At 61.1% G+C, this 49452-nt stretch carries 45 protein-coding genes and 1 pseudogene (1 of these 46 only partly in view); 21 read left to right on the forward strand and 25 right to left on the reverse strand.

Translation table 11 applies throughout. The features are described 5' to 3' along the window. From glcD to yghX, 5 genes are all read left to right on the forward strand, one after another. On the forward strand, positions 1–353 hold the 3' portion of the coding sequence (gene glcD / locus CKW15_RS02685) for a glycolate oxidase subunit GlcD (RefSeq protein WP_095151528.1). It extends 1147 nt beyond the left edge of the window; the window shows 353 of its 1500 coding nt (coding positions 1148–1500); the start codon falls outside the window, past its left edge; the stop codon is at positions 351–353. Continuing rightward, complete coding sequence (gene glcE, locus CKW15_RS02690) at positions 353–1417, forward strand: glycolate oxidase subunit GlcE (RefSeq protein WP_095151529.1); 1065 nt, start codon at positions 353–355, stop codon at positions 1415–1417. The genes glcD and glcE overlap by 1 nt, the downstream gene beginning before the upstream one ends. A 3-nt stretch (positions 1418–1420) precedes the next feature. Next, a complete protein-coding gene (gene glcF, locus CKW15_RS02695) occupies positions 1421–2638 on the forward strand; it encodes a glycolate oxidase subunit GlcF (protein ID WP_095151530.1) in 1218 nt (405 codons plus the stop codon). A 19-nt stretch (positions 2639–2657) separates the two neighbouring features. Then, a complete protein-coding gene (locus CKW15_RS02700) occupies positions 2658–3059 on the forward strand; it encodes a heme-binding protein (RefSeq protein WP_095151531.1) in 402 nt (133 codons plus the stop codon). A gap of 149 nt (positions 3060–3208) precedes the next feature. Then, positions 3209–4096, forward strand: a complete 888-nt coding sequence (yghX, locus tag CKW15_RS02705) for a YghX family hydrolase (protein ID WP_095151532.1) — start codon at positions 3209–3211, stop codon at positions 4094–4096. A 118-nt stretch (positions 4097–4214) separates the two neighbouring features. Here yghX and CKW15_RS02710 read toward each other — a convergent pair whose 3' ends face one another. After that, complete coding sequence (locus CKW15_RS02710) at positions 4215–4868, reverse strand: peroxiredoxin (protein WP_095151533.1); 654 nt, start codon at positions 4866–4868, stop codon at positions 4215–4217. 107 nt (positions 4869–4975) lie between these two features. Continuing rightward, positions 4976–5926 (reverse strand): aldo/keto reductase, encoded by a 951-nt coding sequence (locus CKW15_RS02715; protein WP_177450544.1) that lies wholly within the window; start codon positions 5924–5926, stop codon positions 4976–4978. Positions 5927–6122: 196 nt separating this feature from the next. On the opposite strand from CKW15_RS02715, the gene CKW15_RS02720 reads away from it, so the two are divergent. Together CKW15_RS02720 and CKW15_RS02725 are read left to right on the forward strand one after the other, a co-directional pair. After that, positions 6123–6923 carry an alpha/beta hydrolase gene (locus tag CKW15_RS02720; RefSeq protein WP_095151654.1) on the forward strand — a complete coding sequence of 267 codons (801 nt, stop codon included), beginning with the start codon at positions 6123–6125 and terminating at the stop codon, positions 6921–6923. A gap of 181 nt (positions 6924–7104) precedes the next feature. Further along, on the forward strand, positions 7105–7965 hold the full coding sequence (locus CKW15_RS02725; RefSeq protein ID WP_095151535.1) for a CAP domain-containing protein: 861 nt from the start codon (positions 7105–7107) through the stop codon (positions 7963–7965). A gap of 477 nt (positions 7966–8442) precedes the next feature. Here the strand turns inward: CKW15_RS02725 and CKW15_RS02730 are convergent, their stop codons facing one another. From CKW15_RS02730 to CKW15_RS02745, 4 genes and pseudogenes are all read right to left on the reverse strand, one after another. Continuing rightward, positions 8443–9075 (reverse strand): PQQ-binding-like beta-propeller repeat protein, encoded by a 633-nt coding sequence (locus CKW15_RS02730; protein WP_095058482.1) that lies wholly within the window; start codon positions 9073–9075, stop codon positions 8443–8445. Between the two features lie 36 nt (positions 9076–9111). Then, a pseudogene (locus CKW15_RS02735) lies at positions 9112–10315 on the reverse strand (helix-turn-helix domain-containing protein). 302 nt (positions 10316–10617) lie between these two features. Further along, positions 10618–11643, reverse strand: coding sequence for a sterol desaturase family protein (locus tag CKW15_RS02740; RefSeq protein WP_095151536.1), 1026 nt, complete (start codon positions 11641–11643; stop codon positions 10618–10620). Positions 11644–11718: 75 nt separating this feature from the next. Further along, complete coding sequence (locus tag CKW15_RS02745) at positions 11719–12381, reverse strand: hypothetical protein (RefSeq protein WP_095151537.1); 663 nt, start codon at positions 12379–12381, stop codon at positions 11719–11721. Positions 12382–12537: 156 nt separating this feature from the next. On the opposite strand from CKW15_RS02745, the gene CKW15_RS02750 reads away from it, so the two are divergent. Both CKW15_RS02750 and CKW15_RS02755 read left to right on the forward strand, forming a co-directional pair. Further along, positions 12538–12909, forward strand: a complete 372-nt coding sequence (locus CKW15_RS02750; RefSeq protein WP_095058478.1) for a DUF3302 domain-containing protein — start codon at positions 12538–12540, stop codon at positions 12907–12909. 3 nt (positions 12910–12912) lie between these two features. Then, a complete protein-coding gene (locus CKW15_RS02755; protein WP_095151538.1) occupies positions 12913–13872 on the forward strand; it encodes an HlyD family secretion protein in 960 nt (319 codons plus the stop codon). Between the two features lie 36 nt (positions 13873–13908). Here CKW15_RS02755 and nirD read toward each other — a convergent pair whose 3' ends face one another. From nirD to CKW15_RS27930, 3 genes are all read right to left on the reverse strand, one after another. Next, positions 13909–14283, reverse strand: a complete 375-nt coding sequence (nirD, locus tag CKW15_RS02760; protein ID WP_095151539.1) for a nitrite reductase small subunit NirD — start codon at positions 14281–14283, stop codon at positions 13909–13911. Beyond that, positions 14283–16844: a nitrite reductase large subunit NirB gene (gene nirB, locus CKW15_RS02765; RefSeq protein ID WP_095151540.1), complete on the reverse strand. Its 2562-nt coding sequence runs from the start codon at positions 16842–16844 to the stop codon at positions 14283–14285. Before nirB ends, nirD begins: the two co-directional genes overlap by 1 nt. Positions 16845–16945: 101 nt before the next feature. After that, a complete protein-coding gene (locus CKW15_RS27930) occupies positions 16946–17158 on the reverse strand; it encodes a hypothetical protein (protein ID WP_143498338.1) in 213 nt (70 codons plus the stop codon). 288 nt (positions 17159–17446) lie between these two features. Here CKW15_RS27930 and CKW15_RS02770 point away from each other — a divergent pair, with 288 nt between their 5' ends. Further along, a complete protein-coding gene (locus tag CKW15_RS02770) occupies positions 17447–21505 on the forward strand; it encodes a bifunctional nitrate reductase/sulfite reductase flavoprotein subunit alpha (protein WP_095151541.1) in 4059 nt (1352 codons plus the stop codon). A 72-nt stretch (positions 21506–21577) separates the two neighbouring features. On the opposite strand, the gene CKW15_RS02775 is transcribed toward CKW15_RS02770, so the two are convergent. The 9 genes from CKW15_RS02775 to CKW15_RS02815 all read right to left on the reverse strand — a co-directional run bounded on the left by CKW15_RS02775 (position 21578) and on the right by CKW15_RS02815 (position 30632). Continuing rightward, entirely contained in the window at positions 21578–23086 is a 1509-nt protein-coding gene (locus tag CKW15_RS02775; protein WP_095151542.1) for an aldehyde dehydrogenase, read from the reverse strand. After that, positions 23067–24140, reverse strand: coding sequence for an aminoglycoside phosphotransferase family protein (locus tag CKW15_RS02780; RefSeq protein ID WP_095151543.1), 1074 nt, complete (start codon positions 24138–24140; stop codon positions 23067–23069). The genes CKW15_RS02775 and CKW15_RS02780 overlap by 20 nt, the downstream gene beginning before the upstream one ends. A gap of 5 nt (positions 24141–24145) precedes the next feature. Continuing rightward, positions 24146–24490, reverse strand: a complete 345-nt coding sequence (locus CKW15_RS02785) for a cupin domain-containing protein (RefSeq protein WP_095058472.1) — start codon at positions 24488–24490, stop codon at positions 24146–24148. Positions 24491–25081: 591 nt separating this feature from the next. Next, positions 25082–25450 (reverse strand): cupin domain-containing protein, encoded by a 369-nt coding sequence (locus CKW15_RS02790; protein WP_095151544.1) that lies wholly within the window; start codon positions 25448–25450, stop codon positions 25082–25084. Continuing rightward, positions 25443–26726: a glycosyltransferase gene (locus CKW15_RS02795; protein ID WP_095151545.1), complete on the reverse strand. Its 1284-nt coding sequence runs from the start codon at positions 26724–26726 to the stop codon at positions 25443–25445. Before CKW15_RS02795 ends, CKW15_RS02790 begins: the two co-directional genes overlap by 8 nt. A gap of 32 nt (positions 26727–26758) precedes the next feature. Further along, the gene (locus CKW15_RS02800; protein WP_095151546.1) at positions 26759–27838 is read right to left on the reverse strand and encodes an ABC transporter ATP-binding protein; all 1080 of its coding nucleotides are present in this window, start codon (positions 27836–27838) and stop codon (positions 26759–26761) included. Continuing rightward, complete coding sequence (locus CKW15_RS02805) at positions 27831–28637, reverse strand: ABC transporter permease (protein WP_095151547.1); 807 nt, start codon at positions 28635–28637, stop codon at positions 27831–27833. Before CKW15_RS02805 ends, CKW15_RS02800 begins: the two co-directional genes overlap by 8 nt. Continuing rightward, a complete protein-coding gene (locus CKW15_RS02810; RefSeq protein ID WP_095058467.1) occupies positions 28634–29494 on the reverse strand; it encodes an ABC transporter permease in 861 nt (286 codons plus the stop codon). Before CKW15_RS02810 ends, CKW15_RS02805 begins: the two co-directional genes overlap by 4 nt. An 82-nt stretch (positions 29495–29576) precedes the next feature. Continuing rightward, entirely contained in the window at positions 29577–30632 is a 1056-nt protein-coding gene (locus CKW15_RS02815) for a spermidine/putrescine ABC transporter substrate-binding protein (protein ID WP_095151548.1), read from the reverse strand. A 200-nt stretch (positions 30633–30832) separates the two neighbouring features. Here CKW15_RS02815 and CKW15_RS02820 point away from each other — a divergent pair, with 200 nt between their 5' ends. The 4 genes from CKW15_RS02820 to CKW15_RS02835 all read left to right on the forward strand — a co-directional run bounded on the left by CKW15_RS02820 (position 30833) and on the right by CKW15_RS02835 (position 34982). Continuing rightward, positions 30833–31765, forward strand: coding sequence for a GntR family transcriptional regulator (locus tag CKW15_RS02820; protein ID WP_095058465.1), 933 nt, complete (start codon positions 30833–30835; stop codon positions 31763–31765). A 97-nt stretch (positions 31766–31862) separates the two neighbouring features. Further along, positions 31863–33137 carry a glycosyltransferase gene (locus tag CKW15_RS02825; RefSeq protein WP_095151549.1) on the forward strand — a complete coding sequence of 425 codons (1275 nt, stop codon included), beginning with the start codon at positions 31863–31865 and terminating at the stop codon, positions 33135–33137. A 71-nt stretch (positions 33138–33208) separates the two neighbouring features. Further along, a complete protein-coding gene (locus CKW15_RS02830; protein ID WP_095151550.1) occupies positions 33209–34606 on the forward strand; it encodes an FAD-binding oxidoreductase in 1398 nt (465 codons plus the stop codon). Between the two features lie 13 nt (positions 34607–34619). After that, on the forward strand, positions 34620–34982 hold the full coding sequence (locus tag CKW15_RS02835; RefSeq protein ID WP_095151551.1) for a cupin domain-containing protein: 363 nt from the start codon (positions 34620–34622) through the stop codon (positions 34980–34982). A 13-nt stretch (positions 34983–34995) separates the two neighbouring features. Here the strand turns inward: CKW15_RS02835 and CKW15_RS02840 are convergent, their stop codons facing one another. The 5 genes from CKW15_RS02840 to CKW15_RS02865 all read right to left on the reverse strand — a co-directional run bounded on the left by CKW15_RS02840 (position 34996) and on the right by CKW15_RS02865 (position 40376). Beyond that, positions 34996–36036, reverse strand: coding sequence for a GGDEF domain-containing protein (locus tag CKW15_RS02840; RefSeq protein WP_256583056.1), 1041 nt, complete (start codon positions 36034–36036; stop codon positions 34996–34998). Between the two features lie 724 nt (positions 36037–36760). Continuing rightward, positions 36761–37927 (reverse strand): acetylornithine deacetylase, encoded by a 1167-nt coding sequence (gene argE, locus CKW15_RS02850; protein ID WP_095151554.1) that lies wholly within the window; start codon positions 37925–37927, stop codon positions 36761–36763. After that, positions 37920–38594, reverse strand: coding sequence for a DUF1028 domain-containing protein (locus CKW15_RS02855; protein WP_095151555.1), 675 nt, complete (start codon positions 38592–38594; stop codon positions 37920–37922). Before CKW15_RS02855 ends, argE begins: the two co-directional genes overlap by 8 nt. Positions 38595–38604: 10 nt before the next feature. Further along, entirely contained in the window at positions 38605–39015 is a 411-nt protein-coding gene (locus CKW15_RS02860) for a RidA family protein (RefSeq protein WP_007924833.1), read from the reverse strand. Further along, a complete protein-coding gene (locus CKW15_RS02865) occupies positions 39015–40376 on the reverse strand; it encodes a flavin-containing monooxygenase (RefSeq protein ID WP_371856281.1) in 1362 nt (453 codons plus the stop codon). The genes CKW15_RS02860 and CKW15_RS02865 overlap by 1 nt, the downstream gene beginning before the upstream one ends. A 277-nt stretch (positions 40377–40653) precedes the next feature. Between CKW15_RS02865 and CKW15_RS02870 the strand changes: the two genes are divergently transcribed. The 6 genes from CKW15_RS02870 (at position 40654) to phnE (ending at position 46824) form a co-directional block, all read left to right on the forward strand. Beyond that, a complete protein-coding gene (locus CKW15_RS02870; RefSeq protein WP_095058458.1) occupies positions 40654–42030 on the forward strand; it encodes a pyridoxal-phosphate dependent enzyme in 1377 nt (458 codons plus the stop codon). Next, positions 42027–43205 carry a PLP-dependent aspartate aminotransferase family protein gene (locus tag CKW15_RS02875; protein ID WP_095058457.1) on the forward strand — a complete coding sequence of 393 codons (1179 nt, stop codon included), beginning with the start codon at positions 42027–42029 and terminating at the stop codon, positions 43203–43205. The genes CKW15_RS02870 and CKW15_RS02875 overlap by 4 nt, the downstream gene beginning before the upstream one ends. Before the next feature lie 388 nt (positions 43206–43593). Beyond that, positions 43594–44445 carry a putative selenate ABC transporter substrate-binding protein gene (locus CKW15_RS02880; RefSeq protein ID WP_095061629.1) on the forward strand — a complete coding sequence of 284 codons (852 nt, stop codon included), beginning with the start codon at positions 43594–43596 and terminating at the stop codon, positions 44443–44445. Further along, positions 44442–45239, forward strand: a complete 798-nt coding sequence (locus CKW15_RS02885) for a phosphonate ABC transporter ATP-binding protein (RefSeq protein WP_095061627.1) — start codon at positions 44442–44444, stop codon at positions 45237–45239. The genes CKW15_RS02880 and CKW15_RS02885 overlap by 4 nt, the downstream gene beginning before the upstream one ends. Then, complete coding sequence (locus CKW15_RS02890) at positions 45233–46060, forward strand: ABC transporter permease (protein ID WP_095061625.1); 828 nt, start codon at positions 45233–45235, stop codon at positions 46058–46060. Before CKW15_RS02885 ends, CKW15_RS02890 begins: the two co-directional genes overlap by 7 nt. Next, positions 46057–46824, forward strand: a complete 768-nt coding sequence (phnE, locus tag CKW15_RS02895; RefSeq protein WP_095151556.1) for a phosphonate ABC transporter, permease protein PhnE — start codon at positions 46057–46059, stop codon at positions 46822–46824. The genes CKW15_RS02890 and phnE overlap by 4 nt, the downstream gene beginning before the upstream one ends. A 255-nt stretch (positions 46825–47079) precedes the next feature. Here phnE and CKW15_RS02900 read toward each other — a convergent pair whose 3' ends face one another. Together CKW15_RS02900 and CKW15_RS02905 are read right to left on the reverse strand one after the other, a co-directional pair. Then, on the reverse strand, positions 47080–47442 hold the full coding sequence (locus CKW15_RS02900) for a YcgJ family protein (RefSeq protein ID WP_095061621.1): 363 nt from the start codon (positions 47440–47442) through the stop codon (positions 47080–47082). A 16-nt stretch (positions 47443–47458) separates the two neighbouring features. After that, entirely contained in the window at positions 47459–47689 is a 231-nt protein-coding gene (locus CKW15_RS02905; protein ID WP_095151557.1) for a DUF3955 domain-containing protein, read from the reverse strand. 805 nt (positions 47690–48494) lie between these two features. Here CKW15_RS02905 and CKW15_RS02915 point away from each other — a divergent pair. Further along, positions 48495–48863 (forward strand): hypothetical protein, encoded by a 369-nt coding sequence (locus CKW15_RS02915; protein WP_095151559.1) that lies wholly within the window; start codon positions 48495–48497, stop codon positions 48861–48863. The last annotated feature ends 589 nt before the right edge of the window (positions 48864–49452 follow it).

Below are 49452 nucleotides of genomic sequence, written 5' to 3' on the forward strand. Positions count from 1 at the left end.
ACGTGTTCCATGCCGGCGACGGCAACATGCACCCCTTGATTCTGTTCGATGCCAATCAACCGGGCGAACTTGAACGTGCCGAAACCTTGGGCGGCAAGATTCTGGAGTTGTGCGTGAAGGTCGGCGGCAGCATCACCGGTGAGCATGGCGTGGGGCGCGAGAAGATCAATCAGATGTGCGCGCAGTTCAACAGCGACGAGTTGACGGTGTTCCATGCGGTCAAAGCGGCGTTTGATCCGGGCGGCCTGCTCAACCCTGGCAAGAACATTCCGACCCTGCACCGATGCGCCGAGTTTGGTGCCCTGCACGTGCACGGCGGTCAATTGCCCTTCCCTGAGCTGGAGCGTTTCTGATGGGCAGCCCGGACGATTTCGATGACAGCGCCCTGTTGCTCGAGCAGGTCAATCAGGCCCTGGACAACGCCACGCCCGTGCGCATCCAGGGTTCCAACAGCAAGGCTTTCCTGGGGCGCACCATGGTGGGGGAAATCCTCGACACGCGTTCGCACCGGGGCATTGTCAGCTACGACCCGACCGAACTGGTGATCACCGCCCGCTGCGGCACGCTGTTGTCGGAACTGGCTGAGGTGCTGGACGCCGCCCAACAGATGTTGCCCTGCGAACCACCGTCCTTCGGTGAACGCGCGACCGTCGGCGGCATGATTGCCTGCGGACTGTCGGGACCACGGCGGCCGTGGTCCGGCTCGGTGCGCGACTTCGTCCTCGGCACACGGGTCATCACCGGCCAGGGCAAGCTGTTGCGCTTTGGCGGCGAGGTGATGAAAAACGTCGCCGGCTACGACCTGTCGCGCCTGATGGCCGGCAGTTTCGGCTGCCTGGGGGTGATTACCGAAGTCTCTTTGAAGGTGCTGCCAAAACCTCGGCAGACCTTGAGTATCAGCCTCGACATGGACAGCGAACACGCCCTGCGCCAGTTGGCGGACTGGGGCCAGCAACCGTTGCCGATCAGCGCGGCCTGCCATGATGGCGAACGCTTGCACTTGCGCCTTGAAGGTGGCGAAGGGTCGGTGGCGGCAGCCCATGAGCGTTTGGGCGGTGAGCGGCTGGACGGCATGTATTGGGACGATCTCAACGAACATCGCCTGAGTTTCTTCGATGAGGATCAGCCGCTTTGGCGTCTGTCCGTGCCAAACAACACACCGCGTTTGTCGTTGCCCGGCCGCCAGTTGATCGACTGGGGCGGCGCCCAGCGCTGGTTGAAATCCGATGCCGAAGCGACGTTCATTCGCAAAGTCGTCGAGGAAGTCGGCGGCCATGTCACCTGCTTCAGCCATGGCCTGACCGACACGCCGTTCCAGCCGCTGCCCCGGGCGCTGATGCGCTACCACCGCAGCCTGAAGCAACAACTCGACCCCCAGGGCATATTCAACCCCGGACGCCTGTACGCGGAGCTTTGAACCATGCAGACGACATTGAGTGAACGCGCCCGCGAGCTGCCCCGTGCCGCAGAAGCCGAAAGCATTCTGCGCACCTGCGTGCACTGCGGATTCTGCAATGCCACGTGTCCGACCTATCAATTGCTCGGCGATGAACTGGACGGGCCACGGGGGCGGATTTACCTGATCAAGCAAGTGCTGGAAGGCAACGAGGTCACGCAAAAGACTCAGCAGCATCTTGACCGCTGCCTGTCGTGCCGCAACTGCGAAACCACCTGCCCTTCGGGCGTGGATTACCACAACCTGCTGGACATCGGCCGGGCGGTGGTCGATGCGGCAGTGCCGCGCCCGCTCGGTCAACGCCTGTTGCGTGAGGGTTTGCGCCGGACCGTTCCTCATCCGGAGTTGTTCAAGGGACTGGTCAACAGCGGTCAGGTATTCCGGGCACTGCTGCCCGACGCCTTGCAAAGCAAATTGCCGCGCCATGCAACGCCTGCCAAGCCGCGCCCCCGCACCCATCGCGATCGCCAGGTGTTGATGCTCGAAGGTTGCGTACAACCCAGCCTGTCGCCCAATACCAATGCGGCGGCGGCGCGGGTGCTGGATCGATTGGGCATCAGCGTTATCAGCAGCCGCGAGGCCGGTTGTTGTGGCGCTGTGGATTATCACCTCGACGCCCAGGCCGCCGGTCTCGACCGTGCCCGGCGCAACATCGACGCCTGGTGGCCGAGTATCGAAAAAGGCGCCGAGGCGATTGTGCAAACCGCCAGCGGTTGTGGCGCGTTCATCAAGGATTACGGGCATCTGCTCGCCAGCGACCCGGCCTATGCCGACAAGGCGAAAAAGGTCAGCGCACTGGCCCTGGACCTGGTGGAAGTGCTGCGCAACGAGCCGCTGGAGCAGCTCGGCATCCACGCTTCGCAGCGTTTGGCGTTCCACTGCCCTTGCACCTTGCAGCACGGGCAGAAACTCGGTGGCGCGGTGGAGGCCTTGCTGATGCAACTGGGTTTCAACCTGACCAGCGTTCCCGACGGCCACCTGTGCTGCGGCTCGGCGGGCACCTATTCGCTGACCCAGCCGGCGCTGTCCCGGCAACTGCGCGATAACAAGCTCAACGCCCTGGAAAGCGGCCACCCCGAGGTCATCGTCACGGCCAATATCGGCTGCCAGTCGCACCTCGACGGCGCTGGCCGAACCCCGGTCCGGCACTGGATCGAACTGGTCGAAGCCGTCCTGCCTTAACCGAATCCTGGAGATGTCCATGAACCGTAAAGCCGTCCTCAGCCAGACCGAAGTCAGCCAGATCCTCGCCGCCGCCCGCACCGAAGCGCAAAACAATCAATGGGCGGTGACCATCGTAGTCGTCGATGACGGCGGTCACCCGCTCGCCCTCGAACGCCTCGACGGCTGCGCTCCGGGCAGCGCCTACATCGCCACCGAAAAGGCGCGCACCTCGGCGTTGGGTCGACGCGAATCCAAGTTTTATGAGGACATGGTCAATGGTGGACGCCACGCATTCCTGTCAGCCCCGTTGCTGACTTCGCTGGAGGGCGGCGTGCCGATCGTTTTCGACGGCCAGGTGATTGGCGCGGTCGGCGTGTCCGGCGTCAAGGCCGAGCAGGATGCGCAGGTGGCGAAGGCCGGGGCGCAGTGCCTGAAATGAAGCTCTGACACCACCGTTGATCCCTGTAGGAGCGGGCTTGCCCGCGATGGCGGCGGCACAGGCAATAATACTTTGTCTGACACACCGCTATCGCGAGCAGGCTCGCTCCTACAGGGTTTGTGTTCAACCAGCCCGAGAGGAACGCCACCATGACCCGCCTCACCGCCAAAGACTTCGCCCCCGAACTGCTGGAGCTGTACGACTACTACGCCCACGGCAAGATCAATCGCCGGGAGTTTCTTGATCGTGCGGCGTTGTTCACCCTCGGCGGATTGACCGCCAGCGCCCTGCTCGCGGCGTTGAGCCCCAACTATGCACTGGCCGAGCAAATCGCGTTCACCGACCCGGACATCATTGCCGAATACGTCACCTACCCTTCGCCCAAGGGTCATGGCGAGGTGCGGGGTTATCTGGTGCGCCCGGCCAAGGCCACCGGCAAGGTTCCGGCGGTGGTGGTCGTGCATGAAAACCGCGGGCTCAACCCGTACATCGAAGACGTCGCCCGGCGTGTGGCCAAGGCGGGGTTCATCGCCCTCGCCCCGGATGGCCTGAGTTCGGTCGGCGGCTATCCCGGCAACGACGATAAAGGTCGTGAACTTCAAGCGACGGTCGACCCGGAAAAACTCATGAACGACTTCTTCGCCGCCGTCGAGTGGATGATGAAACACCCGGCCGCCACAGGGAAAGTCGGCATCACCGGGTTCTGCTACGGCGGTGGTGTGACCAACGCCGCTGCGGTGGCCTACCCGGAACTGGGCGCTGCCGTATCGTTCTACGGTCGCCAGCCAACCGCCGAAGAAGTACCCCGGATCAAGGCCCCGGTGATGCTGCACTACGGCGAGCTGGATACACGCATCAACGAAGGTTGGCCGGCCTATGAGAAGGCGTTGAAGGCGGGGGGCAAGACGTATGAGGCGTTCATCTACCCTGGCTGCAATCATGGGTTTCACAATGATTCCACACCGCGTTATGACGAGGCGGCGGCGAAACTGGCGTGGGAGCGGACGGTAGGATGGTTTAAAAAGTATCTGCTTTGAATCGGAGTTTCAGGTCGGCAGGACCGGCCGGCCTCATCGCCAGCAAGCCGGCTCCTACAGGTGTTCACAAAACCTGTAGGCGCCGGCTTGCTGGCGATGGCGGCTACATTGCCGAAAACTATTTTGGCTGAGCCACAGTCCGCAAATACGGCTTCAGGGTCTTGAACCCGTCCGGGTACTTCTTCTTCGCATCCTCGTCAGACACCGACGTCGGAATGATCACATCTTCACCCGGCCGCCAGTTCACCGGCGTCGCCACGGTGTGCTTGGCATTCAGTTGCAGGGAATCGAGCAACCGCAGCACTTCATCGAAATTGCGCCCGGCACTCATGGGGTAGATCAGCATCGCCTTGACCTTTTTGTCCGGGCCGACAATGAACACCGAACGCACCGTGGCGTTGTCCACCGCCGTGCGCGAGCCGCCGCTGGCGTTGGGGTGGATCATGTCGTAGAGCTTGGCCACCACCAGGTTTTCGTCGCCGATGAGTGGATAGTTGACCGCCGCGCCCTGGGTCTCGGCGATATCACCCACCCAGCGGTTATGGTCGCTGACCGGGTCGATGCTCAGCCCGATAACCTTGGTGTTGCGCTTGTCGAACTCCGGTTTGAGCTTGGCCAGGTAGCCCAGCTCAGTCGTACAAACCGGAGTGAAATCCTTGGGATGGGAAAACAGAATCGCCCAGCCGTCGCCGATCCATTGATGAAAGTTGATGCTGCCCTCGGTGGTGTCAGCGGTGAAATCCGGTGCTTCGTCGCCGATACGAATTGCCATGTTCGATCTCCTTGCAGTGATGGACAGGGACGCCATCGGCACCGCATTTGCGATGCCCAGACGTGGACGCGGAACAGTATAGGAGAGCTTTCACGGCCCGTTGGCGACTAGCTCACCAACGCAATCAGCTGCTGACGCTGGGCGTCGGTGAGCATCGGGCCGAAGCCGGCGCCAGCGTTTTCCGCCATGTAGCGCGGGTTGCCGGTACCGGGAATGACACAAGTCACCGCCGAATGGGACAACAGAAACTTGAGCGCCAGTTGCGGCCAGCTCTTGACCCCGACTTGTGCCGCCCAACCGGGCAGTGGGTTGCCCTGAAGCCGATCAATCAAGCCGCCACCCCCAAACGGTCGATTGCAAATCACCGCCACGCCCCGGTCGCGGCACAGCGGCAGGATGCGTTTTTCGACGCCACGGTCATCCAGCGCATAGTTGATCTGCAAGAAGTCCAGCGGCTCGGCCTTGAGCACCGCTTCCACTTCTTCATAGGCCGAAGCGGTGTAATGCGTGATGCCGATATAACGGATGCGCCCCGCTTCCTTCCAGTGGCGCAACGTCGGCAGATGGATTTGCCAGTCCAGCAGGTTATGGATCTGCATGAGGTCGATACGGTCGGTCTGCAATAGGCTGAAGGACTGCTCCATCTGCGCAATGCCTTCCTCGCGACCACGGGTCCACACCTTGGTCGCCAGAAACGCCGGCGAGCGTGGCTCATGGATCGACAGCAGCTCACCGGTGGTCTGTTCGGCGCGACCGTACATCGGTGAGCTGTCGATGACCTTGCCGCCCTTCTCGAACAACGCATTGAGCACGACGGCCAGGTTTTTGTAGGCGGGGTCCGAGGGCGCCATATCAAAACCGCGATAGGTGCCAAGGCCGACGATCGGCAATGACTCATTGCTATTGCTGGAAGGAATGACGCGGGTCTGCATGGTCTTGCCTCCTGTTCCCGTCGGCGGCGCCGATTGTGCACCGACCGGACCGAACGTGAATACCGCCGAAGCACCGGCAGCCAGCGTGAGAAGTCTTCTACGGGTGTAACCCTCAGAATGGCTCATAAAATGCCCTTCACCAGTCGACCAGGTTTCGACTTGTTGCGTCTGACATTCCGTACTGCTTGCCACATCAGCGTAGCTGCCGCCGACGATTCTTCCCTGTTCGTCATACTTCAGGGTCGCCAACGCATTGAGCCACGCGGGCATCGGTGCCCTCCTTTACCGCCAGCTACACTTTGACAGCACCCCGGAGCCGTCAATTCCACCCACTAACGTTAGCCGAATGTCTCGAAAACTGGTGTTGCTCGTCGTCATCCTTGCCGCGCTGTATCTGGCGCTCTGCCTTCTGCTGTTTGTCTTTCAGCGCTCGCTGATCTACTACCCGCAACCCCGGGCCGCTGAATCGTCAGCAACGCTGCTGACGCTACCGGTCGACGACGCGCAGGTGCTTGTGTCGGTGCGTGCGCAGCATGGCCCGAAAGCGCTGATCTATTTCGGTGGCAATGCCGAGGACGTCTCACGCAGCCTGCCGGGGTACGCCGAAGCCTTCCCGGACCATGCCTTGTATTTCATGCATTACCGAGGCTTTGGCGGCAGCAGCGGTTCTCCCTCCGAAGAAGCCATCGCCCGCGATGCCATGGCCTTGTTCGACAAGGTTTACGCCGACCACCCGCAGATCACGGTGGTTGGGCGCAGCCTGGGTTCGGGGGTCGCCGTGCGCCTGGCCAGCGCCCGCCCGGCGACGAAACTGGTACTGGTCACGCCGTACAACAGTCTGGAAGAACTCGCAGTCCGCCAGTTCCGCTGGTTGCCGGTGCATTGGCTGTTGAAGGACAGATTCGAATCCTGGCGCTATGCCGCGCACATCGCCGTGCCGACGAAGCTGATTGCCGCCGAACATGACGAAGTGATTCCCGGCGCCAGCACCCAGCGGCTCTATCGCCATTTCCTCCCCGGTGTGGCGTCGCTGCAGGTGATTCCAGGCGCGGGGCACAACTCGATCAGCGACAGTCCCGAATATTTCAAGGCATTGGGTGGTGGTTCGGAAACGGCGCATTAGAGTCTGTGGCGAAAGGGCTTGCCCCCGCTGGACGGTTGGAGCGCGCGCCTACCCTTCGTCGGACATTGGGTTCCGGCACCAAACAGGCTCGCGCCCGCCGTGAACCTTGTCCCAAGACGCCAGTCATACCAGCGTTTTCCCCCACTCCCATCGTTGTCATCTCTTTCGAGTTGTCCGCACCATGCGCCAAACTGTCGTTGCCTTGCGCTTTACTTCACTGTGCCTGTCTGCCTTGCTCCCCGTTCTTGCCAGCCCCGCCCATGCCAATGGGCAAAGGCAGCTGGTGGACGCCATCAACGACTATCGCGCTCACCCACAGCGCTGCGACCGACGCCCGGCGCAGCGCTTGTCGCCCCTGTCACTCAAGCCGAACCTGGCATTGCCCATCGGTTATGGCGGCGGATTGCGCGACCGATTGAAGGCTTCCGGCTATCAAGCGGTGACAGTACGTTCCATTCGCGTGGTGGGTGCACAGGATGCCGAGGACGCATTCGACCTGCTTCAAGACGAGCACTGCGCAGCGCTGCTCGACAGCCAATACGCCGACATCGGCGTCACCCGTTCCGGGCGTGAATGGCAAGTGGTGCTTGCCAAGCCCGTGCTCGAGGGACAAACCGGCGATGCGCGAAGCGCCGGCAAGGCGTTGCTCGCGCAGGTCAATGCGGCGCGTGCCAAACCGCGCCTTTGCGGTCGTCAGCGCTTCGCCGCTGCCCGCCCCTTGAGCTGGAACCCCGCTCTGGGTGCCGCCGCCCAAGGTCACAGCAAGGCCATGGCCTACGATAACTATTTCGCGCATCAGGACCCCGATGGTGACATGCCCGCAGACCGGGCCAGGGCTGCCGGTTACCGTGGCCGGCAGATCGGTGAAAACATCGCTGCCGGCCAGGGTTCGCCAAGCAAGGCGATGGCCGGTTGGCTCGCCAGCCCCGGGCACTGCGCCAACCTGATGAACCCGATGTTCACTCAGGTCGGTGCCGCTTACGCCGCAGACTCGCGCAGCGACAAAGGCGTCTACTGGACCATGCTGTTCGGCGCGCCCTGATCCGACTGAATCGCACGCATGAAAAAGCCCGCACGTCGCGGGCTTTGATAATGAAAGAAAGTAGGTGGCCGGTGCTGGTCTCCGGCTTACAAGGTTTATCAGGACTCCCACAAAAGAGTGATGAAACTGTAAAGATGCTCTTCTGCTTCACACGGCATAAGGGCTGGATCCCAGCGCGGAGATCTTTCTAACCGTGTACCCTTCGGAACGCGCCCCACGTTTCCTTGCTATCCTTTTGCGCATCAGTCTGCGTCTTCACCTACAGGATTCAGATTAGCAAAATCAGCCGGATTGCCAAGGCCGGTTTTAGACCGATTATGTTCTAGAGAAAACGTGGCAGGACGGAAAAATACTATGCGCCTCCCCCTGTGGGAGCGAGCCTGCTCGCGATAGCGTCAGTTCAGCCAACATCGATGTTGCCTGTCACATTGCAATCGCGAGCAAGCTTGCTCCTACAAAAAGTTTGGTGCCTGTGATTCACGCAGGCCGGCGTACCACCCTCACCTTTCCGCTGCCGCCACCACCGCAGAAAAACCGCTCGCCACCATCGAATTCCAACCCAGAAACCCCGACTCCTTCCGGCATCTTGAGGCTTTCCAGGACCTCGCCGGTTTTCGCGTCGACGCGGCGCAGTTCGCTCTCGTCGCCTTCCCATGTGCCGTGCCACAGAGCCCCCTCGACGAAGGTGACACCGGTGACAAAGCGGTTGGACTCGATGGTGCGCAGGATCTTGCCGTTTCCGGGGTCGATCTGGTGAATCTTGCGTTCCTGATACTGCCCCACCCACAGCGAGCCTTCGGCCCAGGTCAGCCCCGAATCGCTGCCACCACCGGGGGCGGGAATGGTCGAAAGGATATGTCCGGTCCGGGGATCGATTTTGTGGATGCGGTCTTCGGCGATCTGGAACAGGTGCTCGCCATCAAAGGCAGTGCCGGCATGGGCGGCAACGTCAATCGAGCGCAGCACCTTGCCACTGTCCGGGTCCAGCGCATTGATTTTGCTATTGCAGGCAAACCAGACCTTCTCGCCATCCCACGTGACGCCGCATACATGGTCGACATCGGCAAACGGGCCGTATTCACGAATGATTTCAGCAGTTGCGTGTTTCATCCTGGCATTCCTCAACAAGGGGTTGTGGCGTCGATCCTAGCCACCGGGCAGCGAAACCGGGAGTAACAAGGTCGTCGCGAAACCGGGCACAGGCGGCGTCATCCAGCGCCGCGCTCGACCACGCCCCAGCGATTGCACCTTGCCTTGTTGCGCCAATGCATCCAGAGCCCGTTGCACTGTGCGCTGGCTGGCACCCAGGGCCAACGCCAGCGCGGAACTCGACCACGGCTCACCGTCGGCAAGGCTGGCAAGCACCGCCGCAAACTTTTCCTCGACGGGTTGGGCCAGCACCATCACCTCCGGGCATGCCTGTGATTGCAGGACAAATCCTCGTGGGGTGGCGGTCACTTCTGCCAGGGGCTTGAGCGCTTTACGCAGCCTGCCGATTTCAACCCGCAGCCGTGCGCGATGGGATTCGTCGGAGAGTTTCAATAAGTGTCTCTCTTGAAACATCGCCGGGCCACGCTTCAGCCAATGTCCGGGCAAGGATGAACAGCACCGGACGCGTGGCGAGGGAGACCGACATGCCACAGCCGCGCACGCTATATCGGCATGCATCCACCACCAATGCCGTCGAACCGAGCACGGCCTCGACCTCCTCCAGCAACACCGGCCGCGCTTCGCCTCGAACAATCAGGCGCGCCGCCGGGGTGTCGAGCAGGCGTGCCGCGTGTTCGACCTCGGCCATCAGCGCCGGGATATTCGCCTGTTCGGCCGCGTGTCGGGCCCGGGTCAGCGCTTCCTTTGCCGCGTTCGATTGCAGCCGCCGAATGGCGATCCCCGCGACGACCAGTTCATGGATCGCACGCAAGGCCGGCGGTAATGGGCCGGGGTCAAGTTCCGTGAGTGTTTGCTGTGCTTCGTCGAGTCGCCCGATCAGCAACAAACGACGGATTTGCAGATACCGCGCATGCGCCGCGTTGAGCCGGTCACCGTGGGCCTCCAGCGTCACCCGCGCCGCTTCCAGCGCCTTGACCGGCCAGCCGAGTTCCCGCGAAGCCAAGGCGATTTCGGCCTCGGCCACCACGCACCGCGCGCGGGACAACACCTCTTTCGGGGCGAAGGCCCGGTGGGCACTTTTCACCAGTGCCCTGGCCCGCTCCAGATCACCCAGTTGCGCCATGGCAATACCGCGCAAGGCCAGCGCCGGAGCGTCATTGCGCAAAGCAACGCGGTCCAGCGCGCCGAGCGGATCGCCCGCCGCCAACGCCAGCGCTGCTGCCGTGATCATCGAGTCCATCGAAATCCCGCCACGCTTGTCACTCCCGCACCTGGATACTCCGGTTTAGTCTAAATCACGACTATCCACCAGGTGCGTACAAGATGAAGGGAGACCTGAGCGGTTTTACCACGCCAACTGGCAGTCAATCGGTTTCACGCCGGAGGAATCGTCGCCAGCGCACCAATCAGAATGGTCAACACCAGAAAACCGCCCAGAAAAATCGTCATCTTCGCCATACAACCTCCCATACCGTGAATGGGATTTATTGTGGGCCGATGACTGCACCCGTTACAGATGCAGATTGCGCGGAAAAATACGGATCAGCGTTGGCTGCGCTCGATGTCGATTATTGCGATGGCGGACCTTTTGCGCGAAAGGACTTGGTGGGCGATATCGATAAACGGCGTGAGGATCAAGCCGCGAACCGTCAGGTAACGCTCGACATCCTGGTCACCCGTACCGAATTGAAGCGTCTCCGGCTTCGATTGCGTGACATAGAGCGTGCCGAACATCCAGTCCCAGAGTGACAGGTTAATGCCGAAGTTCTTGTTGAAGTGCCGGGGCGCATTGCTGTGGTGGATCTGATGTTGCGCGGGGCTGCTCACCACGCGCTCGATCAAGGGGCCAAACGAAAACCAGACGTGGCTGTGGCGCAGGTTGGCCGCCAGTCCATTAAAGATGAAAACCATGTAGGTCACGCCAAACAGCGTATAGCGGCTGATCTCCCCGCCACAGGCGTACCAGAACAGGCCGGCGTAGGCGCCAATGCAAATCGTATCGCTGAGTTTTTCCACCACTTCTTCGAGAAAATGCGTTCGGCTGGCGGTGGCCGGCACCAGCACAGGCGCCGAATGATGGACTTTATGGAACGCCCACAGATAGCGGGAATGAAAGGCACGATGGCCCCAGTAATGGCTGAAATCCTTCACCAGAAATACGCCAAGCCCAAACAGCAGGGACAACGAGAGATTGTCCCCCACTTGCGTACGCGCCCCCCACAACCGGGTGAAAAATGCGCTGTAGTCCGCAGAACGCAGGACGTACGGATCGACCAGGCCGACGATGGGCAGCACCAGGGCAACCTTGAGGACGGCGAGGACGAAGTAGTAGCGATAGTCCAGCAGGGCCGACCGGTGCAGATAGACCCGGCCGCCGCCGATGAACTGCCAGAATGAGCGCGCGTCGGTCAGCCCGCGTGCGCTCCTGAAGCGGAACAGACACCAGGCGACACTGTAAGACGACAGTAGAAACGCCAGGCACAGGCGACCGTTCACATCAAAGAGCCCAAAAAACTGCTCGGTGACCGGCTCAACCAGGTAGTGATGTAACGCGGCGAGAACATCCATACCCGGCTGCCCAGCGAAAATGGTTGCGCATTGTAAATGAGAATGAGTCTTCAGTGTATATCCTGATCTCAGTCTTCACCCGCCAAGCGCAATGATCGCGACGATCAGCACCCCGCCCGTCACCGCCATCACCGCACCGCCCTGCCATGGTTTTGCACCGGCATACTTGGCGAGCATCCAGCCGGCGATGAACAGCACCAACAGCCCGATCAGGTTGGACAGGCGTATGGCAAGGGCTGTCTGGTCAAGCAGGATGAACGGCACCACCAGCGGAAACGTCGAGCCGGCGACCAACAGAAAAACCCCAAGTGCGCCTTTGAAATCATCCCAGCCGAGGCTCGCCTGCTCGGGCAGCGAAGGCTGTTCAAGCAGGCGGCTGCGCAACAATTCCAGGCCTTCCGTGCCGGCCGCCGCCGCGAGATGCAGCGGCAGTACTTGTGCAACCAGTGCCTGACCGTCCGCCGAATCCGCACCGTTACGCAAGCTGACGTACAACTTGATCCTGCGCGTGCGCTCGACCAATGTCCGCAGCAGATACATCACCGCGTCCGCCAGCCCCCAGGCGAGATTGCAACCGAGCGCGGCGATCATCATCGTGCGTTCTGCCGATTGATCTGCGGTTGCCACGCTGATGGTTCCCGTAAAAGTCATGGCCATCAACAGGCCGAAAATCACTTCGGTAATGCGCTCCACGGGATCGAGTACCCGTGCCCTTTTTTGTTCTGATTGACTTTGCATGCGTCTTCGCCTTGAAGGTTTGTTTCCAACCATTTACTCGCAGTTTTTAGCCGTTGCAGGGCCCATGAGTGGCGTGTATCGTCCCGGCCCGCTCAAGTGTAGTTTGAGCGGCTACACTCAGCCGAGCACATCTGCTGATTCAAAGGGGGCCAATTCATGCTTGATTACTTTGCACTGGGTCTGTTGATTTTTGTCGGGCTTGTTCTGTTCTACGGAATCATCGTCCTTCACGACATTCCTTATGAAATTTCCGTACACCGCAACCACCCCCATCAAGACGCGATCCACGCCACTGGCTGGGTCAGCTTGTTCACCCTGCACGCATTGTGGCCATTTTTATGGATATGGGCGATGGCTTACAGGGAAGATCGGGGCTGGGGCTTCGGCGACGGCGGAACACCGAAAAGTCATGTGATTCACCTCGAACAACAAGTCGCGGAATTGCAAGGTCGCGTCCAGCGCCTCGAAGCGGCGACGGGCACGACGCACTCCGCATTGCCGACGGACAATAAAGGCGAGGGCATCTAAGCCATGGATCTCTTACTTATCCTGACGTATGCAGCCCTCTGTGTTGCGATCTTCAAAATCTTCCGCATTCCCTTGAACAAATGGACGGTCCCCACGGCGGTACTGGGCGGGATCGTGATTATCGGCGCGCTGATTTTCACGATGAACTACAACCACCCGTACTCCGAGGTGGCCCGTTCGTATTTCGTGTCGGTCCCGGTGATCCCCGTGGTCAGTGGCCAGGTGATCGACGTGCCGGTCAAGACCAACGAGCCGCTGGAAAAAGGCGATATTCTGTTTCGCCTGGACCCTGCGCCGTTTGAATACCGGGTCAAATCCCTCAAGGCGCAACTGATCGCCGCGCAGGCCGACCGTGCCCGTATCAGCGAACTGATCAAGCGTAACTTCGCCACTCAACGCGAACTGGATACCGTCGTCGCTCGAAGCGATGACCTGAAGGCACAGCTGGACAATGCGCAGTACGAACTCGAGAACACCACGGTTCGTGCACCGAGCAAAGGTTTTGTCACTCACGTTTCGCTGCGTCCGGGCATGATGGCGACCCGATTGCCGCTGCGCCCTTCCATGGTGTTCATTCCTGACGAGGGGCATTACTTCTCGGCGTGGATGCGTCAAAACAGCTTGCTGCGTCTGACCGAAGGCGACGAGGCTGAAGTCGCGTTCGACGGCATTCCCGGCAAGGTGTTCGAAGGCAAGGTCAAAAGTGTCATTTCCGTGATCGCTGAAGGCCAGGTCCAGCCTTCGGGCACGCTCATCGGCTTCACGGGTTCACCGCCCGCGGGCCGCGTGCCGGTGATCATTGAAATCACCGACCCCGATTACGCCCAGTACGCTCAACAGATGCCAGGTGGCGCTTACGGACAGGCCGCCGTCTACAGCCAGCATTTTCACCATATCGCCATGATGCGCAAGATCCTGTTGCGCATGGCCGCGTGGATGAACTACATCTTCCCGTTCCATTGATTCAAGGGGACATGGCGTAGCTTGACGACCCGGTCGTCAGGCTACGCCAATCTCCACGACACCCTCATTCAAACGCACGGGCCAGACGCGCAGCTGCTGTTGCGGGTCTTCCAGGCAGCAACCGTCTTCCAGGCGAAAGTGCTGTTTGTAGATCGGCGCGGCGACCACCAAATCCCCCTTGATACTGCCAATCAGGCCACGACCAATCACATTCGCCCCCGATTTCGGGTCGTGATTGTCGATGGCGTAGAGCGTCTGGCCTTCGACCGTGGGCAGATAGAACAGCGCCACTTGCGCGCCGTCATGCCACACCACGACGCCGGAGTTGTTCACCAGGTCTTGCTCATTGCAGACGGATTGCCAGGCCCCGGACTGCAGGGACTCGGCGCGTTGGGTATTGAATGGGCTCATCAGGCAATCTCCTCGGTGACAGGGATAAGGTTGAGTTCGGCGGCCATGATCGGACGACGCTGACCGCGTTCCTGGACAAAGTGGATGTCCGGGTCCGGGCGCTTGTCGTTGACGAAGGTGCGGAAGCGCTTGAGTTTTTCCGGGTCCTTGAGGGCGTTGGCCCACTCGCATTCATAGCGATCGACCACCAGTTGCATCTGCGATTCGAGTTCGGCACCGAGCCCGAGGCTGTCGTGAATGATCACGTCCTTGAGGTAGTCCAGGCCCCCTTCCAGGCTTTCGCGCCAGACCGAGGTGCGCTGCAATTTGTCGGCGGTGCGGATGTAGAACATCAGGAAGCGGTCGATGTAGCGGATCAGGGTTTCATCATCAAGGTCGGTGGCGAACAGCTCGGCATGACGCGGGCGCATGCCGCCGTTACCGGCGATGTAGAGGTTCCAGCCCTTCTCGGTGGCTATCACGCCCACGTCCTTGCTCTGCGCCTCGGCGCACTCGCGGGTGCAACCGGACACGGCGAACTTGAGCTTGTGCGGCGAGCGCAAACCTTTGTAGCGGTCCTCGATGGTCAGGGCCATTTGCACACTGTCCTGCACGCCGTAACGGCACCAGGTGCTGCCCACGCAAGACTTCACGGTACGGGTCGATTTGCCGTAGGCGTGGCCGGTTTCGAAACCCGCCTCAATCAACTCGCCCCAGATCTCCGGCAACTGATGCAATTGCGCGCCGAACAGGTCGATGCGCTGGCCGCCGGTGATCTTGGTGTAGAGGTCGTACTTTTTCGCCACCACACCGATGGCGATCAGTTTGTCGGCAGTGATCTCGCCCCCCGGAATCCGCGGCACGACCGAGTAGGTGCCGTTTTTCTGCATGTTGGCCATGAACGTATCGTTGGTGTCCTGCAACGGCACCAGCGAGGTGTCCATGATCGGCTGGTTCCAGCACGAGGCGAGAATCGAACCCACTGCCGGTTTGCACACATCGCAACCGGTGTGGCCGCGACCGTGTTTGGCCAGCAGCTCTTCAAAGGTGATCACCCCTTCCACACGCACCAGCGCATAGAGTTCCTGACGGGTGTAGGCGAAGTGTTCGCACAGGCTTTTATCGACGCTGACACCACGGGCAATCAGCTCGTGTTCGAACACTTGCTTGAGCAATCCGGCACACCCACCGCAACCGGTGCAGGCCTTGGTCTGCGTCTTGAGCAAGCCAAGGTCGCTGCAACCACCGTCGATGGCCGAGCAGATCGCGCCCTTGGTGACGTTGTGGCACGAGCAAACGGTGGCCGACTCCGGCAGTGCGCCCGGGCCCAGGGTCGGGGCACCGGTCGACGACGGCAGGATCAGGCTGGCCGGTTCCGCCGGCAAGGCGATGCCGTTCTGCATGTATTGCAGCAAGGTGTCGTAGTAACTGTTGTCGCCGACCAACACGGCCCCGAGCACGCGTTTACCCGACTCGTCGACCACCAGGCGCCGGTAGCTCGCCGTGGCTTCATCGATGAACTGATAGCTGCGGGCGCCCGGTGTATTGCCGTGGGCGTCGCCAATGGAACCGACATCGACACCCAGCAGTTTCAGCTTGGTCGACATGTCGGCGCCGGTGAACGGCTCGGCGTCCTGCTGGCACAAGCGGGTCGCAACGCTGCGGGCCATTTGATAACCCGGCGCGACCAGACCGAACAGGCTGCCGTTCCACGAAGCGCATTCGCCGATGGCGTAGATGTCGGGGTCGCTGCTCACGCAGTTATCGTCGATCACCACACCGCCACGCGGGCCGATTTCCAGTGCACATTGACGGCCCAGCGCATCCTGCGCACGAATCCCGGCGGAGAACACGATCAGGTCGGCTTCAAGAAATTCGTCATTGCCGAAATTCATCCGGTAGCGATATTGCTCACCCGCGCTGATCGACTGCGTGCCGCGTGCCAGATGCACGCCAACGCCGAGTCGTTCGATTTGCGCCTTGAGCGCACGACCGCCGTATTCGTCCAGTTGCACCGGCATCAAACGCGGGGCGAATTCCACCACGTGAGCTTCCAACCCCAGGCTTTTCAGCGCGTTGGCCGCTTCCAGGCCAAGCAACCCGCCGCCGACCACCACGCCGCGCCGGGCATTGGCCGCCGCCGCACGAATCCCGTCGAGGTCTTCGAGGGTGCGATACACCAGCCGCGAGTCGCCCTCGGCGCCTTCAATCGGAGGTACAAACGGATAGGACCCGGTGGCCAGCACCAGTTTGTCGTAAGCGACACTGCCTTGGGCGGTGATGACTTCGTGACGTTCGCGGTCGATCTCCAGCACCGGCACACCCAGGTGCAGCGTGACGCCCGGCATCTGGTACAACGAAGCCTCGCCCAGTGCCAACGACTCGGCATCGCGACCGGTGAAGTACTCGGAAAGGTGCACACGGTCATAGGCGCGCATCGGCTCTTCGCTGAAAACGTGCAGCCGATAATGGTCAAGGGCACCGCGCTCGATCAGTTGCTCGACGCAATGATGTCCGACCATGCCATTGCCGATCACGACCAGCGTTTGCAGTTTGTTCAAAGTGGCAACATTGGAATTCATAAGAAGCACCCGGCCAATCCATCACGGTTCAAAAAGCAAAAAAAAACGCCTGAAACCTTGCGGTTCCAGGCGTCTTTGCCTGTTCTTTTATGGTGTTGAAATCAGACGGCTGTGCCTGATCCACCGATGTTGCCCTCGACCTGTGCGGCCAGTCGATCGTCGTTGACCGAGAGAGCTTTCCACGGAATAACCCATGGACTTGATGATGACGTTTGCAGCAACTGTGCCAGTCGACAGCAAAAGCCCTGTAACCCCATTGGCACCAACGGTTTGCGTTCATCCAGCCGCACAAACCCGCCCGGATCAACACTCACGACTTCGCTTCCGACTGGTGCGATGCGAGCAGCCGGCGCGTTAAAAAAGTGCAGATTCGCAGGCTCCCGCCCCTTCATCCGCAGCCCCGAATGCGCTGTTCAGCAGAGATAACGCAGCAATCGAGCATTCTGGCGCGTGACTTGCTAGAACCTCACCAATAGGCAGTCAACGCTGATTGCCCACATACGACAAAGGCGCCGTGTAACCCCCGTTTTAACGGAGGGTCACATGGCGCCTTTTTTGTTTCCGGGTTCGGCAAGTGCTGGCAAAAGATCCAAGGGGCGAAGATGGCAAGTAAATCCGTACGCAGCGTGTGTCCCTATTGCGGTGTGGGCTGCGGCATCGTCATGCAGGTCGAAGACAACCGCGTGATCAAGGTGACTGGCGACAAGACCCATCCGGCCAATGCCGGCCGTCTGTGCACCAAAGGCACCACCAGCGGGCAGGCGATTGCCGAGTCGGGGCGCATGGAAAATGCCTACCTGCGCCAGGAGCGCGATCGCGACCCGGTGCGCGTGACGATGGACAACGCCATCAACGAAACAGCCGCCAGACTGCGCCACATTCTGGATTCCCACGGTCCCGATGCCCTGTCCTTCTATGTGTCCGGGCAGATGTCGCTGGAGGCCCAGTACCTGGTCAACAAACTGGCCAAGGGTTTTGTCCGCACCCCTCACATCGAATCCAATTCCCGCCTGTGCATGGCCAGCGCCAGCAGCGGCTACAAACTGTCCCTCGGCGCCGACGGGCCGCCCGGCTCTTATGACGACTTCGATCACGCGGACCTGTTCTTCGTGATCGGCGCGAACATGGCCGACTGTCACCCGATTCTGTTCCTGCGCATGATGGACCGGGTCAAGGCCGGGGCGAAGCTGATCGTGGTCGATCCACGGCGCAGCGCCACCGCGCTCAAGGCCGACCTGTTCCTGCCGATCAAACCCGGCACCGACCTCGCGTTGCTCAACGGTTTGCTGCACCTGTTGGTGAAAAACGGCCACACCGACCCGGCCTTCATCGCCTCCTTCACCCAAGGCTGGGAGGCCATGCCCGGGTTTCTGGAGGACTACCCAGCAGACAAGGTTGCCGAGATCACCGGCCTTCCTGAGGCGGACATTCGCCAGGCCGCGCAGTGGATTGGCGAGGCCGCTGAATGGATGAGTTGCTGGACCATGGGCCTGAACCAAAGCACCCACGGCACCTGGAACACCAACGCGCTGTGCAACCTGCACCTGGCCACTGGCGCCATCTGCCGACCGGGCAGCGGACCGTTTTCCCTGACCGGGCAACCGAACGCCATGGGCGGACGCGAAATGGGCTACATGGGGCCGGGCCTGCCGGGACAGCGTTCGACGCTGGTCGAGGCTGACCGCGTATTCATCGAAGACCTGTGGCGCATCCCGCACGGCAGCCTGCCAACGACTGCCGGCGCAGGTACCGTGGCAATGTTCGAGCAAATGCGCGCTGGCCAGATCAAGGCTTGCTGGATCATCTGCACCAACCCGGTGGCGTCTGCGCCCAATCGCCAGAGCGTCATTGAAGGTTTACAGGCGGCTGAACTGGTCATCACGCAGGATGCCTTTCTCGATACCGAGACCAACCGCTACGCCGACATCCTGCTGCCGGGCGCTCTCTGGGCCGAAGCCGAAGGCGTGATGATCAACTCCGAGCGCAACCTGACACTGATGCAAAAAGCCGTGGAAGCGCCCGGCGAAACGCTGCCCGACTGGCAAATCATCGCCCGAGTGGCGTGCGCGATGGGCTTCGCCGAAGCCTTCACTTATGCCGACGCCAGCGAAGTGTTTGAAGAAATCAAACGTGCCTGGAACCCGGCCACCGGCTATGACATTCGCGGCGCCAGCTACCCGCGTCTGCGCGAGAAACCGCTGCAATGGCCTTGCGCGTCCGAGTCCGCCGCCGATCGCAACCCGATTCGCTACATCGACAAGGATGCCGATCTCAGCGCGCCCGCCATCACATTCCCGACCCGCCACGGCAAAGGCATTTTCCTGCCGCGTCCGCACCTGGCGCCCGCCGAAATGCCCGATGAGTCCTTTCCTTTCGTACTCAACACCGGCCGCTTGCAGCACCAATGGCACACCCTGACCAAGACCGGCAAAGTCGAGACGCTGAACAAACTCAATCCGGGACCGTTCATTGAAATTCACCCTGAGGATGCGCGTCAGCTGGGCCTCAAGGACAAGGACCCGGTCGAAGTGCGTTCAGTGCGCGGCCGCGCCGTGTTGCCCGCCGTGGTGACCGACCGGGTGCGCCAGGGCAATTGCTTTGCGCCGTTTCACTGGAGCGATGTGTTCGGCGAGCACCTGGCAATCAACGCCGTCACCAACGACGCCGTCGACGCCCTTTCGCAGCAGCCAGAACTCAAGTTCTGCGCCGTCGCCCTGCAACGGGTCGAACTGATCGAGCACCGGTTCCTCGATACCCCGGCGCCGGCCACGGTCACCCCACTCCCCGCTTTAACAGAGGAAATTGCCATGTCGAGCCTCTCGGCCTTCGCTGACCTCGTGGGCATCAGCAGCCTGCCGTCTCCTCAACTCAATGATCGTGAACGCACCTACCTCGCCGGTTTTATCAGCGGCCTGCAATCCCCGGCCGGTCGTCAAGTGAGCGGCGTGCCGGTCATGCCGTCCAACGCGCCTTTGGCTGCGGATACGCGACTCTGGCTGGACGGCGTTCTCGGCGGGCTGTTCAGTCGAGTTGAGCCTGACAGCCATGCCCCGGCGACAGTCACCGATCAGCCGGCCGTGACCCTGTTATGGGCCTCGCAAACCGGCAATGCCGAAGCGCTGGCCGAGCGTTTTGCCGCGCGTCTGCGGGACGACGGTGTCAGCGTGGAGCTGAGCGCGATGGCGGACTTTCCCGCCAGCAAACTCGCCAATACCCAGACGCTGGCACTGATCAGCAGCACCTTCGGCGACGGCGATCCACCGGACAACGGCGAAGGCTTCTGGCACACCCTCAACACCGCCGAGACGCGCCTTGAATCACTGCGCTTTGCCGTGCTCGCCTTGGGCGACCCCAACTACGATCAGTTCTGCCAGCACGGCAAAAAACTCGATCAACGCCTGCAAGAACTGGGGGCTACGCGCCTGCTGGAGCGGGTGGATTGCGATACCGAATTCGAGGAGCAAGCAGACGCCTGGCTCGCCGAACTGCGCAAAACCCTGAAGCCGTCAGCCACCGTCGAAGTGTCGCCAAGCACCGGCAGCGATCCCGTCGAAACATCGGCAAAGTCCAGGCCTTACGCTTCTCGCCTGCTGACCAATCTGCACCTCAACAGCCAGAGCCCGAACAAGGAAACCCGCATGTTCGCCCTCGACCTGACGGATTCTGACCTGCGTTACGAGGCCGGAGACGCCTTGGGCGTTTACCCGCGCAACTGCCCTGAGCTGGTCAGCGAACTGCTCGATCTGACCCGGTTGCGCGGCGAAACCGCCGTGAGCATCGATCAACGCGGCGAAGTGCCGCTGCATCAAGCCCTGACCGAGCATTTCGAAATCGCACGCCCGAACAGCGAAACCCTGGCGTTCATCGCCGAGCGCAGCACCAACCCCAGACTGAAACAACTGCTGGGCAGTGAGCGCAAAGCCGAATTAAAGGACTGGCTGTGGGGTCGGCAACTGGCGGACGTGTTGCAGGAGTTTCCGGTGAATTGCTCGGCGAGCGAGTTGCTGGGGACGTTGAAACGCCTGCAACCGCGCCTGTACTCCATCGCTTCAAGCCCCAAGGCGCACCCTCGGGAAATCCACCTCACGGTGGCGGCCGTGCGCTATGGCAAACGCAAAGGCGTGTCTTCGACCTTTCTCGCCGACCGCGCCCAGAGCGGCAACGTGCCGGTGTTCGTCCAGCCGTCGAAGCACTTCCGCGCACCGGTCGATGGCGACGTGCCGATGATCATGATTGGCCCGGGCACCGGTGTGGCGCCGTTTCGCGCCTTCCTGCAGGAGCGCCGCGCCCGGGGCGACCAGGGCAAGAACTGGCTGTTCTTCGGCGAACAGCATGCCGCCACCGACTTCTACTACCGCGACGAACTGCAAGGCATGCAGCGCGACGGCACGCTGACGCAACTGAGCCTGGCGTTTTCCCGCGACCAGTCACAGAAGATCTACGTGCAGGACCGGATTCGCGAACAAGGTGCAGAACTGTGGCGCTGGTTGCAGGAGGGTGCGCAACTGTACGTCTGTGGCGACGCCAGCCAGATGGCCAAAGATGTCGATCGGGCCTTGCGCGAAGTTGCGCAAAACCATGGTGGGCTCAGCGCCGAAAACGCCAGTGATTACTGGCGCCGGTTGAGCGAGCAGAAGCGTTATTTGCGGGATGTTTACTGAAGGCCTCCCAGCGACGTTTGACGAGGCCGCTTCCTACAAACTGGGGAAGCGGCCTTCTTGAAGGCGCCGGTTTCAGACCGGATCGCGATAGAACACGTCGTCGGCGTACGGGTACCACCAGTCCTGAATCTTGGGCTGATGATCGATGATGACCATCTTCGAACGGCGGAATGCCTCAAGCCCCTGACGCCCCAGTTCACGCCCAAGGCCCGACATTTTCCAGCCACCGAACGGCAGCGCATCGTTGTCGATCAGCGGGTTGTTGACCCAGACCATGCCCGCCTCCAGCCGCTCGGCGGCCTCCATGGCTTCGGCCAGGTCGGTGGAGAACAGCGACGCGCCAAGGCCGAACGGCGAATCATTGGCCAGCCGCACGGCTTCGTCGAAGTCGCTCACACGGCAGATCGCCGCCACCGGGCCGAAGCACTCTTCCTGCAGGATCGCCATGTCACCGGTCACGCCGGTGAGGATGGTCGGCTCGTAGAACCAGCCCACCGTGTGCTGTGGCGGAATTCGCCCGCCGCAGACCACTGTTGCGCCCTTGGCCACGGCGTCATCGACCAGGCGCATGACTTTGTTGCGCGCCGCCTCGCTGACCATCGGCCCGATTTCCGAACGTTCCAGGCCGTGGCCGATACGCAAGGCACGGGTGCACTCGGCGAACCTGGCGACAAACTCGTCATGAATCTCGTCGACCACATAAAAACGTTCGGCCGAGGTGCAAATCTGCCCACTGAGATGAAACGCTGCGGTCACCGCGCCGGCCGCTGCAACTTCCAGTGGCGCATGCTTGGAAATGATCAGCGGATCACTGCCACCGGCCTCGATCACACAGGGTTTCATCCGTTCGGCACACGCCACGGCCACGGCTTTGCCCGCCGCCACGCTGCCGGTGAACGCTACCGCATGGGTCTGCTCCGACTGCACCAGCAGCTGCGCGGTTGCAGCATCACCCGGCACGCAGGACACCAGCCCCGGCAACAGCGCCGTGAAATGCTCCATGAATTTGAGGGTGCACAGGGTCGTGGCTTCCGCCGGTTTGATGATGCAGGCGTTGCCCGCCGCCAGCGACGCGGCGACCGTCCAGCACATCAGCAGGATCGGAAAGTTGAACGGCATGATGTGCACGCTGACGCCATACGGCTCGTAACGCACATGCTGGAAAGAACCGATTTGCGTAGTGCCGGCCACCTTGCCGGCATCGTCCCGGGCCATTTCTGCGTAGTAGCGAAAGATCGGCGCGCAGTTCGCCAGCTCGCCCATGGCCTCGGGAAACGGCTTGCCCATTTCGAGGGTCATCAAGCGTGCGACTTCGCGGTTGCAGGCCACGTTCTGTTCGATGGCGTTGGCCAGTTGATGCAGGCGTGCGGCGCGGCTTTTGGCATCGACCACGCGCCACTGTTTTTGCGCAGCGGTGGCGGCATCGATGGCGGCTTGTACGTCCGTTTCGCCACACAGACCGACCTGCCCCACCGGCTGCAAGGTCGCGGGGTCGAGCACTTCACGCACGCGGCCAGCGGTCAGAGGCAGGAATTCGGAATTGATGAAACGCAAAGCGGTGTCAGTGTTGAACGTGGCCATGGGAGGATCCTTGAACCAATCGATAAGGGGTTTGGCGCAACATCGCCAGCGTCTCGGCGGGCAGTTCATCGCGCCAGCCCGAAACATGCCGGTCGAGCCACTGGCGCAGCGGCGCAAAGGCTTGGGCTTCAAGGGCGCGGACAAACAGGCCCAGAGTGCGCGGCAGGTGCGCCAGGTATCCGTGCTTGCCGTCGCGGCCCGCCAGGCGCACGAATATCCCCAGCACCTTGGCGTGACGCTGGGCCGCCAGGCACCGGTAATCGGCGAGAAAACGCAACGCATCCAGCTCCGGGCGCTGCAACAGGTAAAGGGTGATCAGTTTCTCTCGCAACGCTTCAGGCACATCGCGCCGGGCGTCTTCGAGCAGCGACATCAGGTCATAGGCCGCCGCCCCGACCAACGCGTCCTGAAAATCCAGCAAGCCGCAGGCCGCGACACCTTCACGGCCTTGCAACAGCATCAGGTTGTCGACATGGAAGTCCCGCAGCACCAAAGCTTCGCGGCGTTTTGCGACGTCGCGACAGGCGTCCGCGAACAGCGCCAGATACTCATCGCGCAGCTTGTGCGCCGCTTCTTTGCCGATCAACAGCGGCACGTACCAATCGATAAACAGTGCGTATTCGTCTGCCAGTCGTTGTTCGTCGTAAGGGGCCAGTTCAGCGGCTGATGGCGCGCGATGCAGCGTCACCAACGTATCGACTGCAAGGTGATACAACCCCGACTCCGAGTAGCCGGCCGCCAGCAGCCGGGTGTAGGTGTCGTGACCGAAATCCTCGATCAGGGCCAGCCCCGCCGCTTCGTCCACTTCCAGCAAGGCCGGCGCGGACAGGCCCAGCCCCTGCAACTGCCGGGCGACCCGTACAAACGGGCCGATGGGTTCGCTGTGGGGTGGCGAATCCATCAACAACAGCCCGGCGCCGTCCAGGCGAAAGTAGCGCCGGGTCGAAGCATCCGCCGGCAGCGCGATCAGCGCTGTCCCGGCGTAACCGGCACATGCCAGAAACGCTGCGCGCTGCTCTTCACGGGTTGGCAATGACGCCAGTGCATCTGTCATGGCGGTCACCGGATCATGTAGACCTTTTTGATGGTCTCGTGGACGGTGCACACGCCTTTCCAGTCTTTGCGAAAGAATGCGGCGGTGTCCGGTTTGATCTCGATCACTTCGCCGGACTCGTGAACGTACGTGCAGCGACCCTCGAGGAAGTGGCAGAACTCGTCGCTGGTGACATGGCAAAACCACTTACCCGGCGTGCAGATCCAGATGCCGCACTCGGACTGGCCTTCCGGGCCTTTGTGCAGCACCACGCCGGAAACGCGGGATTCGCCTTCGAGCATGGTCGGGATCACGCCCCAATCCTTGACGTCGGTGATGCTCAGCGGGTCGTACAGAAACGGGGTAGTCATTCATTTTCTCCAGTAAATAGTCAGTATCTAACCTGTAGGAGCCGGCTTGCTGGCGAAGGCGGCCTTGAGTTTTTCATCAATCCTGTGGGCCTCTTCGCTGGCAAGCCAGCTCCTACTAAGAGCGTGATTTTTGTGATGACCACACTCTCTGTAGGAGCCGGCTTGCTGGCGATTGCGACCTCGAGTTTTTCATCAATCCTGCGGTCCTCTTCGCTGGCAAGCCAGTTCCTACGAAGAGCGTGATTTGTGTGATGACCACACTCTCTGTAGGAGCCGGCTTGCTGGCGATTGCGACCTCGAGTTTTTCATCAATCCTGTGGGCCTCTTCGCTGGCAAGCCAGCTCCTACTAAGAGCGTGATTTTTGTTTTGGCCACATTCTGTGTAGGAGCCGGCTTGCTGGCGATTACGACCTTGAGTTTTTCATCGATCTTGCGGGCCTCTTTGCTGGCAAGCCAGCTCCTACTAAGAGCGTGATTTTTGTGATGGCCACATTCTGTGTAGGAGCCGGCTTGCTGGCGATTGCGTCGGGACAGTCGACACCGATGTCGCCCGGCGTACCGCTATCGCCAGCAAGCCGGCTCCTACAAAGTTCAGGTAAGCATGTAAACGTTGCGCAGGGTTTCCCGGACTTCGCACTCGCCGGTCCAACCCGCCGGGAACAGCACCAGGGTGTTGGGGCGCACTTCGATCACTTCGCCGTTGTCGTTGCGGTAAATGGCGTGCCCCGCGAGGAAATGGCACAGCTCATCCCGGGGAATCGACAACCGCCAGCGCCCCGGCGTGCACACCCACAACCCGGTTTCCGGGCTGTTGTTCGGGCCTTTGAACAGCAATCGGCCGCTGGAATGCGAGACACCTTCGACGGCGTCGCTCTGCACGCCCCAGTCCACCAGATCGGTGCGGCTGCTGACGGCTTCGAGGTACGGCGTGATACCCGCCGTGGTGGATGAATCAGGCATCGTTGAGCACCTTGTCGAGAATCGCGGCCGCGTCTTGCGGCCCTTTGCGGGATTGCATCTGCGCGCTGGTGCGCTGCAAACGTTGGCGCATGGCCTCATCGTTGAGGCAGGCGTGGAGTTTTTGTGCGAGCTGTTCTTCGCTCCACTCATAGCGGTCGAGCTTGAAGCCGTGACCGCTTTCTTCTGCGCGCATGGCGTTGTCGTGACCGTCCCACACGTAGGACATGACAATCGCCGGTTTGCCGAAGAACAGGCACTCGGTGAAGCTGTTGTTGCCGCCGTGGTGGATCACCGCGTCGACCTGGGCAATCACCGACGGTTGCGGGAACCAGTTGGAAATCTGCACGTTGTCCGGCAGGTCCGGGTATTCGTCGAGGTGCTCGCCGACGTTGAAAAGCGCCCGATAAGGCAGCTTGCCCACCGCCTCGATCAGGCGTTTGAGCAACTCGACATCGCCGGAACCGAGGCTGCCGAAACTCGCATACAGCAACGGTTTGTCGTTATGCGCACGGAACGGCGGAATCTCATACGGAGTGTCGTGACGCACGCAACCTTGCAGGTAGTGGAAACGTTCGGCCGGCAATGGATGGCGACGGTCGAACTTCACCGCATCCGGGTACAACAGCAGGTTCATGAACGGCGAAGCTTCGAAGAACGTACCCAGCGGATACGGCGCCTCTCCATGGGCTTGCAGGAACTGGTTGAAGTCCTCGTGAATCGGACTGATCACCTGTTCAAAGCGCTGGCGAAATTGCGCGTGGCCCGCCTTGTCGTCGATGCTCATGCCCGACAGGTGCGGCGGGATATCCGGGTCTTCGATTTCGTTTTCCGAGCAGGAAATGATCCGCACCCACGGCTTGCCGTATTGCTTGATCGCCGGGAACAGGATCACGTTGTCGACGCAGATCAGGTCGGGCTTGACCTTGTCCAGCACCGCCGGCAGATCCTTTTGCGCCCACTTCGCCGTTTCGACAATGGCGGCCCAGCATTCCTTGACGTAGTTGTCGATCTGATCCAGCGGCGACTTGCGGAAGTTCGGAATGTGGCCGTTGATGAAGTCCACCCAATAGCGGGCCATTTCTTCGGCCGGCATCGGCGCCGACATGTTGACCATGTGTTCTTCAAAACCATAACCGGCGTACACGCCGCTCATGCCCGGGTCGGTGAGAAACACCGCTTTGTGCCCCAGGGCTTCACACGCCTGGGCGATACCGACTGAATTGAGCGCCGGGCCGTAGGCGGCTTCGGGAAAGAATGCGATCACTTTCTGTTTCATCGAGTGCTGCTCCTGCCGGGTCTTTTTGTTTTTCAGCGCGTCAATACGCGGGCATGCCGGGCCTGCCAGCCCAGCCGGATGGTGGTGTCGATTGCAAAATGGGCGAATTCAAACTGTGAGGACGGCACGCGCACGATCAGCGGTTTGTCGCTGAGCGGCGTCTGCACGTGCAGGTTGGTATCGAGGCCGTGGTAGGCGACTTCGACGATCTTGCCGCTGACCTGATTGGCGCAATCACCGCCCTGCTCCGTCAGCACCAGCAAGCGTTCCGGCCGTACCACCACGGCGACGGCCTGGCCGTTGACCATCGGTGCGTCGGTTTCAACACTCAGTTCCTGGCCGTTCACCCGCACCGAATGCGGGCCCGAGCGCACACCTTCGAGCAGGTTGCTGACGCCGATGAAGTTGGCCACGAAACGGCTGTTGGGGTTTTCGTAAAGCTCGGTCGGGCTACCGCACTGGCACACCTTGCCGCCGTCGAGCACGGCCATGCGGTCGGACATCACCAGCGCTTCTTCCTGGTCGTGGGTGACGATGATGAAGGTGATGCCGCTCTCGTGTTGCAGGCGCTTGAGTTCTAGCTGCATCTTTTCCCGCAGCTTTTTGTCGAGTGCGCCCAAGGGCTCGTCGAGCAACAACACACGCGGACGTTTGACCAGTGCCCGTGCCAGCGCCACTCGCTGGCGTTGACCACCGGAAAGCTGATCGGGCTTGCGTTCGGCCAACTCGCCCAGTTGCGCGGTGCTCAGTACTTCATCGACCCGGCGACGGATTTCCAGCTCGGGCAGACGTTCCATCTCCAGACCGTAGGCGATGTTCTTGCGCACGGTCATGTTGGGAAACAGTGCATAGGACTGAAACATCAGGTTCAACGGACGCTTGTTCGGCGGCAGCGGCGAGATGTCATTGCCATCCAGATAAATGCAGCCACCGCTGGGGGTCTCGAAACCGGCGAGCATGCGCAACAGCGTGGTCTTGCCGCAGCCAGACGGGCCAAGCAGCGCGAAGAACTCGTTCTCGCGGATGCTCAGCGACACTTCGTCGACCGCCAGACCGTTGCCATAAGACTTGCTGACCTTGTCCAGGATCAGTACCGCAGAAGAATTATTCATGGGTGCGAGGAGCCTTGTTGAGACGCTGCGAAGCCAGCAGCGCGGTGATGCTGACCAGCATCACCAGCGTCGCCAGAGCGTTGATTTCCGGGGTGACGCCGAAGCGGATCATGGCGTAGATCTGCATGGGCAAAGTCGTCGACGCCTGGCCGGAGCCGGAGTTAAAAAAGGCGATGATGAATTCGTCCACCGACAGGGTGAACGAAAGCAATCCACCGGCCAGCACACCGGGGAAAATCACCGGCAACAGCACCCGACGGAACGTGGTGAACCAGCTCGCGCCGAGGTCAATCGAGGCTTCGAGGATCGAATAGTCGAAGTGCTTGAGCCGCGTGCGCACCACGGCGCAGACGAAGGCAATGTTGAACACCGCGTGGCTGATGATGATCGAGTGCAAGCCCAACCCAACCTTGAGCAGGTTGAAGAAGCTCAGCAGCGCAATCGCCAGCACGATGTCAGGAATAATCATCGGCGCCATCAGCAAGGTGTCGACCACTTGCCCCTTGTGGTTGTCCTTGCGGCGCAACTCGATACCCAGCGCCAGGAACGTTCCGAGCACGCAGGCAATGAACGTCGCCGACAGTGCGACGATCAAGGTATTGAGCGCCGCCGACAGAATCGCCGTGTTATGCGCCAGTGCCGCGTACCACTTAAATGACACGCCGCCCCAGGCGGTCGGCAATCCGGACTTGTTGAACGACAACAGAATCAGCACCAGGATCGGTACATAAAGGAAGGCATAGACCAGCCCCAGGTGCGTACTCAATACGGCGCCGCTGACCGAACGTGGCTGACTCATGAGCGTGCCCCTTCTGCACGGCGCGCCACCAGGGCCTGGATGAACAACAGGACCAGCATGATCGCGATCAGGAAGAAGCTCAGCGCCGCACCGAACGGCCAGTCCCGCGCCGTGAGGAACTGCGAATAGATCAGGTTGCCAACCATCTGCACCTGCTTGCCACCCAACAGGTCGGCGGTGATGAAGTTGCCGATGCTCAGCACAAAGACAAACACCGAACCCGCGGCGATGCCGGGCACGCTCAGCGGCAGGATGATCCGCCGGAACGTCATCCAGCCCGAGGCGCCGAGGTCTCTGGAGGCGTCCCAGAGTTCGTTGTTGATGCGCGACAACGAGGAGAAAATCGCCAGGATCACAAAGGGGATGTAGTTGTAGACCAACCCGAGTACCACCGCCGATTCGGTGTACAGCAGGCTGATGGGTTCGCCGCTGTAGCCGAACAGTTGCAGCAGGCGATTGATCAGGCCTTCGCGGTTGAGCAACACGATCCAGGCGTAAGTGCGGATCAGGTAGTTACTCCAGAACGGCAGCATCACCAGAAACAGATACACCGCCTGACGCCGCCGTGGCGCACGGGCAATCGCATAGGCCGCCGGATAGCCGATGAGCACCGCAAACAGCGTCGCCAGCCCGGCGATCTTGGCCGATTTGAGCAGAATGCCCAGGTACAGAGGGTCGAATGCGCGCTGGTAGTTTTCCCAGGTAAACAACCAGTCAATGCCGCCATACGCGCCGCGTTCCACGAAGCTGTAGACCAGCACCAGCAAACACGGCACCACCAGAAACATCAGCAGCCAGCCGAAGCCGGGCGCAAGAAGCCAGGCCGACAGACGCCTGTCAGCATGCAAAGCACTCATTAACCCTATCCTCCCGCCTCAGGACAGAGGCGGCTTGCGAACGTGGCGAGGCCTGGCGGGCAGGCCTCGGATCGATGCGGCGTTAGTTCTGTGCCGCCATGATTTCGGTCACGGCGCGGGTGTAGGCTTTTTGCGTAGTGCCGCCCAGATCGCGCAATTGCTCCATCTTCACCAGCTCGCTCGGCGTCATGGTCAGATTGGGATATTGCTTGAGCAAGTCAGCGGACAACCCGGCCATTGCAGCCTGGTTGGGAACTTTGTAGAGGATGTTTTCAGCGACCCAGGCGTGGTTTTCCTTGGCGAGCATGAAGTTGACGAATTTGAAGGCTTCTTCCTGGTGCTTCGAACTTTTGAGCACCACCATGGTGTCCACCCACAGGTCGGAACCTTCCTTGGGCACCACGAACTTGATCGCCGCGTTGGCCTGGGTGCCGTAGTTGCACCAGCCGTCCCAGGCGTGGGCCATCAGCGATTCGCCGGACGCGAGTTTGGAGTAGAACGTGGTGTCGTCAAACGCGAGGATGCGTTTCTTGGTGGCGATCAGTTGATCACGAACAGCGGCGATCTGCGCGGGGTCACTGTCGTTGACCGACCAACCCTTGGCGAGGAAACCGGCGCCAAGCATCCAGCGGTCGGTGGCCAGCATCGTGACCTTGCCCTTGAGCGCATCGCTGGGGTTGAGCAGCTCGTTCCAGCTTTTCGGCGCCGGCGTCACCTTGTCGGAGCGATAGCAAATACCGGTCGTGCCCCAGGTGTAGGGCACGGAGAAATGATTACCGGCGTCGTATTCCAGCTGGGTCGCTTCGGGATAGAGGTTTTTCAGATTGGGCACTTTGACCGGATCGATGTCCGCCAGCAGCCCTTGTTTGTGCAGGACTTCAGCGAAGGGCGAGGACACGAACACCACGTCGTAACCTTCACCGCCGGACGCCATGAGCTTGCCCATGATTTCTTCGTTAGTGGCGTGCAACGCCTTGTCGACGTCAACACCACTGGCCGCCTTGAACTTCTCCAGCGCATCCGGGGCCATGTAGCCGTCCCAGATGGAAATCACCATGTCTTTCGCACTTGCAGCCTGTGAAGCGATCGCCAGGGAAACGGCCAATCCGGCGCACAGAAGATCATTCAGCTTGCTCATAAATACTCACCCGACGATTGTTTATTTTGTTGTGTTCGAAGGCAGTACGGCAAAACGGAAAACGATTGCTTGTGTTTTTTTTACGAAATTAGGACCAGCATAGAAACTTGTCAACGCTTTTTTCCGGACTGACGATTGTCCAGCGCATGACATAAGATGAACACCTGAGCCCGACAGCGGATCACAACGAGAAAAGACGCTTGAGCACAACAGCCGAAAAAAAACCGCGCACCAATCACCTGGAACTGGCTCGCCGCATCCTCGATCACACCCAGGAAAGCGGCCTGGTGGCCGGCGACCCGGTGGCCGAACAGGCGCTGGCCCGCACGTTCCAGGTTTCACGCACGCTGATCCGCGGCGCCCTGAAAGTGCTTCTGGAAGAAAATCTGCTCAGCCATGAAGCCGGCAAGGGCTACCGATTACTGGCATCCCCGACCGGTCAGGCATTCAACGCAGCCCTGCCGCAAGCCGCGGAAGAAGAGTTGGCGGCGTCGGTACTGCGCGACCGCATGGCCGGGCGCCTGGGTGACAGCATCAGTATCAGCGAACTGATGCGCCGCTATGACATCGGTCGGCCAGCGGCACAGAAAACCCTGCAGCAACTGAGCGAAAGCCAGGCCATCGAGCGCGGCCCCGGTCAGTCCTGGCTGTTTCGCCCGTCGCTGAACAGCCTGGCCGCCCTCGAAGAAAGCCTGAAATTCCGCCTGATTCTCGAGCCCGAAGCGCTGCTCAGCCCAAGCTTCAACGCCGACCCGCAACGCCTGAGCCTGTTGCGCAACGCCACGCAAAGCCTGCTTGCCAGCCCCGTGGAAAACTTCGACATCCAGCAGTTTCGCGAGCTGGACATCAGCTTCCATGAACTGCTGGCCCAGAGCTGCGGCAACCGCTTCATCAGCGACGCCCTGCTCCAGCATCAAAGCCTGCGGCGCCTGCCGAATCTGCTGCCGTCGGTCAGCGTGCACCGCTTGCAAGAAGCCCTGCGCGAACACCTGCAAATCATCGCGCAGATCGAGCGCGGGCAGATGGAGATCGCCGCCGACCTGTTGCGCCTGCACCTTCGCTTGAGTGCCGCGCAACGCCCGCAAACCGCTAACCGTGGCATCCCGCAAAGTCATCTGTTGGGGCGCCGCTAAGCGCCCCGTAAAAACATGATGATTTTTTTTTGAAAATAAGACAGCATCAAAAACATCTTCAGGAGCGGCGGGTCTGACCCGCCATGGACAGTGCCTCATGCAAAAACAAAAACTGATCGCCCTGTTTCCGGAAGCCAGTTTCGGCGCGGCCCTGAACTGCATTGGTATCGCTCAGTCGCTGCGAGAGCTGGGCGCCAAACCGGTGTTCATCTGCCATGAGCATTTTCAGGGACTGTTCGCTGAATACGGTTTCGACGAATACCCGATTCCGCAAGTGAGCCCGTTGTCGGCGGCGGAACACCAGCACTATTGGGAGCGCTTCATCGAGCGCAGCATTCCCTACTTCGACCAGACCCCATTGGCGCAGATCGACAGCTATGTCGCGCCGGCCTGGGAAGCGATCATCGACACCGCCATCGAAGCGGAAAAACCCTTGCAGCAGTTGCTCAGCCGCCTGAAACCGGACGTCATCGTGCTCGACAACGTGGTGATGTTCCCGGCCATCGCCAACGCGGGTTGCCCGTGGGTGCGCGTGGTGTCCTGCGCCGAAACCGAGCTGCCGGATGCCAACGTTCCGCCGTACCTGTCCGGCTGCCTGACCCGTGAAACCGCGGCTTGCGAGCGCTACACCGAGCAATACCTGAAGGCAGTCGCACCGGCCCACGAACGCTTTTCGCAATTTCTCCTGAGCAACAATACCGCGCAGTGTCCACCAGGGCAGTTCCTCACTGACTCACCATGGCTGAACCTGCTGCTGTCACCGACACCGGTTCGTTATGACCGCCAGCAGCCGCTCGATCCGCAGCGTTACGTGTATCTCGATGGCTGCGTGCGACGGGAAGCGCCTTACATCGTCCCGGATTTTCCACGGCACAACGACGCACCGCTGATCTACCTCAGCTTCGGCAGCCTGGGCGCCGCCGATACCGAGATGATGAAGCGCCTGATCAGCACCGTCTCAACCTTGCCGTACCGCTTTCTGGTCAACGTCGGCGCCTACCGCGACATGTACACCATCGTCCCGGACAACGTGTACCTCGACAGTTGGTTTGCCCAGCCGGCGGTGCTCAAGGAATGCGATGTGTTCATCCATCACGGCGGCAACAACAGTTTCTGCGAAGCGCTGTACTTCGGTTTGCCGTCGCTGATCATTCCGTATTGCTGGGACGGCCACGACAACGCCGCCCGCGCTGAAGAGGTCGGCGTCGGTCGCTACTTGCCACGCTTCGCCGATCCCCTGGCCGCCCTGCCCGCCGCCCTCGAACAACTGCTGGCCGATCAAGCGATGAAACAACGCCTCGCATCGTTCAGCGAGCGCATGCAGGCAACCCGCGGCACCGACATTGCCGCACGCGCCATTCTTGACCTCTAGCCAAAACAACAAAAAACCGTCGGGCAACCGAACGCAATCGTCGCTGCCCGACACACCGCCGGAGTTTCAGCATGAATGCCCCACCGCGTCTCGATTCCCTCGACCACGTCTTGCCCCATCCCTTTTGGCAGGACACCGTCACGCCACCGCCCCTAGCGCCCTCCGTCAGTGGGTCCGTGTCGTTCGATCTGGTGGTGGTCGGCGGTGGATTCACTGGATTGTGGACCGCCCTGCTGGCGCGTCAACGCAACCCCGGGCTGAGCATTGCGATCATCGAAGCACGACGCTGCGGCGGTGAGGCCAGCGGGCGCAACGGTGGTTTTTGCGCGCCGAGCATTTCCCATGGCGTGTCCAACGCGCTCAAGCGTTGGCCGGATGAAGCACAGCAGTTGATCCGCCTGGGCCGGCAGAACCTCGACGAACTGGCTGCCGACCTGCAACGCTTCGGCATGAATGTCGAGTTCGAACGCGAAGGCAAACTCAACGTCGCCACCCAGCCGTGGCAGGTCGACGGGCTGCGCTCGATGCAACGCAACTACGCCCGTTTCGGCATTGAATGCCAGTGGCTTGAGGGCCGCGATCTGGCACAGAAGCTCGACTCCCCGACCTATGCGGCCGGCCTGTTCGAACCCAACTACGCCCTGCTCAACCCGGCAAAAATGGCTACCGAATTGCGCCGCGCTTGCCTTGAGCAAGGGATTCAACTGTTCGAAAACAGTCCGGTGCTGCAACTGGACGCCAACAACGACAGCCTGCGTCTGCGTACCGTCCATGGAGACGTGATGGCCGGGCAGATCGCCCTCGCCACCAACATCGCCCCGCCGCTGCTTGGTCATTTGGCCTCGACCGTCATCCCGGTCTACGACTACAGCCTGGTCAGCGAACCGCTGAGCGATGCGCAGTTACAAACCATCGGCTGGACCGGACGCTACGGCATCGCCGACTCCGGCAATCAGTTTCACTACCTGCGCAAGACCGCCGACAACCGCATTCTCTGGGCCGGCTACGACGCCATCTACCATTTCGGCGGGCGCCGCAACGAAGCGCTGACCCAACGCCCGCAAAGTTTCCAGCGCCTGGCCGAACAGTTTCAGCAGACCTTTGCGGCGCTGCGCGATATACGTTTCAGCCATGCCTGGGGCGGAATCATCGACACCTCGGCGCGCACCACGATGTTCACCGGTTGCGAGCACCAGGGCCGCGTCGCCTATGCCTTGGGCTTCACCGGGCAAGGCGTGTCAGCCAGCCGCTTCGCCGCGCTGAACATGCTCGACCTGTTGGCTGGCGAGCGCACCGAACGAACCGAACTGCTGATGACGTCCAAGGCGCCGTTCCGCTTTCCGCCCGAACCGTTGCGTTATGTCGGTGTGAAGCTGGCCCAGCGCTCACTGGCGCGGGAGGACCGTGACGGTCACCGCAATTTGCTGCTCAAGACTTTCGATGCCTTTGGCATCGGCTTCGATTCCTGATCCGGAGACCCCCATGTCCACAGCCCTGCCCCGGCACGTCATCGACTTCGCCAACCGTGACCTTGCGCCCCGTGAAACCGAGATCAACGACCCGGCCGTGGTCGATGCACCTTATCGCAGCAGCAGTTGGCGGCATTTTGTTCGACCTGATAAAAACGCGGTCGCCGGCATCTGGGAGGCCGGGCCGCATCTGGAGCGTTGTCAGTGCGATTACGACGAGCTCTGCCATATTCTCGAAGGCACGGTGCGCCTGACCGACACCGAGGGTGTCAGCCGCACCTTCACAGCAGGCGATTCGTTTGTGGTTGCCAGTGGTTTCAATGGCATGTGGGAAAACCTCACGCCTGTGCGCAAGGTGTATTTCATTCTCGGGTAACGGGTCAGTCAGGCTAGTGGCGTACTTGATTGCGCCCGTTGCGCTTGGCCTGGTACAGCGCATCATCGGCGCGGGTCAGCAGGCTTTCCGGGGTGTCGCCGGGTTGAGCGTGGGCCACGCCGAATGACGCGGTGATGGTGTCCAGCACGGTGTCGGTGCCTCGGGCCTTGACCCGCAGCGACTGGATCTTCAAGCGCAACCGCTCGGCGAAAGCCGCCGCGCTGTCCTGATCCGGACAGTCCTTGAGCACCACGCAGAACTCCTCTCCACCGTACCGCGCCGCAATCGCCTCGGCTGGCAGTGAATCGCGCAGCACCTGGGCGACATGCTGCAGAACACGGTCGCCCAGCGGATGGCCGTACTGATCGTTGAACTGCTTGAAGTGGTCGATATCCAGTATGACCAGCGCAACGCCCTTCGGCGCGTTGCTGAATGCCTGCTCCAGCTTGCGGTTGAACGTGGTGCGGTTGAACAGTTCGGTCAGGCCATCCAGCGTCGCCGCCAGTTGCGCACGTTCGAGCTTGTCGCGCAGGGTTTTGATTTCATGCTGCGCAGACTGCAATTGCGTGAGGAAGTGCTCTTGCTGGCCCTGCATGAGTCGAGTGCTCTGTTGCAACTGGATCAGGATGCTCGGCAAGCGCTCGCTGGCTGGCTCTTCAAGCATTTGCAGGTATTGGTCAAGGCTGGCCTGAAAGTGACGGCTGCCCTTTACGCTTCGGGATACATCACGCTCCATGTCGTCGACCAGATTGATCGCTTCCTGCTGCCCGGAGCGGGCGTCCGCCAGTTCGTCGCGGATGATGTATTCACGAAACAGCTTGGTAGCGGATTCCGGCGGGAAATAGTCGAAATCGTTGACCACCCGGTCCAGATGGCGATTGAGCTCCGGCTCCTGGCCTTTGCTGTAGGTGTACCAAAGCGCGTAATGCACCGGGTTGGGCGGAATATTGTGACGAACCATCAGCGGCACTGCCTGCTTGAGCAATGCCGCCGCCTCGCGGGAGTCTTCTGGATACAGCGCTAGAACAGTCGCACGCGTCTCGGATTGGCTCATGGTTTCACTGTGGTTGTTAATCATTGGCAAATGGAAAACGCGTTGAGCATAACCATACGCCCGACAAACGGCCATCCTGACTTGCCACAATTCAATCCGATTGATGGATCCGGCACCGAAACCGCTGGGTGGGAATGGGCCTGCCCGCGATGGCGGTGTATCAGTCCACGAAGATGTTGGAGCTGATGGCCTCATCGCGGGCAAGCCCGCTCCTACAGGGGATCTACGGCATGCGGAGATCAACTGTGGGAGCTAGCCTGCTAGCGATGGCGGTGGACCTGCCCACGAAGATGCTGGAGCTGATGGCCTCATCGCGGGCAAGCCCGCTCCTACAGGGGATTTATGGCATCCGACGATCAACTGTAGGAGCGAGCTTGCTCGCGATGGCGGTGTATCAGTCCACGAAGATGTTGGAGCTGATGGCCTCATCGCGGGCAAGCCCGCTCCTACAGGGGATCTACGGCATGCGGAGATCAACTGTGGGAGCTAGCCTGCTAGCGATGGCGGTGGACCTGCCCGCGAAGATGCTGGAGCTGATGGCCTCATCGCGGGCAAGCCCGCTCCTACAGGGGATCTACGGCATGCGGAGATCAACTGTGGGAGCTAGCCTGCTAGCGATGGCGGTGGACCTGCCCGCGAAGATGCTGGAGCTGATGGCCTCATCGCGGGCAAGCCCGCTCCTACAGGGGTTATGCGGCGCAGCCCAGGCGTTGAAGCGTTGTTATCAGTCGTTTTGCTCACTCAAATACGCCGCCAGGCGATCCATCAGGCGGTCACAGGCCGCCATCTGTTCGACGCTGACAAATTCATCAGGCTTGTGCCCCTGATCCATGCTGCCCGGACCGCAGACCACCGATGGAATGCCGGCCTGATCGAACAGCCCGCCTTCCGTCCCAAAGGCCACGGTACTGAATTCGTCACTGCCGCACAGCTCGGTAATCAGCCGGGCAGCCGCGCTGTCGGCGGGTGTCGCCAGGCCGGGATAGGCGCAGATTTTTTCAAAGCGAATACCGGTATTGGAGTCCACAGCCTGCATGGCCGGAAGCAATGCCTGCTCGGCGTAGTCCTTCAGTTCATCGACGACCACTTGCGGGGCGAAGTCCGGCAAGGCGCGGATCTCGAAATCGAAACGGCAATCGGCGGGAACGATGTTCAGCGCCGTGCCGCCCTGAATGACCCCGACCTGCACGGTCGAGAACGCCGGATCGAAGCGATGGTCATGCATTTGTGGCCGGGCCAGGGTCGCGCCGATTTCACCCAACCGACCGATCAGCCGTGCAGCCTGCTCGATGGCGTTCACTCCATAAGGCGCGTAGGCCGAATGGCACGGCGCACCGTGGACGTGGCAACGCATTGCCAGTTTGCCTTTATGGCCTAGCACCGGTTTGAGTTCGGTGGGTTCGCCGATCAGGCACAGCGCGGGTGCCGGAATACGTCGGGGTAAAACCTCCAGCAAGCCGCGAACGCCGAGGCAACCGACCTCTTCGTCATAGGAAAACGCCAGATGTACCGGGCGCTTCAAAGGGCTGGAAAGAAACACCGGCACCGCCGCCAAAACACAGGCCAGATAACCTTTCATGTCCGCCGTGCCACGCCCGTACAGCTTGCCGTCCGTTTCACTCAGGCAGAACGGTTCGACCGTCCACGCCTGACCGTCCACCGGCACCACGTCGGTGTGCCCCGACAGCACGATACCGCCCGCCACACGCGGACCGACCGTAGCCAACAGATTGGCCTTGGTCCGCTCGGCGTTGTAGATCAGTTCGCACTCCACGCCGAGGCCGTGCAGGTAGTCGCGCACGAACTCGATCAGCGCCAGGTTCGAATCACGGCTGACCGTGGCAAACCCGATCAACGTTTCGAGCAGGGCGCGGCTACGCAACTCACTCATCGCCGGGCACTCCATACGCAGGCGCCAGGGACGGGTTGAGGGCGCGTGTCAGGTAATCCTGAAGTTGCGGTTCGTAGGCTTGCCACAGTTTGCCCAACTCGCCGATCGGATTTTCTTCGGCCCAGTCCACCCGCAGGTCGACGATCGGCCAGGTCAGGTCACCGACCACCGACATGGCCGCCGAGTGCACCTCGCCCGCTTCACCGCCAGCGTCTTGTCCGGCCTGCAGGGCGCTCATCAAGCGAGTCGCGAGGCACCCTTCGCTCCTTTCGAACGCCGCGACCATGGCTTCGATCACCCCGCTGTTGGCCAGCAAGTTTCCGGCTGCCACGCATTGATCACCGGCCACGGCGTTGTTGATGCCCAGTGCATGGTTGCCACTGAACACCGCCGTGCGACCCTGGGCATCGACCACCGCCACCTGCCGATACTGGCTGTAGCCGTTACGGGTCAACGAGTGGTCCAGCGCCTGAGGCGGCGCCGAGCCGTTGGCCAGTTCATCGAGGACCTGCGGGCCGAGGGCCGGCAGCGTGATGTTCTGGCTCGACACCGCGCCGACACCGGCCCGCAACCACGGGCAACGCGCACCGACGGCGATACTCGACGAACTGATGGCAATGCCCAGCTGCCCGGTCTCGGGGCAGCGACCCACGATGGAAAAAGTCATGGCGAATTCCTTATTCAGGGATGACAGCGATCACGTCGATTTCCATCAGCCACTGCGGCTGGCCAAGGGCGCTGACCACCAGCCCGGTGGAAATCGGGAACACGCCTTTGAGCCACTTGCCGACTTCCTGGTACACCGGTTCGCGGTAGCGCGGGTCGATCAGGTAAGTGGTGGTCTTGACGATGTGGCTCAGGTCGCTGCCCGCCTCTTCCAGCAATTGCTTGACGTTGCGCATGGCCTGCTCGGCCTGGGCGCGCGGATCGCCGAGGCCGACCAACTGACCGTTGAAATCGGTGCCAACCTGACCACGCACATACACCGTGTTGCCGGCGCGCACGGCCTGGCACAAATCGTTGTCCAGCGACTGGTTCGGGTAGGTGTCTTTGGTGTTGAACATGCGGATGCGGGTATGAGTAGGCATCAACGGACTCCCATGAGGCTGGCTTTCTGAAGAGGTGCACGGGCGGCTTCGGCTTCTCGCTGGGTCGCATCCCGATAGTTGAGATAGGTGTGCTGTTTAACGATGTGATCGGCGATGTGCTTGGCGTCGTGCCAAACGCCCCAGATGAACGCGGAGCCGCGGCGGGACTGCCAAGGCAACCCGACGAAATACACCCCCGGCTCGGCCGACACGCCACGCTGGTGCTGCGGTTTGCCGTTGTCCTTGAAGGCATCGACCTTCAGCCAGCTGTAATCGGTGGAAAAACCGGTGGCCCAGATGATCGTGGTGACGCCGGCCTTGAGCAGATCCAATTCAAGGATCGGGTTGGTGACGCAGTCCGGATCCGCCAGCATGGCGCGGGCTTCGGGTTCCAGTGGCAGGTCCAGACCGTTGCGCTGGATATAAGCGTCAGCCTTGTCGAGCAGTGCGAGGTAATTTTCATCGCCACGACGGATGTTGTCGGCGAGGTTGTCTTCGAAACTCACCACAGCGCCGTCGAACGACTGGGTCAGGCCGACCAGCGTCATGCCCTGATGCGCCAGGCGGCGGAAGTCCACGGTGTGACCGCCACGGGCACCGCTTACGGCAATGGTCACGTGTTCTTTGCCGGGCTGCATGGCTTCGGCATCCCACTCCCCCAGCACGCCCAGCCACCAGCAGAAATCGCGGTTGCGGTAGGCACGCGGCGGACGATCATGGGCGCCCACCGACAGGTAGACCTGCTTGCCGGATCGTTGCAATTCATCGGCAATCTGCACGCCTGAAGAACCGGCGCCGACCACCAGCACTGCGCCCTCGGCGAGTTGCTGCGGATTGTAGTACTGAGCGGAGTGAATCTGGGTGATGCCGGCGATTTCGGGAGCAATCGGCGGAATGGCAGGACGCTGGAACGGACCGGTGGCGACCACCACATGTCGGGCTTCGATCACGCCATCGGACGTTTCAACGGTGAAGCCTGGACGATCGGCGTTGCGCTCGACTTTCTTCACGTCCACGCCGGTGCGGATCGGCGCGTTGAACTGGCGGGCATAGGCTTCGAAGTACTCAGCCACCTGCTCTTTGCCGGCGAAGGCATCCGGGTCCAGACCCTCGAATTCCAGCCCCGGAAAGCGGTCGTGCCATGCAGGGCCGTTGGCCACCAGCGAATCCCAGCGACCCGTGCGCCAGGCTTCGGCGATACGATGGCGCTCCAGAACGAGGTGCGGCACACCGAGTTTGCTCAGGTGTTCACTCACGGCCACGCCGGCCTGGCCGGCACCCACTACAAGCGTATCAATTTCGGTCTTGTCTACTGTCATGGCTGTGCACTTCTGAAAGGTGGTTTGATTCAGGTCGGTCATGGCTGCCGCCTCGATTCTGATCACTGTTGTTCTTCTGCTGCGGCTATCGGTGTGAGGGTGTTGGTCGCATTCTGTTCGGAGCCGGGGATTAGCGAAATTATGTTTTTTGTGGTCGCTGGCGAGGAAAAAGCGTCGAGGCAACCGGTCGGCTGTGCAAGGTTGCGGGTGGGCTGATCCCGGCCTATGGTCCTAGCGATGCAATGCTGGCGATTGACGCCTGATGGCACAGCGCCGGTCGATGTCCACCCAGTGCGAATTTGCGCAAGGAAGTGACGACATGCCTGACAACTCTCGCCCCGCCGTGCTCGAACTGATCGGCAACACGCCACTGGTGCGTGTCAGCCGTTTCGATACCGGTCCCTGCACGCTGTTTCTCAAACTCGAATCCCAGAACCCCGGCGGTTCGATCAAGGACCGTATCGGCCTGGCCATGATCGATGCCGCCGAACGCGATGGCCGCCTCAAGCCCGGCGGCACCATTGTTGAAGCCACTGCCGGCAACACCGGGCTGGGCCTGGCGTTGGTCGGTCGCGCCAAGGGCTACCGCGTGGTGTTGGTGGTGCCGGACAAAATGTCCACCGAGAAGGTCTTGCACCTCAAAGCCATGGGGGCCGAGGTGCACATCACCCGTTCCGATGTCGGCAAGGGCCATCCCGAGTACTACCAGGACGTCGCCGCGCGGCTGGCGGCGGAAATTCCCGATGCGTTCTTCGCCGATCAGTTCAACAACCCCGCCAACCCGCTGGCCCACGAATGCAGCACCGCGCCGGAGATCTGGGCGCAAACCCAGCATGATGTGGACGCCATCGTCGTCGGCGTTGGCTCGGCAGGTACCCTCACGGGGCTGACCCGTTTCTTCAAACGCGTGCAACCGGACCTGGAAATGGTGCTGGCCGACCCGATCGGTTCGGTGATGGCCGAATACAGCCGCAGCGGCACCCTTGGCACGCCCGGTTCGTGGGCGGTTGAGGGCATTGGCGAAGACTTCATCCCGTCGATTGCCGACCTGTCCAGCGTGCGTCACGCCTATTCGATCAGCGACGAAGAAAGCTTCGATCACGCCCGCCAACTGCTGCGTGCCGAAGGGATTCTCGGCGGCTCGTCGACCGGTACCTTGCTGGCGGCGGCGCTGCGTTATTGCCGCGAACAGACCGAACCGAAACGGGTGGTCAGTTTCGTGTGCGACACCGGTACGCGTTACCTGTCGAAGGTCTACAACGACCAGTGGATGAACGATCAGGGCCTGTTGCAACGCAAGCACTACGGCGACTTGCGCGACGTGGTCGCGAGGCGCTTCGAGGACGGCCGGGTGATCAGCGTCGGCCCCGATGACACGCTGTTGACCGCGTTCCAGCGCATGCGCCTGGCCGATGTGTCGCAATTGCCGGTGCTGGTGAACGGGCAGCAACTGGTTGGCGTGATCGACGAATCCGACATTCTGTTGGGCGTTCACGAAGACGCCGCGCATTTCCGCAAAACCGTCTCCAGCGCCATGACCGACAAACTGCAAACCCTGGCGCCCGACGCCACATTGGCGGAACTGGAGGCCGAACTCGGCCGCGGGCTGGTGGCGATCATCAAGGACGCTTCGGGCTTCCACGGCCTGATCACCCGAACCGACATGCTCAACCATTTGCGGAGATCCCTGCCATGAGTCAACAGGATAAAAACGCCCCGGCACAGGGCTTCGCCACCCGGGTGATCCATGCCGGGCAAGCGCCGGACCCGTCGACCGGGGCGTTGATGCCGCCGATCTACGCCAACTCCACGTATTTGCAGCAGAGCCCCGGCGTGCACAAGGGCCTCGACTATGGGCGCTCGCACAACCCGACGCGTTGGGCACTGGAGCGTTGTGTGGCGGATCTTGAAGGCGGCACGCAGGGGTTTGCCTTTGCTTCGGGGCTGGCGACCATTTCCACGGTGCTTGAACTGCTCGATGCCGGCTCACATGTCGTGTCCGGCAACGACCTGTATGGCGGGACTTTCCGCCTGTTCGACAAGGTGCGCCAACGCAGCGCCGGGCACCGTTTCAGCTTCGTCGACCTGACCGACCTCGGCGCGTTCGAAGCAGCGTTGCAGGACGATACGCGGATGGTCATGGTCGAGACCCCGAGCAACCCGTTGTTGCGCCTCACCGATCTCGCCGCCATCGCCCGCACTTGCCGCGACCGCGGCATCATCTGCGTGGCCGATAACACCTTCGCCAGCCCGTGGATCCAGCGCCCGCTGGAGCTGGGCTTCGACATCGTGCTGCACTCGACCACCAAATACCTCAACGGCCACTCCGACGTGATCGGCGGCATTGCGGTGGTCGGGCAAAACGCCGAACTGGCCGAGCGACTGGGTTTCCTGCAAAACGCGGTCGGCGCCATTGCCGGGCCGTTCGACGCGTTCCTCACCCTGCGCGGGGTGAAAACCCTGGCCTTGCGCATGGAGCGTCACTGCAGCAACGCGCAGGAGCTGGCGCAATGGCTGGAGCGTCAGCCGCAAGTCTCACGGGTCTACTACCCCGGCCTGCCCTCGCACCCGCAACACGAACTGGCGCAACGGCAAATGCGCGGTTTCGGCGGGATGATCTCCCTCGACCTCAACAGCGACCTGGCCGGCGCCAAGCGCTTCCTCGAGAGCGTGCAGATTTTCGCTTTGGCCGAAAGCCTGGGCGGCGTCGAAAGCCTGATCGAACACCCGGCGATCATGACCCACGCCACCATTCCACCCGCCACCCGCGCCGAACTGGGGATTGGCGACGGGTTGGTGCGGTTGTCGGTGGGGGTTGAGGATGTGGACGATCTGCGGGCTGATCTGGCCCAGGCATTGGCGCGGATGTAACCCCACTGTAGGAGCGAGCCTGCTCGCGATAGCGGTAGAACAGTCGATACTGATGCCGACAGGCACACCGTCATCGCGAGCAAGCTCGCTCCTACAGTTTTGAATTTCTGTCATACCCAAATGTGATGTTCACCAAAGCCCCCCTGTAGGAGCGAGCCTGCTCGCGATAGCGGTAAATCAGTCGATGTGGATACTGACTGACACACCGTCATCGCGAGCAAGCTTGCTCCTACACGTCTTTTTAGCCCTGCGTCCTGCTGCGACGCTGGTCAAGCACGCAAGAGTCCCTATAATCGCGGCGTTTTCGTCTAACCTCACGGAGCGTCGTGCAGCAATCAGCTTGTGCGGGGCGCATCGACATTTTTCCGCTATTGAACCGGAGAACTTCATGCTCAAACGTACCCTGGCATTGGCCGTCGGCCTGACCTTGTCCCTTTCTACCCTGCTGGCACAGGCTGCCGACACTCTTAAAGTCAGCGCGATTCCTGACGAAGCCCCCACCGAACTGCTGCGCAAATTCAAGCCCCTCGGCGAATACCTGGAAAAACAGCTGGGCATGAAGGTCGAATTCGTCCCGGTGTCCGACTACCCGGCCGTGGTCGAAGCGTTGGCCACTGACCGCATCGACATGGCCTGGCTGGGTGGTTTCACCTTCGTGCAGGCGCGTCTGAAAACCGGCAACGCCATTCCGCTGGTTCAGCGTGAGCAAGACGCCCAGTTCACCAGCAAATTCATCACTGCCGACCCGAACGTCAAATCCCTGGCCGACTTGAAGGGCAAGTCCTTCGCGTTCGGTTCGGTATCGTCCACGTCCGGCAGCCTGATGCCGCGCTATTTCATGATCAAGGACGGCATCACGCCGGAAACCTATTTCAGCCGCGTGGGTTACTCGGGCGCTCATGACGCCACGGTTGCCTGGGTTCAGGCCGGTAAAGTCGATGCCGGCGTACTCAACGCCAGCGTCTGGGAAAAACTGGTCAAGGCCGGCAAGGTCGACACCGACAAGGTCAAGGTCTTCGCCACCACACCGGCCTACTTCGATTACAACTGGACCGTGCGCGGTACGCTCGACCCGGCCCTTGCCGCCAAGATCAAAGCGGCGTTCCTGGCGCTGGACCCGGCCAATCCGGAGCAAAAAGCGATTCTGGATTTGCAGGCCGCCAGCCGCTTCATCGAAACCAAGCCTGAAAACTACAAGGGCATCGAGGAAGCCGCACGCGCCGCCGACCTGCTGAAATGACCTTGCATCTGACTCAGGTCAGCCTCACGCACGCCAATGGCGTGCGTGCGCTGCATAACGTCGACCTGCACATCGGCGCCGGTGAGCAGGTCGCGATTATCGGCCCGTCCGGCGCCGGCAAGTCGAGCCTGCTCAACCTGTTGGCGACCGCCCTGCGCCCGGGCAGCGGCGCAGTCGAGGTGCTTGGTGAACACGCCTGGCAACTCAGCGCCCGTCAGCGTCAGCGCTTGCGTGCTCGGATCGGCCTGGTGCATCAAGCGCCACCGCTGCCCCCGCGCCAGCGTGTGATTACGGCGGTGCTGGCCGGCAAGCTCGGGCAGTGGGGCTTCGCCAAAAGCCTGCTGAACCTGGTGCATCCGCTGGATGTTCCCGGTGCACGGGCAGCGCTCGCCCGGCTGGACTTGGGTGACAAACTGTTCGCCCAGTGCCAGCAACTCTCCGGTGGCCAACTGCAACGTGTGGGCATTGCCCGAGTGCTGTATCAGGCGCCCGAGGTGTTGCTGGCCGATGAACCGGTCTCGGCGATGGACCCAGTCCTGGCCGGGCACACGCTGTCGACCCTCTGCCGTCATGCGAAGGAACACCAAGTGACACTGGTCGCCAGCCTGCATGCGGTGGACCTGGCCCTGTCGCACTTCTCACGGATCATCGGTTTGCGCGACGGCCAGGTCTTCTTCGATCTGCCCGCCAGCGACGTCGATAACAATCTGCTCGACGGGCTCTACGCCAACGAGCAACTGCAATCCCCGCCCGTTCCCGTGGCGCCCTTGAGTGTGCAGATTCCCCGATGCTGAAGCGCGACTCACGAGATCCTGCCCTCCGGCCTCGCCTGCTGCTCAGTCTGTTGGCGATTGCCCTGCTGTGGCCGGGCATCCGTTTCAGCGAGCTGGACCTGGGCGTGCTGTTCATGGCTGACAGCCAGAGCGAGATGGGCCGTTTTGTTTCAGCCTTCTGGCCCCCCGCCCACGACGAAGAGTTCCTGCAACTGCTGTGGCAAGCCACCTTGCAGACATTGGCCATCGCCACCGCCGGCATGGCCCTGGCCTTGCTGTTGGCCGTACCTGCGAGCTTGCTGGCCAGTCGAGCGTTGTCGCTCACGGCTGCCTCTCGTGGTGGACGCCCGAGTCTGCTCGGCCGACTGTTGCGCTGGCCGGTACGCGGGCTGTTGATCTTCCTGCGCAGCGTGCCGGAAATCGTCTGGGCGCTGCTGTTTGTCCGTGCGGTCGGCCTTGGGCCAACGGCTGGGGTGCTGGCCATCGCCATTACCTACAGCGGCATGCTCGGCAAGGTCTACGCGGAAATTTTCGAATCGGTCGATCAGCGCCCCGCCCATGCGCTGCTGCAAGCGGGCAGCAGCCGGTTGGCGGCGTTCTGCTACGGCATCCTGCCCAATGTCGCGGCGGAACTGCTGTCGTACACGGTGTACCGCTGGGAATGCGCGATCCGCGCTTCGGTGGTGATGGGTTTCGTCGGCGCCGGTGGCCTGGGTCAGCAGATCGATTTGTCGTTGCGCATGTTCGCCGGCGGTGAAGTGGCGAGCATGTTGCTGACGTTCTTTGTGCTGGTGTTGTTCGCTGATCAGATCAGCCGCCTGCTGCGCTGGAGGTTCGCATGAATCGTCTGATCAACCTGATGCTGATCGCCCTGATCGTCGCAGCGGCCGTCGCCTCGTTCAGCTATCTGGGTCTCGACCTGGGTGAACTGGCGGGCAGCGGCAACCTCAAGCAAATGGGCGCGTACGTGTTGCGCTTTCTCAGCCCGGACCTGAGCGCCGGCCATCTGCAAGCCATCACTCGCGGCGCCTTGGAAACCCTGGCCATGTCGGCCCTGGGCACCCTGCTCGCGGCAGTGTTCGGCCTGGTGTTGGCGCTGCCCGCGGCCGGGCGTTTCGGTTGGCCATTGCAGAGCGCGTCGCGCATCGTGCTCAATGCCCTGCGCGCCATTCCTGAACTGGTGTGGGCCGCGTTGATGGTGCTGGCGGCCGGTCTCGGCCCGAACGCCGGCACCCTGGCCTTGGCCATGCACACCACTGGCGTGCTTGGCCGCCTGTTCGCCGAAGCGCTGGAAAACACCCCGCCAGAGCCAGCCGAGGCCATTCGCTTACAGGGCGGCAACGTCGTCTCGGCCTTCTGCTACGGCACCCTGCCCAACCTGTTTCCACAGCTGCTGGCGTACATCCTGTACCGCTGGGAAAACAACATCCGCATGGCCAGCGTGCTCGGCTTCGTCGGTGCCGGCGGTTTGGGGCAAATGCTCTATGTGAGCCTCAGCCTGTTCCAGGAAGCCCAGGCCAGCACAGTGATTCTGGCCATGTTGCTGTTGGTGTTTGCCGTTGATGGGTTGAGTAGCTGGAGTCGCCAGCGCTGGGTTAAGGCTTGATAATGACTCAAGTGGAGGCCAGACGGTTACAGAGCATCGGCACGCCGTTAAAGTCTCGGGGCGTACGGCGCTATGCCTACCCTGTTGTTCATCAGTTGCAGGGGTAAACCCAGGTGTTTCGAACCGATCGAATGGTTTTGAACCGAGGAAAAAATCACTGCGCCTTGCAGCCTTTAGTAATGCCCAGGTTGTGTCGTACTGTCAGTTGGTTAATACGGCCGGCAGTGGCTATACGGATGAAACGCCACCTTTTGCTTATTCGCCAAACAGTAACTTAGTGTATTTTTTGGAGACAGCTCCGGTTCGCTGGCCGTTCGCGCCGTAGTAGCGATCTTCACGACATAGCCGCTCCTTCACGTCGCAGAAAGTCCCGTTGGCAAAGGTGAACTCGGTCAAATCAACGTCACTCGATGTGAACACCTCGTTCGCAGCAGCCTTCTTGCCTAGATACTTTTCCGTTAGCTCGCGGGAAATCCCTTTGTCATTGGCACACAGGTAGCGGTCGCAGAGCACGCCCGACGCAGGCGATTGGATCGTGGCCAAATCCTTGGCGTGTGCAGATATCACGCCCATGGTCAGCAGCAGCGCCAGAGAAAAGGAAAGATATGATTTATTCATACTCGTTAGACCTCGTTTAGTGAGTTTCAGATTTACGCAAGCCACGGCGGAACAGGCTGGCGCCCAATCCCGCTATGCCGAGTGTGATGAGCGCCCAACCCAACGGCAGCAGCGCAAAAGGTTCGTGGAGGCGTCCGTCCGGGGCGATGGAGCTGCCAAGCACTTCGAACAGCCCGAAGCAGGCGAGGCCGAGAAGCAAGGCCGCAATGGCAATGAATAGGCCATATCTTTTTTGTGTTCTCTTCATACGTCCTCCGTAAGGGCTCATTGAGTCTTCGCCAGCGCACCCACACGTGCTTGAACGGGCATCACTTCACGACCAACAACAGCGCAAAAGACATCGACGGGGACCGTTTGTTCATAATCAGACTCCTTGGTGTTACAGCGCGCCGCTCTGGAATGGATCGGTGTGGGTTCCTTTCAGTTCGGTTCGCGTTGGGCTTCAGGGCGGCAGATGTGCTGAGTTTGTCGTCCCGATGGAGGCAGTTGCCAGCCCGCATCACGGCCTGGTTTGAAAGTTGAGCTTGAGTTTTACCGTCACTGGTTTGCTCACGCACTTTTCGGGAAATCTATTGAAATGGGTAAACTTTTGGTGATTCGCCAGTCATTTTCATGCCGATTGAATGGGGTGTTGGCTGGCCGCACCGTCTGTTTTTACACACTCTGGACCCGAAGCTGACGTTCACTGCCCACGCAAAAAAACCTTCCTGCGTTTCAACACAGGAAGGTTTTTTTGTTTGCGGCCGATCAGTCTTTAGCCTGGCTCAACCTGGTGAACAGCTCGGTCGGCACTTTCTTGCCGTTGGCGGTGAATTGGTGGGTGAGGAACGTGTACACCTCACCCTCGGACAGGAAACTGCGAGGTGCGAAGTGCCTCTCGCTTTGGCAGGTCCATTTGGCCCCAGCGGTGTATCCGGGCTGTATCCGTGAAGTGCTGGTTTTGTATGACTGTATGAAAAATTTCGCGTCTTGATACACCACGATACAAGAAACGCCTCAAGCTTCTACCCTTCATGGACGACGTAAAGGTTACAACTCAAGGAGCGTGAGGCATGAACAGCAAACATCTGACAGTGGGCTTCAGTCTTTTATTCGCACTCAATGGCGCTTGCCTGGCCGCGTCGAGCACGATTTCGTTTCAGGGCAGTATTGTCGAATCGGGTTGCCAGCCAAACATGGGGACGGCGGCGACATTTGAGCTCTATGGATGCCCGGTCCAGAGTCGCACGATGGCATTCAGTGCAAAGTCCATTACGCCAACGGTGGGCGTCAGCTCGCTGAACCCAACGGGCGTCAAGGTCAAACTCCTCGCTGAAAAGGAGCGCAAAAGTCGCTACTTCGATCAGCAGTATGCATTGGTGGATGACACTGGCGCGCCCGTTCAGTCCGGGAATTACCTGATTACTCTCAGCATGCCCTGACAACTGAGTCGGGTTGATGCTGGCTGAAACTGTGACTAAACACCGCCCCTGTGGCGAGGGAGCTTGCTCCCGTTCGGCGGCATAGCCGTCGCAAAACCTGCCTGCACTATCTCACTGAAGAAAAGCGGGGGCCGCTTCGCAACCCAGCGGGAGCAAGCTCCCTCGCCACAAATGTGGGCTGGCTCAATTAGCGTAACAACACATACAGCGCACTGAATCATTGGCAGACGCCAACTCAGTAGCTAACACCGCCCCTGTGGCGAGGGAGCTTGCTCCCGTTCGGCGGCATAGCCGTCGCAAAACCTGCCTGCACTATCTCACTGAAAAAAAACGGGGCCGCTTCGCAACCCAGCGGGAGCAAGCTCCCTCGCCACAAATGTCGGCTGGCTCAATTAGCGCAACAACACATACAGCGCACTGAACCATTGGCAGACGCTAACTCAGGAGCTAACACCGCCCCTGTGGCGAGGGAGCTTGCTCCCGTTCGGCGGCATAGCCGTCGCAAAACCTGCCTGCACTATCTCACTGAAGAAAAGCGGGGGCCGCTTCGCAACCCAGCGGGAGCAAGCTCCCTCGCCACAAATGTGGT

This window comes from Pseudomonas sp. Irchel s3b5 (genome assembly GCF_900187435.1).
Classification (GTDB): Bacteria; Pseudomonadota; Gammaproteobacteria; order Pseudomonadales; family Pseudomonadaceae; genus Aquipseudomonas.

Coding starts and splice junctions, on each gene's coding strand:
- CKW15_RS02840 (WP_256583056.1), bottom strand. CDS start 36,036: ATGAGCCAATCCGAGACGCGTGCGACTGTTCTAGCGCTGTATCCAGAA.
- CKW15_RS02710 (WP_095151533.1), bottom strand. CDS start 4,868: ATGGCAATTCGTATCGGCGACGAAGCACCGGATTTCACCGCTGACACC.
- CKW15_RS02800 (WP_095151546.1), bottom strand. CDS start 27,838: ATGAATAATTCTTCTGCGGTACTGATCCTGGACAAGGTCAGCAAGTCT.
- CKW15_RS02775 (WP_095151542.1), bottom strand. CDS start 23,086: ATGGCCACGTTCAACACTGACACCGCTTTGCGTTTCATCAATTCCGAA.
- CKW15_RS02885 (WP_095061627.1), top strand. CDS start 44,442: ATGACCTTGCATCTGACTCAGGTCAGCCTCACGCACGCCAATGGCGTG.
- CKW15_RS02830 (WP_095151550.1), top strand. CDS start 33,209: ATGAATGCCCCACCGCGTCTCGATTCCCTCGACCACGTCTTGCCCCAT.
- CKW15_RS02715 (WP_177450544.1), bottom strand. CDS start 5,926: ATGAGCCATTCTGAGGGTTACACCCGTAGAAGACTTCTCACGCTGGCT.
- yghX (WP_095151532.1), top strand. CDS start 3,209: ATGACCCGCCTCACCGCCAAAGACTTCGCCCCCGAACTGCTGGAGCTG.
- CKW15_RS02835 (WP_095151551.1), top strand. CDS start 34,620: ATGTCCACAGCCCTGCCCCGGCACGTCATCGACTTCGCCAACCGTGAC.
- CKW15_RS02780 (WP_095151543.1), bottom strand. CDS start 24,140: ATGACAGATGCACTGGCGTCATTGCCAACCCGTGAAGAGCAGCGCGCA.
- CKW15_RS02785 (WP_095058472.1), bottom strand. CDS start 24,490: ATGACTACCCCGTTTCTGTACGACCCGCTGAGCATCACCGACGTCAAG.
- nirB (WP_095151540.1), bottom strand. CDS start 16,844: ATGAATTCCAATGTTGCCACTTTGAACAAACTGCAAACGCTGGTCGTG.
- CKW15_RS02900 (WP_095061621.1), bottom strand. CDS start 47,442: ATGAATAAATCATATCTTTCCTTTTCTCTGGCGCTGCTGCTGACCATG.
- CKW15_RS02700 (WP_095151531.1), top strand. CDS start 2,658: ATGAACCGTAAAGCCGTCCTCAGCCAGACCGAAGTCAGCCAGATCCTC.
- CKW15_RS02865 (WP_371856281.1), bottom strand. CDS start 40,376: ATGACCGACCTGAATCAAACCACCTTTCAGAAGTGCACAGCCATGACA.
- glcE (WP_095151529.1), top strand. CDS start 353: ATGGGCAGCCCGGACGATTTCGATGACAGCGCCCTGTTGCTCGAGCAG.
- glcF (WP_095151530.1), top strand. CDS start 1,421: ATGCAGACGACATTGAGTGAACGCGCCCGCGAGCTGCCCCGTGCCGCA.
- CKW15_RS02755 (WP_095151538.1), top strand. CDS start 12,913: ATGGATCTCTTACTTATCCTGACGTATGCAGCCCTCTGTGTTGCGATC.
- CKW15_RS02750 (WP_095058478.1), top strand. CDS start 12,538: ATGCTTGATTACTTTGCACTGGGTCTGTTGATTTTTGTCGGGCTTGTT.
- CKW15_RS02855 (WP_095151555.1), bottom strand. CDS start 38,594: ATGACTTTTTCCATCGTGGGTCGCTGCCCCGAGACCGGGCAGCTGGGC.
- CKW15_RS02825 (WP_095151549.1), top strand. CDS start 31,863: ATGCAAAAACAAAAACTGATCGCCCTGTTTCCGGAAGCCAGTTTCGGC.
- CKW15_RS02770 (WP_095151541.1), top strand. CDS start 17,447: ATGGCAAGTAAATCCGTACGCAGCGTGTGTCCCTATTGCGGTGTGGGC.
- CKW15_RS02905 (WP_095151557.1), bottom strand. CDS start 47,689: ATGAAGAGAACACAAAAAAGATATGGCCTATTCATTGCCATTGCGGCC.
- CKW15_RS02740 (WP_095151536.1), bottom strand. CDS start 11,643: ATGGATGTTCTCGCCGCGTTACATCACTACCTGGTTGAGCCGGTCACC.
- CKW15_RS02860 (WP_007924833.1), bottom strand. CDS start 39,015: ATGCCTACTCATACCCGCATCCGCATGTTCAACACCAAAGACACCTAC.
- CKW15_RS02810 (WP_095058467.1), bottom strand. CDS start 29,494: ATGAGTGCTTTGCATGCTGACAGGCGTCTGTCGGCCTGGCTTCTTGCG.
- CKW15_RS02790 (WP_095151544.1), bottom strand. CDS start 25,450: ATGCCTGATTCATCCACCACGGCGGGTATCACGCCGTACCTCGAAGCC.
- CKW15_RS02805 (WP_095151547.1), bottom strand. CDS start 28,637: ATGAGTCAGCCACGTTCGGTCAGCGGCGCCGTATTGAGTACGCACCTG.
- CKW15_RS02815 (WP_095151548.1), bottom strand. CDS start 30,632: ATGAGCAAGCTGAATGATCTTCTGTGCGCCGGATTGGCCGTTTCCCTG.
- CKW15_RS02745 (WP_095151537.1), bottom strand. CDS start 12,381: ATGCAAAGTCAATCAGAACAAAAAAGGGCACGGGTACTCGATCCCGTG.
- CKW15_RS02870 (WP_095058458.1), top strand. CDS start 40,654: ATGCCTGACAACTCTCGCCCCGCCGTGCTCGAACTGATCGGCAACACG.
- argE (WP_095151554.1), bottom strand. CDS start 37,927: ATGAGTGAGTTGCGTAGCCGCGCCCTGCTCGAAACGTTGATCGGGTTT.
- nirD (WP_095151539.1), bottom strand. CDS start 14,283: ATGAGCCCATTCAATACCCAACGCGCCGAGTCCCTGCAGTCCGGGGCC.
- CKW15_RS02915 (WP_095151559.1), top strand. CDS start 48,495: ATGAACAGCAAACATCTGACAGTGGGCTTCAGTCTTTTATTCGCACTC.
- CKW15_RS02725 (WP_095151535.1), top strand. CDS start 7,105: ATGCGCCAAACTGTCGTTGCCTTGCGCTTTACTTCACTGTGCCTGTCT.
- phnE (WP_095151556.1), top strand. CDS start 46,057: ATGAATCGTCTGATCAACCTGATGCTGATCGCCCTGATCGTCGCAGCG.
- CKW15_RS02880 (WP_095061629.1), top strand. CDS start 43,594: ATGCTCAAACGTACCCTGGCATTGGCCGTCGGCCTGACCTTGTCCCTT.
- CKW15_RS02890 (WP_095061625.1), top strand. CDS start 45,233: ATGCTGAAGCGCGACTCACGAGATCCTGCCCTCCGGCCTCGCCTGCTG.
- CKW15_RS02730 (WP_095058482.1), bottom strand. CDS start 9,075: ATGAAACACGCAACTGCTGAAATCATTCGTGAATACGGCCCGTTTGCC.
- CKW15_RS02795 (WP_095151545.1), bottom strand. CDS start 26,726: ATGAAACAGAAAGTGATCGCATTCTTTCCCGAAGCCGCCTACGGCCCG.
- CKW15_RS02875 (WP_095058457.1), top strand. CDS start 42,027: ATGAGTCAACAGGATAAAAACGCCCCGGCACAGGGCTTCGCCACCCGG.